The sequence below is a fragment of the Enterobacter ludwigii genome (genome assembly GCA_023023105.1).
Taxonomy (GTDB): Bacteria; Pseudomonadota; Gammaproteobacteria; order Enterobacterales; family Enterobacteriaceae; genus Enterobacter; species Enterobacter adelaidei.
The window spans coordinates 115,344-173,014 of the sequence record CP083824.1 but is presented as its reverse complement, the minus strand read 5'-3'; the positions used below and the strand labels follow the sequence as shown (position 1 = coordinate 173,014).

The 57,671-nt window shown below is 53.0% G+C and carries 53 protein-coding genes and 1 pseudogene (2 of these 54 cut by a window edge); 32 read left to right on the top strand and 22 right to left on the bottom strand.

Annotation, left to right across the window (positions count from 1 at the left end; all coding sequences use genetic code 11):
• Positions 1 to 488, bottom strand: the 5' portion of a protein-coding gene (locus LCD46_00785) for a protein bax (GenBank protein ID UOY70923.1). The gene continues 337 nt to the left of window position 1, outside the view; the window shows 488 of its 825 coding nt (coding positions 1-488); its start codon is at positions 486 to 488; its stop codon lies off the left edge, out of view.
• A 314-nt stretch (positions 489 to 802) separates the two neighbouring features.
• Here LCD46_00785 and LCD46_00780 point away from each other — a divergent pair, with 314 nt between their 5' ends.
• The 4 genes from LCD46_00780 to LCD46_00765 all read left to right on the top strand — a co-directional run bounded on the left by LCD46_00780 (position 803) and on the right by LCD46_00765 (position 7,608).
• Entirely contained in the window at positions 803 to 2,830 is a 2,028-nt protein-coding gene (locus LCD46_00780) for an alpha-amylase (GenBank protein ID UOY70922.1), read from the top strand.
• A 193-nt stretch (positions 2,831 to 3,023) separates the two neighbouring features.
• Positions 3,024 to 4,280 (top strand): valine--pyruvate transaminase, encoded by a 1,257-nt coding sequence (avtA, locus tag LCD46_00775; GenBank protein ID UOY70921.1) that lies wholly within the window; start codon positions 3,024 to 3,026, stop codon positions 4,278 to 4,280.
• A 304-nt stretch (positions 4,281 to 4,584) separates the two neighbouring features.
• Positions 4,585 to 5,799, top strand: a complete 1,215-nt coding sequence (locus LCD46_00770) for a collagen-like triple helix repeat-containing protein (protein ID UOY70920.1) — start codon at positions 4,585 to 4,587, stop codon at positions 5,797 to 5,799.
• A gap of 90 nt (positions 5,800 to 5,889) precedes the next feature.
• The gene (locus tag LCD46_00765) at positions 5,890 to 7,608 is read left to right on the top strand and encodes a ShlB/FhaC/HecB family hemolysin secretion/activation protein (protein UOY70919.1); all 1,719 of its coding nucleotides are present in this window, start codon (positions 5,890 to 5,892) and stop codon (positions 7,606 to 7,608) included.
• Here the strand turns inward: LCD46_00765 and LCD46_00760 are convergent.
• Both LCD46_00760 and yiaJ read right to left on the bottom strand, forming a co-directional pair.
• Entirely contained in the window at positions 7,592 to 8,047 is a 456-nt protein-coding gene (locus LCD46_00760) for a 4Fe-4S dicluster domain-containing protein (GenBank protein ID UOY70918.1), read from the bottom strand. The two genes, LCD46_00765 and LCD46_00760, sit on opposite strands and share 17 nt — an antisense overlap.
• Before the next feature lie 3 nt (positions 8,048 to 8,050).
• A complete protein-coding gene (yiaJ, locus tag LCD46_00755; GenBank protein ID UOY70917.1) occupies positions 8,051 to 8,869 on the bottom strand; it encodes an IclR family transcriptional regulator YiaJ in 819 nt (272 codons plus the stop codon).
• A 226-nt stretch (positions 8,870 to 9,095) separates the two neighbouring features.
• Between yiaJ and yiaK the strand changes: the two genes are divergently transcribed.
• The 8 genes from yiaK to araD are packed head-to-tail and all read left to right on the top strand — an operon-like array spanning position 9,096 to position 16,652.
• Complete coding sequence (gene yiaK / locus LCD46_00750) at positions 9,096 to 10,094, top strand: 3-dehydro-L-gulonate 2-dehydrogenase (GenBank protein UOY70916.1); 999 nt, start codon at positions 9,096 to 9,098, stop codon at positions 10,092 to 10,094.
• A 10-nt stretch (positions 10,095 to 10,104) separates the two neighbouring features.
• Positions 10,105 to 10,572: a YhcH/YjgK/YiaL family protein gene (locus tag LCD46_00745; protein ID UOY70915.1), complete on the top strand. Its 468-nt coding sequence runs from the start codon at positions 10,105 to 10,107 to the stop codon at positions 10,570 to 10,572.
• 26 nt (positions 10,573 to 10,598) lie between these two features.
• The gene (locus LCD46_00740; GenBank protein ID UOY70914.1) at positions 10,599 to 11,525 is read left to right on the top strand and encodes a DUF4862 family protein; all 927 of its coding nucleotides are present in this window, start codon (positions 10,599 to 10,601) and stop codon (positions 11,523 to 11,525) included.
• Positions 11,526 to 11,568: 43 nt separating this feature from the next.
• Positions 11,569 to 12,888 (top strand): MFS transporter, encoded by a 1,320-nt coding sequence (locus LCD46_00735; protein UOY70913.1) that lies wholly within the window; start codon positions 11,569 to 11,571, stop codon positions 12,886 to 12,888.
• Positions 12,889 to 12,944: 56 nt separating this feature from the next.
• On the top strand, positions 12,945 to 14,450 hold the full coding sequence (locus tag LCD46_00730; GenBank protein UOY70912.1) for a carbohydrate kinase: 1,506 nt from the start codon (positions 12,945 to 12,947) through the stop codon (positions 14,448 to 14,450).
• A complete protein-coding gene (ulaD, locus tag LCD46_00725; protein ID UOY70911.1) occupies positions 14,447 to 15,100 on the top strand; it encodes a 3-keto-L-gulonate-6-phosphate decarboxylase UlaD in 654 nt (217 codons plus the stop codon). The genes LCD46_00730 and ulaD overlap by 4 nt, the downstream gene beginning before the upstream one ends.
• 2 nt (positions 15,101 to 15,102) lie before the next feature.
• Positions 15,103 to 15,963, top strand: coding sequence for an L-ribulose-5-phosphate 3-epimerase (locus tag LCD46_00720; protein UOY70910.1), 861 nt, complete (start codon positions 15,103 to 15,105; stop codon positions 15,961 to 15,963).
• Positions 15,957 to 16,652 (top strand): L-ribulose-5-phosphate 4-epimerase, encoded by a 696-nt coding sequence (gene araD, locus LCD46_00715; GenBank protein ID UOY70909.1) that lies wholly within the window; start codon positions 15,957 to 15,959, stop codon positions 16,650 to 16,652. Before LCD46_00720 ends, araD begins: the two co-directional genes overlap by 7 nt.
• On the opposite strand, the gene LCD46_00710 is transcribed toward araD, so the two are convergent.
• A complete protein-coding gene (locus LCD46_00710) occupies positions 16,653 to 17,462 on the bottom strand; it encodes an AraC family transcriptional regulator (GenBank protein ID UOY70908.1) in 810 nt (269 codons plus the stop codon). It abuts the gene before it with no gap.
• Between the two features lie 224 nt (positions 17,463 to 17,686).
• Between LCD46_00710 and LCD46_00705 the strand changes: the two genes are divergently transcribed.
• From LCD46_00705 to LCD46_00695, 3 genes are all read left to right on the top strand, one after another.
• Positions 17,687 to 19,087: an MFS transporter gene (locus LCD46_00705; GenBank protein ID UOY70907.1), complete on the top strand. Its 1,401-nt coding sequence runs from the start codon at positions 17,687 to 17,689 to the stop codon at positions 19,085 to 19,087.
• Between the two features lie 10 nt (positions 19,088 to 19,097).
• Positions 19,098 to 21,047: a glycoside hydrolase family 127 protein gene (locus LCD46_00700; GenBank protein UOY70906.1), complete on the top strand. Its 1,950-nt coding sequence runs from the start codon at positions 19,098 to 19,100 to the stop codon at positions 21,045 to 21,047.
• 205 nt (positions 21,048 to 21,252) lie between these two features.
• Positions 21,253 to 22,329, top strand: coding sequence for a type I restriction enzyme HsdR N-terminal domain-containing protein (locus LCD46_00695; protein UOY70905.1), 1,077 nt, complete (start codon positions 21,253 to 21,255; stop codon positions 22,327 to 22,329).
• Between the two features lie 3 nt (positions 22,330 to 22,332).
• Here the strand turns inward: LCD46_00695 and LCD46_00690 are convergent, their stop codons facing one another.
• From LCD46_00690 to LCD46_00680, 3 genes are all read right to left on the bottom strand, one after another.
• Positions 22,333 to 22,740, bottom strand: coding sequence for a type II toxin-antitoxin system HicB family antitoxin (locus LCD46_00690; protein ID UOY70904.1), 408 nt, complete (start codon positions 22,738 to 22,740; stop codon positions 22,333 to 22,335).
• Positions 22,741 to 22,754: 14 nt separating this feature from the next.
• A complete protein-coding gene (locus LCD46_00685) occupies positions 22,755 to 22,940 on the bottom strand; it encodes a type II toxin-antitoxin system HicA family toxin (GenBank protein UOY70903.1) in 186 nt (61 codons plus the stop codon).
• Positions 22,941 to 23,150: 210 nt separating this feature from the next.
• Entirely contained in the window at positions 23,151 to 23,891 is a 741-nt protein-coding gene (locus LCD46_00680) for a MipA/OmpV family protein (GenBank protein UOY70902.1), read from the bottom strand.
• Positions 23,892 to 24,008: 117 nt separating this feature from the next.
• On the opposite strand from LCD46_00680, the gene LCD46_00675 reads away from it, so the two are divergent.
• Positions 24,009 to 24,974, top strand: a complete 966-nt coding sequence (locus tag LCD46_00675; GenBank protein UOY70901.1) for a LysR family transcriptional regulator — start codon at positions 24,009 to 24,011, stop codon at positions 24,972 to 24,974.
• On the opposite strand, the gene aldB is transcribed toward LCD46_00675, so the two are convergent.
• The 7 genes and pseudogenes from aldB to LCD46_00640 form a co-directional block, all read right to left on the bottom strand.
• Positions 24,971 to 26,509 (bottom strand): aldehyde dehydrogenase AldB, encoded by a 1,539-nt coding sequence (aldB, locus tag LCD46_00670; protein UOY70900.1) that lies wholly within the window; start codon positions 26,507 to 26,509, stop codon positions 24,971 to 24,973. The two genes, LCD46_00675 and aldB, sit on opposite strands and share 4 nt — an antisense overlap.
• A gap of 85 nt (positions 26,510 to 26,594) precedes the next feature.
• A pseudogene (yiaY, locus tag LCD46_00665) lies at positions 26,595 to 27,746 on the bottom strand (L-threonine dehydrogenase).
• A gap of 179 nt (positions 27,747 to 27,925) precedes the next feature.
• The gene (gene selB, locus LCD46_00660) at positions 27,926 to 29,770 is read right to left on the bottom strand and encodes a selenocysteine-specific translation elongation factor (protein UOY70899.1); all 1,845 of its coding nucleotides are present in this window, start codon (positions 29,768 to 29,770) and stop codon (positions 27,926 to 27,928) included.
• Entirely contained in the window at positions 29,767 to 31,152 is a 1,386-nt protein-coding gene (gene selA / locus LCD46_00655) for an L-seryl-tRNA(Sec) selenium transferase (protein UOY70898.1), read from the bottom strand. The genes selB and selA overlap by 4 nt, the downstream gene beginning before the upstream one ends.
• A 103-nt stretch (positions 31,153 to 31,255) precedes the next feature.
• Complete coding sequence (locus LCD46_00650) at positions 31,256 to 31,864, bottom strand: glutathione S-transferase (GenBank protein UOY70897.1); 609 nt, start codon at positions 31,862 to 31,864, stop codon at positions 31,256 to 31,258.
• A gap of 90 nt (positions 31,865 to 31,954) precedes the next feature.
• Positions 31,955 to 33,091 carry an HlyD family secretion protein gene (locus tag LCD46_00645; protein ID UOY70896.1) on the bottom strand — a complete coding sequence of 379 codons (1,137 nt, stop codon included), beginning with the start codon at positions 33,089 to 33,091 and terminating at the stop codon, positions 31,955 to 31,957.
• Between the two features lie 2 nt (positions 33,092 to 33,093).
• Positions 33,094 to 33,450, bottom strand: coding sequence for a DUF3302 domain-containing protein (locus LCD46_00640; protein ID UOY70895.1), 357 nt, complete (start codon positions 33,448 to 33,450; stop codon positions 33,094 to 33,096).
• A gap of 657 nt (positions 33,451 to 34,107) precedes the next feature.
• Here LCD46_00640 and LCD46_00635 point away from each other — a divergent pair.
• From LCD46_00635 to trmL, 12 genes are all read left to right on the top strand, one after another.
• Entirely contained in the window at positions 34,108 to 36,015 is a 1,908-nt protein-coding gene (locus LCD46_00635; GenBank protein UOY70894.1) for a PTS mannitol transporter subunit IICBA, read from the top strand.
• A gap of 108 nt (positions 36,016 to 36,123) precedes the next feature.
• Positions 36,124 to 37,272, top strand: coding sequence for a mannitol-1-phosphate 5-dehydrogenase (gene mtlD / locus LCD46_00630; GenBank protein ID UOY70893.1), 1,149 nt, complete (start codon positions 36,124 to 36,126; stop codon positions 37,270 to 37,272).
• Positions 37,269 to 37,859, top strand: a complete 591-nt coding sequence (gene mtlR, locus LCD46_00625) for a mannitol operon repressor MtlR (protein ID UOY70892.1) — start codon at positions 37,269 to 37,271, stop codon at positions 37,857 to 37,859. Before mtlD ends, mtlR begins: the two co-directional genes overlap by 4 nt.
• A 58-nt stretch (positions 37,860 to 37,917) precedes the next feature.
• Positions 37,918 to 38,280 (top strand): YibL family ribosome-associated protein, encoded by a 363-nt coding sequence (locus LCD46_00620; GenBank protein UOY70891.1) that lies wholly within the window; start codon positions 37,918 to 37,920, stop codon positions 38,278 to 38,280.
• Positions 38,281 to 38,549: 269 nt separating this feature from the next.
• Complete coding sequence (locus LCD46_00615) at positions 38,550 to 39,443, top strand: DUF4011 domain-containing protein (GenBank protein UOY70890.1); 894 nt, start codon at positions 38,550 to 38,552, stop codon at positions 39,441 to 39,443.
• Between the two features lie 33 nt (positions 39,444 to 39,476).
• Positions 39,477 to 40,597, top strand: a protein-coding gene (locus LCD46_00610) for an IS3-like element ISSen4 family transposase (GenBank protein ID UOY70889.1) whose coding sequence is annotated in 2 segments (ribosomal slippage) — positions 39,477 to 39,735 and positions 39,735 to 40,597 — 1,122 coding nt in all. Because the reading frame shifts where the segments join, the coding sequence is not laid out codon by codon here.
• Positions 40,598 to 41,308 carry a DUF3320 domain-containing protein gene (locus LCD46_00605; protein ID UOY70888.1) on the top strand — a complete coding sequence of 237 codons (711 nt, stop codon included), beginning with the start codon at positions 40,598 to 40,600 and terminating at the stop codon, positions 41,306 to 41,308.
• Between the two features lie 276 nt (positions 41,309 to 41,584).
• Positions 41,585 to 43,240, top strand: a complete 1,656-nt coding sequence (lldP, locus tag LCD46_00600; GenBank protein UOY70887.1) for an L-lactate permease — start codon at positions 41,585 to 41,587, stop codon at positions 43,238 to 43,240.
• Complete coding sequence (lldR, locus tag LCD46_00595; GenBank protein ID UOY70886.1) at positions 43,237 to 44,010, top strand: transcriptional regulator LldR; 774 nt, start codon at positions 43,237 to 43,239, stop codon at positions 44,008 to 44,010. The genes lldP and lldR overlap by 4 nt, the downstream gene beginning before the upstream one ends.
• Positions 44,007 to 45,194: an FMN-dependent L-lactate dehydrogenase LldD gene (gene lldD, locus LCD46_00590; protein ID UOY70885.1), complete on the top strand. Its 1,188-nt coding sequence runs from the start codon at positions 44,007 to 44,009 to the stop codon at positions 45,192 to 45,194. The genes lldR and lldD overlap by 4 nt, the downstream gene beginning before the upstream one ends.
• Positions 45,195 to 45,374: 180 nt before the next feature.
• Positions 45,375 to 46,715 carry an aromatic acid/H+ symport family MFS transporter gene (locus LCD46_00585; GenBank protein ID UOY70884.1) on the top strand — a complete coding sequence of 447 codons (1,341 nt, stop codon included), beginning with the start codon at positions 45,375 to 45,377 and terminating at the stop codon, positions 46,713 to 46,715.
• A 45-nt stretch (positions 46,716 to 46,760) separates the two neighbouring features.
• A complete protein-coding gene (trmL, locus tag LCD46_00580) occupies positions 46,761 to 47,234 on the top strand; it encodes a tRNA (uridine(34)/cytosine(34)/5-carboxymethylaminomethyluridine(34)-2'-O)-methyltransferase TrmL (protein UOY70883.1) in 474 nt (157 codons plus the stop codon).
• Here trmL and cysE read toward each other — a convergent pair.
• From cysE to LCD46_00555, 5 genes are all read right to left on the bottom strand, one after another.
• Positions 47,231 to 48,052 (bottom strand): serine O-acetyltransferase, encoded by an 822-nt coding sequence (gene cysE / locus LCD46_00575; GenBank protein UOY70882.1) that lies wholly within the window; start codon positions 48,050 to 48,052, stop codon positions 47,231 to 47,233. The genes trmL and cysE overlap by 4 nt on opposite strands.
• 76 nt (positions 48,053 to 48,128) lie before the next feature.
• On the bottom strand, positions 48,129 to 49,148 hold the full coding sequence (gene gpsA / locus LCD46_00570) for an NAD(P)H-dependent glycerol-3-phosphate dehydrogenase (protein UOY70881.1): 1,020 nt from the start codon (positions 49,146 to 49,148) through the stop codon (positions 48,129 to 48,131).
• Entirely contained in the window at positions 49,148 to 49,615 is a 468-nt protein-coding gene (secB, locus tag LCD46_00565) for a protein-export chaperone SecB (GenBank protein ID UOY70880.1), read from the bottom strand. Before secB ends, gpsA begins: the two co-directional genes overlap by 1 nt.
• Positions 49,616 to 49,647: 32 nt before the next feature.
• Complete coding sequence (gene grxC, locus LCD46_00560) at positions 49,648 to 49,899, bottom strand: glutaredoxin 3 (protein ID UOY70879.1); 252 nt, start codon at positions 49,897 to 49,899, stop codon at positions 49,648 to 49,650.
• A gap of 11 nt (positions 49,900 to 49,910) precedes the next feature.
• The gene (locus LCD46_00555) at positions 49,911 to 50,342 is read right to left on the bottom strand and encodes a rhodanese-like domain-containing protein (protein UOY70878.1); all 432 of its coding nucleotides are present in this window, start codon (positions 50,340 to 50,342) and stop codon (positions 49,911 to 49,913) included.
• A 248-nt stretch (positions 50,343 to 50,590) separates the two neighbouring features.
• On the opposite strand from LCD46_00555, the gene gpmM reads away from it, so the two are divergent.
• The 4 genes from gpmM to LCD46_00535 all read left to right on the top strand — a co-directional run bounded on the left by gpmM (position 50,591) and on the right by LCD46_00535 (position 55,114).
• A complete protein-coding gene (gene gpmM, locus LCD46_00550) occupies positions 50,591 to 52,135 on the top strand; it encodes a 2,3-bisphosphoglycerate-independent phosphoglycerate mutase (protein UOY70877.1) in 1,545 nt (514 codons plus the stop codon).
• 9 nt (positions 52,136 to 52,144) lie between these two features.
• Entirely contained in the window at positions 52,145 to 53,428 is a 1,284-nt protein-coding gene (gene envC / locus LCD46_00545; GenBank protein UOY70876.1) for a murein hydrolase activator EnvC, read from the top strand.
• A 3-nt stretch (positions 53,429 to 53,431) separates the two neighbouring features.
• Positions 53,432 to 54,388, top strand: a complete 957-nt coding sequence (locus LCD46_00540) for a divergent polysaccharide deacetylase family protein (protein ID UOY70875.1) — start codon at positions 53,432 to 53,434, stop codon at positions 54,386 to 54,388.
• A gap of 28 nt (positions 54,389 to 54,416) precedes the next feature.
• Positions 54,417 to 55,114 (top strand): IS1 family transposase gene (locus tag LCD46_00535; protein ID UOY70874.1). Its coding sequence is split into 2 segments (ribosomal slippage): positions 54,417 to 54,666 and positions 54,666 to 55,114, totalling 699 coding nucleotides; the frame shifts between segments, so codons are not numbered across the junction.
• A gap of 62 nt (positions 55,115 to 55,176) precedes the next feature.
• On the opposite strand, the gene LCD46_00530 is transcribed toward LCD46_00535, so the two are convergent.
• From LCD46_00530 to LCD46_00520, 3 genes are all read right to left on the bottom strand, one after another.
• Positions 55,177 to 56,088 (bottom strand): capsular polysaccharide synthesis protein, encoded by a 912-nt coding sequence (locus LCD46_00530; GenBank protein UOY70873.1) that lies wholly within the window; start codon positions 56,086 to 56,088, stop codon positions 55,177 to 55,179.
• A gap of 7 nt (positions 56,089 to 56,095) precedes the next feature.
• Positions 56,096 to 56,953, bottom strand: coding sequence for a glycosyltransferase (locus tag LCD46_00525; GenBank protein ID UOY70872.1), 858 nt, complete (start codon positions 56,951 to 56,953; stop codon positions 56,096 to 56,098).
• 71 nt (positions 56,954 to 57,024) lie between these two features.
• On the bottom strand, positions 57,025 to 57,671 hold the 3' portion of the coding sequence (locus LCD46_00520; protein ID UOY70871.1) for an O-antigen ligase family protein. 610 nt of this gene lie beyond the right edge of the window; only the last 647 of its 1,257 coding nucleotides appear in the window; the start codon falls outside the window, past its right edge; its stop codon occupies positions 57,025 to 57,027.

Sequence of the window (57,671 nt, the reverse complement as noted above, 5' to 3'; positions counted from 1 at the left end):
CCGCTTTCGGCTGCCGCCATGGTCGCAACCATGCTATTCGGGATGATATCCACACGCTCCAGCAGAGAATTCCACGGCACACGACGCGTGTTACCGTTCCAGCTCAGCTTGTAGCGCTTCGTGATATCTTTCAGACGCGCGCGTTCTGACGGCGACCAGCGGCTATCGTACTGTTTGGAAATCAGCCAGTTACGATCCGCAGTAATCGCGGCATTTTGACTCGTGATGTAAGGCATTACCGTCCGGAGAAACGCTTTTTTCCTTGGTGTTCCGGAAGGGTATTTTCGCAAATCAGGAAGTGAACTACTCTTTGCACTATTGCGAGAATACTCTTGTTTACTGCTAACCTTACTACTTGTCGTCTTTATAACGTGGGCTTTCTTACTCGTTGTATCCGTGTGCGTCTTCGCAAGCACCTCACCCGAAAATGCCGTGGTGAGTAACATGAGTATCGCAGCCCCATATCGTCGAATGGGAGTCGATATCATTAGGTCTCCTGGTCGGATGTAATCATCCTAACACCTTATTTTTTTCACAAATTTGAGAGCGGAATCTCAAATCATATCAAAAATAGACTTCAAGAGCACGTATAGAAATAGTCCAATTCCGAAACTATGTCATCTAAAACTTGCTCACAAAAACACCATTCCCGAAAAAATGTGTGCGGTATCGCAGATAACTGCTTAATTTTGCGCGAGATCACTCATCCTCTCGCGTCCTCCTGGCAGAAAGCGATAAGGGATGAGTTTTTACCCTCAGCCTGGTGGCACACTGGTCAAAAATGCCGCGACAGGAAAATGGAATGAAACGCACCGCAATAGCCTTTCTGATGTTACCCGCACTGGCACATGCAGGCTGGTCATCACCGGGGTTTAATGCATTTAACACCGAAGGCACCGGGATTTTCACCAGCCAGACAAAGCTCGCGAAGGGTACGCGTCCTCTTACACTAAGTTTTGACAAGACGTGCTGGCAGCCAACAGATGCGATAAAACTCAACGAGATGCTGTCGCTCAAACCCTGTGACGGCACCCCGCCGCAGTGGCGTCTTTTCCGCGACGGTGAATACCAGATGCGGATTGATACTCGATCCGGTACACCCACCCTGATGCTGACCATCCGGAGTGCCGCAGAACAGCCGGTTACCAACGTTATCCACCAGTGCCCGAAGTGGGACGGTAAACCGCTGACGCTGGACGTCAGCCATACCTTCCCGGAAGGCTCCGTCGTACGCGACTACTACAGTAAGCAGACGGTGACGGTGCAGAATGGAAAAATCACTCTGCAGCCGGCCGCCAACAGCAACGGCCTGCTGCTGCTTGAGCGCGCCGAAACCGACAAGCCTGCGCCGTTTAGCTGGCAGAACGCCACTGTCTATTTTGTGCTGACCGACCGTTTTGTGAATGGTGACCCGAGCAACGACAACAGCTATGGCCGTCACAAAGACGGCATGCAGGAGATTGGTACCTTCCACGGTGGAGATCTCAAGGGGCTCGCCAGCAAGCTCGACTATTTACAACAGCTGGGGGTGAACGCGCTGTGGATTAGCTCGCCGCTGGAGCAGATCCACGGCTGGGTCGGCGGTGGCACCAAAGGTGACTTCCCACACTACGCCTATCATGGCTATTACACTCAGGACTGGACGAAGCTCGACGCCAACATGGGCACCGAAGATGATTTACGTCATCTGGTCGATGAAGCGCATAAACGTGGTATTCGTATCCTGTTCGATATCGTCATGAACCATACGGGTTACGCGACGCTTGCGGACATGCAGGAGTATCAGTTTGGCGCCTTGTATCTGCAGGGTGATGAGCTGAAAAAGACGTTGGGAGAACGCTGGACGGACTGGAAGCCGGGCGCAGGCCAAAGCTGGCACAGCTTTAACGACTACATCAACTTTAGCGACAAAGCCGCATGGGATAAATGGTGGGGGAAAAAGTGGATCCGCACTGATATCGGTGATTACGACAACCCCGGCTTTGATGATTTAACCATGTCGCTGGCATTTTTACCCGACCTGAAAACGGAATCCACCACACCTTCCGGGTTGCCAAACTTCTATCAACACAAGCCTGATACCCATGCGAAAGCCATCCCCGGGTATACCCCGCGCGATTACCTGACCCACTGGCTCAGCCAGTGGGTGCGTGACTACGGTATTGATGGTTTCCGGGTTGATACGGCCAAACACGTTGAGCTTGCGGCCTGGCAACAGCTGAAAGACCAGGCCAGCCAGGCGCTGGCGGCCTGGAAAGGTGCTCACCCGGACAAAAAGCTCGACAATGCACCATTCTGGATGACCGGGGAATCCTGGGGCCACGGCGTCATGCAGAGCGATTATTACCGCCACGGTTTCGATGCGATGATTAACTTTGATTATCAGGAGCAGGCGGCAAAAGCGGTGAACTGTCTGGCGGATATCGACCTCACCTGGCAGCAGATGGCGGAAAAACTGCAAAGTTTCAACGTCCTGAGCTATCTCTCTTCGCATGACACGCGCCTGTTCCGTGAAGGGGGTCAACGCGCAGCTGAACTGCTCTTGTTAGCACCGGGTAGCGTACAAATCTATTACGGAGATGAATCTGAACGTCCATTTGGGCCAACAGGTTCAGACCCGTTACAAGGTACCCGTTCGGATATGAACTGGCAGGACGTCACGGGCAAACAGTCCTTAACCGTCGCCCACTGGCAAACGCTGGGTCAGTTCCGCGCGCGCCATCCGGCGATTGGTGAAGGCAAACAAACCACGCTGTCGTTGAGAGAGGGATATGGCTTCGTGCGCGAGCATAATGGCGATAAGGTGATGGTAGTATGGGCAGGTAATTAATAACGGCTCACTCCAGTACCCTCTCCCGTTGGGAGAGGGTTACGGTGAGGGAAAAATCAACAGAACTATTCACTTCACAAATCCATTCCTGCCACATAAAACAACAAATCCGACCACACCACCCGATTTGCACCAGCACGGTGCTAGCGTTATGGTTACCCACTTTCAAAATAAGCTCGATAGATCACCTGCTATGACGTTTTCACTTTTCGGCGACAAATTCACCCGCCATTCAGGCATTACTCGCCTGATGGAGGACCTCAACGACGGGCTGCGCACACCGGGCGCAATCATGCTCGGCGGCGGAAACCCGGCTCAAATCCCGGAGATGAATACCTATTTCCAGACGCTGCTCGCTCAGATGCTGGAAAGCGGCAAAGCAACCGATGCGCTTTGCAATTACGACGGCCCGCAGGGTAAAACCGAACTGCTGGCACTCCTCGCCGAAATGCTGCGTGACGAGCTGGGCTGGGATATCGAACCACAGAATATTGCACTGACAAACGGCAGTCAGAGCGCGTTTTTCTACTTGTTTAACCTGTTCGCAGGGCGTCGCGCCGACGGCACCACCAAAAAGGTGTTGTTCCCGCTGGCACCAGAGTATATCGGCTACGCCGATTCCGGCCTGGAAGAGGATCTGTTCGTCTCCGCGCGCCCGAATATCGAGCTGTTGCCGGAAGGCCAGTTTAAATATCACGTCGATTTTGAACACCTGCATATTGGTGAAGAGACGGGCATGATCTGCGTATCGCGTCCGACGAACCCAACGGGCAACGTGATCACCGATGACGAACTGATGAAACTGGATGCGCTGGCGAATCAGCACGGCATTCCGCTGGTGATCGATAACGCCTATGGCGTACCGTTCCCGGGCATTATCTTCAGCGAAGCACGTCCGCTGTGGAACCCGAACATTGTCCTGTGCATGAGCCTCTCTAAGCTGGGCCTGCCGGGTAGCCGCTGCGGCATTATCATCGCGAATGAAAAAATCATCACCGCCATCACCAACATGAACGGCATTATCAGCCTTTCGCCGGGCGGTATCGGCCCGGCGATGATGTGCGAAATGATTAAGCGCAACGACCTGCTGCGTCTGTCCAATGAGGTGATTAAGCCGTTCTATTACCAGCGTGTTCAGGAGACAATTGCGACACTTCGCCGCTATTTACCGGAAGAACGCTGCCTGATCCACAAACCTGAAGGGGCGATTTTCCTGTGGCTGTGGTTTAAGGATCTACCCATCACCACCGAACTGCTCTATCAGCGCCTGAAGAAGCGCGGCGTGTTGATTGTACCGGGCGATTACTTCTTCCCAGGCCTGGATAAACCGTGGCCGCATACGCACCAGTGCATGCGTATGAACTACGTGCCCGATCCGGAAAAAATCGAAGCGGGTGTCAAAATTCTGGCCGAAGAAATCGAAAAAGCCTGGCGCGAAGGCAATTGTTAAAAATAAGGCTCTTCAAATGAAGAGCCTTATTTTTCCGTGATCTTAATCTTGCATCAAGGATATATTCTGTAGCGTTTCATTCAACATCCTCATTGAGTTTCCTTAGGAATATTCCTTTAATTTACGCTCACTAACTTCCCCATTAATAATTAAGCACCAATTAAAGATCTTAACTTATTGTTATTTTGAAATAACCACCTGCAACGCAAGAAAATACCATCCCGAGTCACTTTCATGCATATTTAAAAATAGTGCATATACTAACTAATACGCCGCTCGGCGTTCTTTTGCGTGGAGTATTCATATGCTACCTAATAATGTTAGTCGCATCAGCGCTATTGCTGTTGCGGTACTGCTCGCGTTCTCTCTTTCTGCCTGCAGTGGAAGCAGTGGCGGCTCTCATCATTCAACGGCCAAAAATAACCCTGCGACGGGAAGCAGCAGCGGCTCAGGTGATGGAAGTGGCACGACCGCGAGCAATGGCGGTTCGGGCAGCAACGGCTCGGGTACCGGGACGGGTTCAGGTACCGGGACAGGCGCTGGTGGCGGTACGGGTTCTGGTTCTGGTTCAGGCTCAGGAGGCAATGGCAGCGGAGGAACCGGAACAGGCAACACGGGCGGTGGCGGAACCACTACCGCAGGCGTAAATACGATACTGGGTGATGCCGGCAAAACGGTGACCAGCGTTGGCTCTACGGTGGATGGCCTTGGAAGCCAGCTTCCAACAAATAATCCCGTCACGTCAACCGTTTCAACCACCGTCAGCGGTGTTGGCAGCGCCGTGTCCACCGTGGGGACAGGCGTCACGACTGGCGTTGGCGATCCAAACAACGCGAACGGTGTGGGCACAACGGTTAAAGGCGTGACCACGTCGGTTACCTCCCTGGGCAATACCGTTTCAACGGTAGGCACGGGCCTGGCGAGCTCCACTTCCGGAACACCGGTTAGCGGCGTAACCGGCCTGACGGGCAGCGTGGTCAACAGTACCGGGCAACTGGTCAGTAACACCGGCACGGGTCTTACCAACACGGTAAGCAGCCCTGCGGTCACTCAGGTAACAACCGATACCACGACCGTTGCCAACAAGACGCTGGGCGGAGTACAGGGCGTCACGCAAAGCGTGGGCACCACGACGGGTCTCGGCACACCGGTCAACGGCCTGCTGACCCAGGTGGGTAACACCGTGAGCGGCGTGGGGACCAACGTCAGCAGCAGTAATAGCGGGCTTAACGGCGTGGGTCAGGTCGTTCAAAATGTCGGCCAGACGGTTACGGATAGCGGTACGCTGGTCAAACCCGCCTCTTCGACAACCGGAGGAAGTTCAGGCTCTCTCACAGCTAATGCAAATGTGGCGGCCACGAACAACAGCCTGGGTGCAACGGTCAATACGACCCTCAATACCCTGACTGCGGGCGTTACGGCCAACGCAGCAACAACATCAAGTCAAAACACGTCGACAACTAACCCGGTCAACGGTCTCAACACGTTAACCACCGGTCTGCTGACGCCAAAACAGTAACCTGCTTATTGTCATTCTGCGCCCCTGGTTCAGGGGCGCTTTATACAGCGACACTCCCCCTAACCGGGAATGATGAACAGGGATAGCGCGATGAAACACTACTTCCTTTTTTCGCTGACGGGGCTGGTTGTGCTGAGCATGGCCCGCGCCGATACACTGCCCTCTATTATTAACCCTGATAACCCGGCGCAAGTTTCTCGTAACGTTGCCCCAGAACAGCCTGAGACCGTCCCACAGCCGAAAGTCAAAATAGAAAAACCGCAGTCAACGCTGACGCCTGAAACGCCCATTACCATTCATCACATTCAGTTTATTGGCGGCACGCGTTATCCGTTGCAGGAATTACTTCTGCCCTTCAGGCCGTACGCCGGAAAAACCGTGCCGCTAAAAACGCTCGCGGGGCTGGTAAACGATATTACGGCACGCTACAAGGCAGATGGTCTCCCACTTTCTTATGCCTGGTTGCCTGATAACAATTTCCAGCAGGGAAATATTAAAATTGTTTTGGTTGAAGGGTATGTCGCCCACAGCGACATTATCAGTAATAACCCTCATATCGCCGAACGTCTTAAACGATTATCTGAAAAAATCATGGCGGAAAAACCGCTCTCTCAGGATACGTTTGATCGCTATAGTCAGCTGATGACCCGCACCCCCAACGTTCCGGTCACGGCTAACGCGCAGTTGCCAACCAATATCTATGGCGCGGCAGCGATGCAGATAACCGCCAACCAGGAGCGGAGCTGGAATATCGCCTCCACGATCGATACCCGTAAAGGGCAAGATCTCATGATGCTGAACGGAACGCTCAGCAACCTGACAAGTTATGGCGATCAGCTTGGCGTGGCCACACTCGTGCCATTAGATAGCAACACGCGAAAAAATTATGTCGGTCTGAACTGGCAGCAGTTTTTAAACGATGAAGGGCTGACAATGCAGCTCAAAGGCAGCTATTACCGGGAAGATCCGCAAGATTTCTCAACACTCCTCGCTTTACCAAATAATATAAAGGTCGACTCAAAACAAAAAACAACGCAATACAACGGTGGCGTAAGTTTTGGTTACCCGTTGCTGTTAACGCAAAAATCGCAAATTAATTTTACCAGCGGTTTTGATTATACCGATCGCCAGGATGATTATGCTCTGCAGGCCAGACTGCAGGGCAAAACCTATAAGCTGGACTCCCTCAACCAACACGCACGTTATCCTGCGCTGGAAGTGGGTATTAATGGTGCACATCAATTCGCAACCGCCAGCATCAGCGGCCGACTCAACGTCCGTCAGGGTATTGATGCGATGGGCGCTGATATCGTCTCAGCCCCCAAACCCGATATGAATTTTACGCTCACGAAAAGCTATCTGGACGCTGCGTGGGTGTTTGCCGATAAATGGCGACTATCTACATCCTGGGAGGGGGACTGGTCAAATAACACGCTGCCAGGGCCCGAGCGCGTTAGCTTCGGTGCTCAGCGGTTTGGCCGTGGATACCAGGACAGTGAAGCAAGCGGCGATTATGGCTATGGCGGACAGGTAGAACTGCGCTATATCCAGATGCGAAAAGAGAGTACCTGGCTTACCACCATCCAACCCTACATCCTGACCGATACCGCGCAAACCTGGTATAACACGTCAGGTTTGCCCCACCAACGGCTTGGGTCAGTGGCTGCCGGCGTGATGGTAGGCGATACGCGTCATTATAGCGTCACGGTTGAGGCGGCAAGGCCCGTCGGGGATGTTCCGACAGACAGTCGCAACAGGGACTGGCGCTACAGTCTGACGTTCACGTGGAATTTCAATAAAATGCAGTAAGCCTTTCAGCCCGAATACTGACAGGATCAACACAGCGCAACGCGTGGGTTGGACAGGCCTCCACACAGGCCGGTCCGCCTTCGCGATGCAGGCACAAATCACACTTCAGCGCGTGCGCCTTATTTCCCTCCAGCCGAACCTGCATCGCCCCAAACGGGCACGCCAGCATACAGCTTTTGCAACCAATGCAGCGCGTCTGATCAACGAGCCACGCTCCCGCCGTGCGGCGAATGGCATGGGTTGGGCAGACATTGGCGCAGGGTGCGTCTTCGCACTGGTGGCAGCCAACCGCCGTGGTATATGACCCCCCTTTAACCACACGAATGCGTGGCGTAAAGGCATGTGCGGATACGGAATCCTGATGCGAGACAGCACAGGCCGCTTCGCATGTGCGGCACCCGATGCATTTTTCCGCATCCGCCATGATAAATCGGTTCATCTGTTACGCCTCGCGTACGTTAAAACCCAGTTCTTTTGAAATAGCCTCTGCCGTTTCACGCAGTGGTTTAAGCAAGTTTTTCTCGCCCACCTGCTTCATGCGTGATGTCGATAGCGATATGGAGATCGCATACGGCACGCGGCCATGAATATCAAACACCGGCACGGCGATACAGGAGACACCCAGCTCGTTCTCTTCTTTGTCCATCGCCATGCTGCGATCGCGAATTTCCGCCAGCTCATCATACATGGCACTCAATTCTGTGATGGTGTTGCGGGTCAAAGGTTGGATCTGTTCCTGATGGCTTTCCCAGTAGCTCGCCACATAGTCCTGGTGACCAAACGCCATGTAGATCTTGCCCATCGCTGAGCAGTAAAGCGGCATATGCTGACCGATATAGGCACGCGTGCGCAGCATACCGGTTGTCGGCTCGAGTTTATAAATCAGGATCGCGTGGTCGTCTTCCCGGCTGGAAAAGTTCACGGTTTCACCCGTAGCAATATTCAGCGCTTCAAGATGTGGCGCCGCCACGTGGATGATATTGAGCGACGACAGCGCCTTTTGCCCGACGGCGATAAATTTGGTGGTCAGACGATAACTGCCCGCCGCAGGCGCCGGGGTAACGTACCCGCAAGACTGTAACCCCTGGAGTAACCGGTGCACGGTGCTCTTATTCAAACCCGCCAGTTCCGATAAATGCGCAAGCGGGCACCCGTTCGGATAGTTGCTGAGGATCTCAATCAGCATCAGGCCGCGAAACAAGCTCTGGCTACCTGCTGGCCTCTCTTTTTCTTGCGTCATTTCGCTCTCTTTCATGCTCATTAAATGGCTCCTTTTTGTCGCGCTCCTGATGGTAGCGCAAAGTGTGGTTTAGTTCACGATCTCAACAGAAAAAACACAACCAGTTGATTTTAATCGATTTTGAAAAACATGAATGTCGTTGATCTGACAAAATTTGATCGCTATATTTGAAATCAGATTTCGCATAGTGAAATTTAGCGATAAAAAAGCACTCGCACTTGCCCCTTAAAAGAACAGGAGAACAGGGATGAAAGTGACCTTTGAAGAGTTGAAAGCGGCGTTCAATCGGGTCCTGCTCGATCGCGGCGTGAAAGCGGAAAACGCAGACGCCTGCGCCGAGATGTTTGCCCGCACGACAGAATCCGGCGTCTATTCACACGGCGTGAACCGCTTCCCGCGTTTTATTCAGCAACTTGACGCTGGCGACATCATTCCTGACGCTCTGCCAAAACGGGTAACGTCATTAGGTGCCATTGAGCAGTGGGATGCTCAGCGCGCCATCGGCAACCTGACAGCGAAGAAAATGATGGATCGCGCCACGGAGCTGGCATCCGATCATGGGATCGGCCTGGTGGCTCTGCGTAACGCAAACCACTGGATGCGCGGCGGCAGCTACGGCTGGCAGGCGGCGGAGAAGGGTTATATTGGAATTTGCTGGACCAACTCCATTGCTGTGATGCCCGCGTGGGGATCAAAAGAATGCTGCATCGGCACCAACCCGCTAATCGTTGCGATTCCCTCCAACCCAATCACTATGGTCGACATGTCGATGTCGATGTTCTCCTACGGCATGCTGGAAGTAAATCGCCTGGCCGGGCGCGAGTTGCCGGTTGATGGCGGGTTTGACGACGAGGGTAATCTCACCCGTGAACCCGGCGTCATTGAGAAAAACCGTCGCATTTTGCCAATGGGCTACTGGAAAGGGTCCGGCCTGTCTATCGTACTGGATATGATCGCGACACTGCTTTCCAACGGTTCTTCCGTGGCGGAAGTCACTCAGGACAACAGCGACGAGTACGGTGTATCGCAGATCTTTATCGCCATTGAGGTCGATAAACTGATCGACGGCCCAACCCGCGATGCCAAACTTCAGCGCATTATGGATTTCATCACCAACGCTGAGCGCTCAGACGAAAACGTCGCCATCCGTCTGCCGGGGCATGAATTCACCCGCCTGCAGGAAGAGAACCGCCGTAACGGCATCACGGTTGATGACAGCGTGTGGGCGAAAATCCAGGCCCTGTAAGGAGTGGACGATGATATTCGGACATATTTCACAGCCAAATCCGTGCCGTCTCCCACAGGCGATTGAAAAGGCGCTCGATTTTCTGCGCACCACGGACTTCACGGCACTGGAGCCGGGCGTTGTTGAAATTGAGGGACGCAACATATTTGCCCAGGTGCTCGATCTCACCACCAAAGCGTGGCATGAGAACCGCCCGGAAGTACACCGACGTTATCTGGATATCCAGTTTCTGGCATGGGGTGAAGAGAAAATTGGTATCGCTATAGATACCGGTACTAACAAAATAAGCGAATCATTACTGGAACAGCGGGATATTATTTTTTATCACGCCAGCGAAAATGAATCATTTATTGAAATGATACCCGGCAGCTATGCCATATTTTTCCCGCAGGACGTCCACCGTCCTGCCTGTATTAAGAGCAAAGAATCCACAATTCGTAAAATTGTGGTGAAAGTGACAATCAGCGAATTGAATTAATTTTCTGATAAATACAGGAATGCGAAATGACCAACACCGGTTTTATTATTGGTGCGTCCCCCTGCGCACCTTCGTTTCACCAGAAAGGTGAACAAGAAGAACAAACCTTCTGGCGGGAACTTTCCGACACGCCCAACATCCGCGGGCTGGAACAACCTTGCCTTGAAAACCTGCATCCGTTTGGTGATGAATGGCTGTTCCGTCATACGCCAGGGGACTGGCAAATCGTCGTGACGGCAGTAATGGAAACCATGCGCCGCCGTGGTACCAACGGCGCGTTCGGCCTGGCCTCCGCCGACGAGCAACAGCGTAAGGCCTGCGTCGAATTCTATCGCCATCTGCACCAGAAAATTGACGCCGTGAATGCCCGTTACCCTGGGAAAGCGATCGCCCTGGAGATGCAGGCAGCACCGCAGGCAGGTAATGCCTCTGTCGAACAAGCCACGGAGGCATTCTCTCGCTCCATTCGTGAAATAGCAGGTTGGAACTGGTCATGCGATCTGGTTCTTGAGCACTGCGATGCTATGACCGGACTCGCTCCGCGTAAGGGATTTTTACCCCTGGAGCAGGTACTGGAAGTGGTGAAAGATACGGATATCAGCGTCTGCATCAACTGGGCACGTTCGGCCATCGAAGGTCGTAACACCGCCCTTCCGCTTGAGCATGTTCAGACCGCACTCAACGCCGGAAAACTCGGCGCGCTAATGTTCTCCGGGACAACGGCAACCGGTGAATACGGTGACTGGCAGGATCTCCATGCACCATTTTCTTCATTCTGCGCCGACAGTCTACTGACCACTGAACACGCAAAAACACTCTTTACTGCGGCGAGCGCCGCAACATTGAAATTCTCCGGTATTAAATTGCTGGAAATAAATGCTAATGCTGACGTCAGCCATCGCATTGCCATTTTGCGCGACGGCATTAGCGCCATGAAAAAAGCGACACAATAAAAATAAAAATCTTATTCCGGTTACATTTACTGAGACATTAAATATGAACACGACTTCTCAAGCTCTACATGCGGATATTCCGCGCCAGCGCTGGCTAAGAATCATTCCCCCTATCCTTATCGCCTGCATTATTTCATATATGGACCGAGTGAATATTGCATTTGCGATGCCTGGTGGTATGGATGAAGAATTAGGTATATCCGCCACTATGGCTGGCCTGGCGGGCGGTATCTTCTTTATCGGCTATCTGTTCCTGCAGGTTCCCGGTGGCAAAATTGCTGTTCATGGTAGTGGTAAGAAGTTTATCGGCTGGTCGCTGGTCGCCTGGGCGGTGATCTCGGTACTCACGGGTCTCGTGACGAATCAGTATCAGCTTCTGGTGCTGCGATTCTTACTCGGCGTGGCGGAGGGCGGGATGCTGCCCGTTGTGCTCACCATGATCAGTAACTGGTTCCCGGATGCCGAGCGCGGTCGCGCCAACGCGATTGTGATTATGTTCGTGCCCATTGCCGGGATCATCACAGCACCGTTGTCGGGTTGGATCATCACCGCGCTCGACTGGCGCTGGCTGTTCATTATTGAAGGGCTGATGTCCGTTGTGGTGCTGGTGCTCTGGGCATTCACCGTGTATGACCGTCCACAAGAAGCCCGCTGGATATCGGAAGCCGAAAAAAACTACCTGGTGAAAACGCTGGCGGCGGAACAGCTGGCGATTGCCGGTAAAGAGGTGAAAAATGCCTCGCTCAGCGCAGTGCTGTCCGACAAAACCATGTGGCAGCTGATCGCCCTGAACTTCTTCTACCAGACCGGAATTTACGGTTACACCCTCTGGCTGCCAACCATCCTGAAAGAGCTGACGCATACCAGTATCGGCCAGGTAGGGATGCTCGCCATTCTGCCTTACATCGGCGCGATTGCGGGCATGTTCCTGTTCTCGTCTCTTTCTGACCGTACCGGCAAGCGCAAGTTGTTTGTCTCCCTGCCCTTGATTGGTTTCGCGCTCTGTATGTTCCTTTCTGTGGCGCTAAAAGAGAACACCTGGCTGGCCTATACCGCGCTGGTGGGCTGCGGCTTCTTCCTGCAATCCGCTGCGGGTGTGTTCTGGACTATTCCGGCGCGTCTGTTTAGTGCCGAAATGGCGGGCGGTGCGCGCGGCGTGATTAACGCCCTGGGTAACCTCGGTGGCTTCTGCGGCCCTTATGCGGTTGGCGTGCTTATCACGCTGTACAGCAAAGACGCTGGGGTTTACTGCCTGGCGGTCTCTCTGGCGCTGGCATCGCTGTTGGCCCTGCTGTTACCGGCGAAATGCGATGCCGGAGCTGAGCCGAATCCCTCGGTGAACTCACATAAACGTGCGGCCTGAAGCCCTCACCCCAGCCCTCTCCCACCGGGAGAGGGAGCAACACAAGAGAATCAAAGATGAGTGAAAAAGAGCCCTTCTGGCTGGGTATCGATTGTGGCGGTACTTATCTGAAAGCCGGTTTATACACCCGTCAGGGAAAAGAGGTCTGTATCGAGCGCCGTTCGGTTGCCACTCTCAGCCCGCGTCCTGGCTATGCTGAGCGGGATATGCACCAGCTCTGGCAGCACTGCCACACGACCGTCGCACTGCTGCTCAAAAATGCCAGGGTCGATGGCGAGCAGATCAAAGGTGTCGGTATTTCGGCTCAGGGCAAAGGGCTGTTTCTGCTTGATAAGCAGGATCAGCCACTGGGAAACGCCATGCTCTCTTCTGACCGTCGGGCACTGGAGATTGTGCAGCGCTGGCAGCAAGACGGCATTCCCGAAAAACTGTACCCGCATACTCGCCAGACGCTATGGACCGGGCATCCGACTTCGCTCCTGCGCTGGGTCAAAGAGAACGAACCACAGCGGTATCAGCAGATTGGCTGCGTGATGATGGCGCACGACTACCTGCGCTGGTGTCTGACGGGGGAAAAAGGCTGCGAAGAGAGCAATATCTCGGAGTCCAATCTCTACAACATGAGCACTGCTCAGTACGATCCACAGCTCACACGCTGGCTTGATATCAGCGAAATTGACGGTGCACTACCGCCGATTGTCGGCTCCGCAGAAATTTGCGGGGAAATCACCGCTCAGGCAGCCTCGCTTACCGGTCTGGCGGCGGGTACTCCCGTCGTTGGCGGGCTGTTTGATGTGGTTTCCACCGCGATCTGCGCCGGACTCCATGATGACAACACGCTTAACGCGGTGATGGGAACCTGGGCCGTGACCAGCGGGATCGCCAACGGCATTCGTGATAACGAACCCTTTCCCTATGTGTATGGCCGCTATGTGCACCCGCAGCAGTACATCGTGCACGAAGCCAGCCCGACCTCATCCGGCAACCTGGAGTGGCTGACAGCGCAATGGGGTGACGTCTCGTTCAGTGAGATTAACGATGCCGTTGCCAGATTACCGAAGGCGGAAAGCGATGTGTTTTTCCTGCCGTTCCTCTATGGGAGCAACGCTGGTCTGGAGATGACCAGCGGCTTTTACGGAATGCAGGCACTGCACTCCCGGGCCCATCTGTTGCAGGCGGTTTATGAGGGCGTGGTCTTTAGCCACATGACCCACCTGAACCGCATGCTGGAACGCTTTACACACGTGACGTCGCTGCGCGTCACGGGTGGCCCCACTCATTCAGATGTGTGGATGCAAATGCTGGCAGATGTCAGCGGTCTGGCAATAGAACTACCGCAGGTGGAAGAGACCGGTTGCTCCGGTGCGGCGCTGGCAGCACTTGTCGGTACGGGCATCTATACCGATTTCCACGCCGCTCAGCGTGCCCTGCGACACGACACCAGGGTCATTGAACCCGATATTCGCGCCCATGCTGCCTACCAGCGCAAATATCACCGCTACCAGTTACTGATTACCGCACTACAGGGCTATCACGCCCGTGTTAAGGAGTTCGACCTATGAGCCGTCCATTACTTCAACTGGCGCTCGACCATACCTCACTTCAGGCCGCACAGCGCGATGTCGCTTTGCTTGCGGATCACGTTGATATCGTCGAGGCGGGCACCATTCTGTGCCTGACCGAGGGTTTACAGGCCGTGCGTGCCCTTCGCGAGCAGTGCCCGGACAAAATCATCGTGGCGGACTGGAAAGTGGCCGACGCTGGAGAAACGCTGGCAGAACAGGCGTTCGGTGCAGGCGCGAACTGGATGACCATCATCTGCGCGGCACCGCTGGCGACCGTTAAAAAAGGCCATGAAGTCGCTCAACGCTGCGGCGGCGAAATCCAGATGGAGCTGTTTGGTAACTGGACGCTGGAAGATGCACGCGCATGGCGCCACATCGGGGTGAAACAGGCCATCTATCACCGCGGGCGCGACGCGCAGGCGAGTGGTCAGCAGTGGGGCGAAGCGGATCTCGCGAAAATGAAAGCGCTCTCCGACATCGGTTTACAGCTTTCGATTACCGGCGGGATCACTCCTGCCGACCTGCCGCTGTTTAAGCAGATAAACGTCAAAGCCTTTATTGCCGGCCGCGCGCTGGCTGGTGCTGAAAAGCCACCGCAGGTAGCACAGGCATTCCATTCACAAATCCGCGACATCTGGGGAGAGTAACCATGCGTCAGCATCCGTTGGGTATTTACGAAAAAGCGCTGTCGAAAGATCTCACCTGGCCGGAACGTCTGGTGCTGGCGAAAAGCTGCGGGTTTGATTTTGTCGAAATGTCGGTTGATGAAACTGACGAACGTCTGTCACGTCTTGAGTGGAGCACCACGCAGCGTGCATCGCTGGTTGAAGCCATGCTGGAAACCGGCGTGTCGATTCCATCCATGTGCTTATCTGCCCACCGTCGTTTCCCGTTTGGTAGCCGCGATGAAGCCGTGCGCGAGCGCGCCCGCGAAATCATGACCAAAGCCATCAGGCTGGCGCGTGATTTAGGTATCCGCACCATTCAGCTTGCTGGCTATGACGTTTACTACGAAGAACACGACGAGGGCACCCAGCAGCGCTTCGCAGAAGGGCTGGCGTGGGCGGTGGAACAAGCCGCTGCGGCACAGGTGATGCTGGCAGTGGAGATCATGGACACCGCCTTTATGAACTCGATCAGCAAATGGAAAAAGTGGGACGACATGCTCGCTTCACCGTGGTTTAGCGTTTACCCGGATGTCGGAAACCTGAGCGCGTGGGGCAACGATGTCACCGCCGAGCTGACGTTGGGCATTGACCGTATTGCCGCAATCCACCTGAAAGATACCCAACCCGTCACTGAAAACAGCCCGGGACAGTTCCGCGATGTGCCGTTTGGCGAAGGCTGTGTTGATTTTGTCGGCGTGTTTAACACGCTGAACCAACTGAACTATCGCGGCGCGTTTCTGATTGAAATGTGGACTGAAAAAGCAAAAGAGCCCGTACTGGAAATCATCCAGGCGCGTCGCTGGATTGAAGCCCGTATGCAGGAAGGAGGCATGACATGTTAGAACAACTCAAAGCTGAAGTGCTGGCAGCAAACCTGGCGCTTCCCGCCCACCAGCTGGTGACATTTACCTGGGGCAACGTCAGCGCGGTCGATCGCGAAAGCGGGCTAATGGTGATCAAACCCTCCGGCGTAGAGTATGACGTGATGACCGCAAACGACATGGTGGTGGTTGATCTTGCCACGGGTGCGGTAGTCGAAGGCAGCAAAAAGCCCTCCTCCGACACGCCAACGCATCTTGCATTGTATCGCCGTTACCCTGAGATTGGCGGCATAGTCCATACGCATTCCCGCCACGCCACAATCTGGTCGCAGGCGGGTTTGGATTTACCTGCATGGGGCACCACGCATGCCGACTACTTTTATGGCGCGATCCCCTGCACACGGCTGATGACCACGGCTGAAATAGCCGGGGAATACGAATATCAGACGGGGGAAGTGATCATCAAAACCTTCGAGGAGCGCGACTTAAACCCGATGCAAATTCCGGCAGTGCTGGTCCATTCTCACGGTCCGTTCGCCTGGGGAAAAAATGCGGCCGATGCAGTACACAACGCGGTGGTGCTGGAAGAGTGCGCCTGTATGGGCCTGTTTTCACGTCAGCTGGCACCGCAGCTACCGGTGATGCAACAGGAGCTACTGGACAAGCACTACCTTCGCAAGCACGGGGCGAATGCCTATTACGGGCAGTAATCACCCGGAATTGATGTGTTCCTTACAGTACCGCCGTTTCCAGACGGCGGGTGTTAAGCCCGTGTGTTTGGTAAATATCTGCCGGAAATAGCCCACGTCATTAAACCCGCAGCGGGTTGCCACTTCGGTGAGCGATGCAGAGCCATCCAGTAACAGCTTTTCCGCCGCCCTGACGCGCTGGCGATGTATCGCCTCCGTCAGGGTTAAGTGAAAAGTGCGACGAAACACGCGCCCCAGATAATCGGCATTACAGTGCAACTCTCTGGCGAGCTTCGAAGTAGAGAGGGGTAAATGAAATTGTGTGCGAATAAGCTGTTTCGCCTTCCACGCCATTGCGGCTCCAGCCTCATCCATTTTGTCCTCATACCCCGAAGAGAGCGAAACTTGCTGCAAAATCAGGAGTAAAAGGAGCTCCAGCGCCATACTACGCTGTAATTTTTCCTGCTCACTCAGAAACTGACGGAACAGAGAAATGACATATTGCGCATCCCTGACGCTGCAATGCTGTTCTATTGCCAGAGAGGGGGAGCCCTGCCCTGTGTTTTCCACTTCGAAGTGCAGCCAGTAGAATTTGAGATCTGCCGGGAAATCCTCCACACCAACGTGCCGCCGATCCGGCCAAAGCAATAAACTTTCTCCAGTCTTCACCTCAAAAAGGGTGTTTTCCTCCAGGATCGTTAACGTCCCTTTTTCGACAAAAATTATTTCCCACGACGCCAGCTTTCGCGCCGGATGACGACCCACACCTCGGGAAATAAATAACCCGCCATTTTGTACCTTAATCGGAAGCGCTATGGATAATTCAAGCATCGGTATTCACCATCCCGCTTTTATCGTCATGGAAATTGAGTTTATTCATTGATTATTAATAAATATTAATATCCCTTCCCGATCCAACTCACATTTTTAGCATCAGGTCGGAATTGTCATCTTTTTATACTTTTCCCTTCCCTTGTTGGCCCTGTCGTTCGGTGCAGAATAAATGGAGTACCTTGCATAAATACGATAAAAATCGATTACCGAGGAGTTACCTCATGACTTCCACACCGATTACAGAATCTGACGTTGCACAACCGGCAATAGATGACCGCCTGTCAGTTCGCGAAAAAATAGGCTACGGCCTGGGTGACGCGGGCGGCACGGTCATTACCTGTCTTATCATGAACTTTCTCACCTTTTTCTATACCGATATTTTTGGTCTGACGCCTGCGCTCGTTGGCACGCTATTTATTGCCTTGCGTGTATTTGACGCCATTTCCGACCCGGTAATGGGCGTGATTGCTGACCGCACGCAAAGCCGGTGGGGACGTTTTCGCCCCTGGCAGCTGTGGGTCGCGTTCCCGATTGGGATCATCGGCGTACTGACCTTCACCGTCCCGGAAGCCAGCATGGGAGTAAAAATTACCTGGGCGTTCGGTACCTATTTACTGTTATCCGTAGGCTATACCGCCATCAACGTGCCCTACTGCGCGCTGATCAACACCATGACAACCCGACACAACGAGGTGATCTCCTGCCAGTCATGGCGTTTTGTGCTGTGCGGCGTTGCCGGATTTTTAGTGTCTGTTGGTCTGCCGTGGCTGGTATCCGTATTAGGCCAGGGTAATGCCGCGAAGGGTTATCAGCTTGGCGTGGGCGTGCTGTGCGCCGTCGCCGTGGTGATGTTCCTGTGCTGCTTTTTCTGGGTACGTGAGCGTGTCCCGCTGGCACTGATGGGTAAATTCACTCTGCGCGAGCACCTGGCTGGCCTGCGTAAAAACGACCAACTGCTGTTAATGCTGGTGATGTCCTTCCTGCTGATCAACGTTTTTAACATCCGCGGCAGCGGGTACATGTATTTCATCACCTACGTGCTTCAGGGCAGCACCGCCTACACCTCACTGTTTTTTACCATGGTGACCTTTGCGGCCATTCTTGGGGCGGTGATCGTTAACCCGCTGTCCCGCCGTTTTGATACGGTCAAACTTTACTATTACACCAACCTGGTGCTGGCCGTGCTCGCGGCGGGAATGTGGTTCCTGCCCGGCGGACCAAATTACCAGACGCTCTGGCTGATTGTAATCCTGAGCAACGGCGTCATCCTGGGTTTTACGCTGCCGCTGCACTTCTCGTTGATGGCCTTCGCCGACGACTACGGCGAATGGAAAAACGGCGTGCGCTCGTCGGGCATGAACTTCGCCTTTAACCTGTTTTTCATCAAGCTCGCATGGGCTTCCAGCGCCGGGATCATCAGCCTGGTGTTTATCGCCGTAGCCTATCAACCTGGTGCCGGTAACCAGACGCCGGCATCTCTGCAAGGTATCACCGCCATGGAGACATTACTCCCTGCTCTTTTCCACCTGCTGCTGGCTGTCTCAATTCGCTGGTGCAGACTCAACAATCCAATGATGTCGCGCATTGCCACCGACCTGCGCCAGCGTCACGTACAGTCCTGAGGAGAACAAGATGTCCATAATGGAAGCCGACCTGCATAAACTGAAAATTAACGACCCGTTTCTCGGACAATATCAACGGCTGGTACGCGATGTGGTGATCCCCTACCAGTGGGATGCGCTGAACGATCGCGTGACGGAAGCCGAACCCAGCCACGCCATCACCAACTTCCGTATTGCGGCGGGTCTGGAGAAAGGCGAATTCTACGGCATGGTGTTTCAGGACAGTGACGTAGCAAAATGGCTGGAAGCCGTAGCGTGGTCCCTGTGTCAGAAGCCTGACTCAGACCTGGAAAAAACTGCTGATGAGGTAATTGAGCTGGTTGCGGCGGCACAATGCGAAGACGGTTATCTCAACACCTATTTCACGGTGAAAGCCCCTGAAGCGCGCTGGACGAATCTGGCTGAATGCCACGAGCTGTATTGTGCCGGACACATGATTGAGGCTGGCGTTGCATATTTTCAGGGAACCGGAAAACGCCGTCTGCTGGAGGTGGTGTGCAAACTGGCCGATCACATCGACAGCGTGTTTGGCCCCGGCGAGAACCAGCTACACGGTTATCCGGGTCACCCGGAAATAGAGCTGGCGCTGATGCGGTTGTACGACATCACGCAGGAGCCACGCTACCTGGCACTGGTGAAATATTTCATCGAACAACGCGGTGTACAGCCTCACTTCTATGATATCGAATACGAGAAGCGCGGCAGAACATCATACTGGAACACCTACGGGCCCGCCTGGATGGTCAAGGACAAAGCCTACAGCCAGGCGCATCAGCCGCTTGCTGAACAAGAAACGGCCATCGGCCACGCGGTGCGTTTTGTCTACCTGATGGCGGGCATGGCGCATCTGGCGCGCCTGAGTCATGACGAAGGAAAACGCCAGGACTGCCTGCGGCTGTGGAACAACATGGCCCAGCGCCAGCTGTACATTACCGGCGGGATTGGGTCGCAAAGCAGCGGGGAAGCCTTTAGCAGCGATTACGATCTGCCCAACGATACGGTATATGCCGAAAGCTGCGCCTCCATCGGTCTGATGATGTTTGCCCGCCGGATGCTGGAAATGGAGGCCGACGGTCACTACGCCGACGTGATGGAGCGCGCGCTATATAACACGGTACTCGGCGGCATGGCGCTGGACGGTAAGCACTTCTTCTATGTAAACCCGCTGGAAGTACATCCAAAAACCCTGACGTTCAACCATATCTACGATCACGTAAAACCCGTCCGCCAGCGCTGGTTTGGCTGCGCCTGTTGCCCGCCGAATATCGCCCGCGTGCTGACGTCGCTGGGGCATTACATTTATACCGTTCGCCAGGATGCGCTTTTTATTAATCTCTACGTCGGCAACGATGTCGTTATTCCGGTTGGCGATGAAACCCTGGCGCTGCGGATTAGCGGTAACTACCCGTGGCATGAACAGGTAAAAATCGAAATTACCTCACCTGTACCCGTCACGCATACGCTAGCCCTGCGGCTGCCGGACTGGTGCGCGGCGCCTGGCGTATCGTTGAACGGTGAAGACACTACAGGTGAAATTTCACGGGGATATCTCTACCTGACCCGAAACTGGCAAGAAGGAGATGTCGTCACGCTGACGCTACCGATGCCCGTTCGCCGGGTGTATGGGAACCCGCAGGTACGCCAGCAGGCAGGGAAAGTCGCGCTACAGCGCGGACCGCTGGTTTACTGCCTGGAAGAAGCGGATAACGGTGCCAATCTGCATAACCTTTCCTTGCCGCAAGACAGCGAGTTCCGGGTCTTTGAAGGGAAAGGGATTTTCGCGCACAAGATGCTGATACAGGCAGAGGGGATTGGCTGTCACGTGAAGGACAAGGATGCGCTGTGGCAGTATGACCGCTCGCCAGTACAACGTCAGCCCCAGACGCTGACCTTTATTCCCTGGTTTAGTTGGGCTAACCGGGGAGAAGGAGAAATGCGGATTTGGGTGGATGAAGCATAAACAAAAATAATGTCACCTTTATTAATATATAATATTTTTATCGAGCTCGGTGATGCCGAGCTCACTGATTATCATAGATTGAAAGACAATGTGATCTAACCCTCGGTATTGTTTTTTTGCAGCCGTTCAACTCAGACATACCATTGTCTGACATGCATTTTAGTGTTATTCCATAAAGACACACAGCTCAAAATAAGGATATCCCATGGAATTCACTGAAAGGTTAAATGCCTTATCAAATAAAATCAAACAACAACTTGATGTAATTAATACTGAAGAAGCAACAAAAACTGCATTTGTAATGCCGTTCATTCATAACGTTCTGGGCTATGATGTTTTTGATCCTTCAGAGGTGACACCTGAGTTTGTCTGTGACATCGGTACAAAAAAAGGTGAGAAAATCGATTATGCTATAATGAAAAACAATGATGTACAGATACTTATTGAATGTAAGAAAATTGGCGAACCATTGAATATAAATCATGCCTCGCAGTTATTCAGGTATTTTCATGTAACAAATGCCAGAATCTCAATCCTCACCAATGGACAAAACTATAAATTCTTTACCGATCTGGATGCTCCTAATAAAATGGATGAAAAACCTTTTTTGGAGGTAGATCTTCTTGATATTGACGAAAATATAATACCTGAGTTAAAAAAATTAACTAAATCTTCGTTTGATTTGGAATCAATTATCAATGCTGCTGGTGAATTAAAATATGTCAGCCAAATCAAAAAAATCCTGCATTCTCAGCTAAATAACCCTGAAGATGACTTTGTGAAATTTTTTGCATCCCGAGTTTATGATGGGATTCTCACCCAAAAAGTCAGAGAGTCTTTTTTAAATTTGACTAAAAAAGCTGCAAGCCAGTACATAAATGATCAGGTAAATGAGCGCCTCAAGTCAGCCATTACAGGCATAACCCCAGCGATCATCGAAACTCCAAATGAGTCATCGCATATTGAGGAAGACGAACATAAAGACGAAAGCGATGTGGTAACAACGCTAGAGGAGCTCGAGGGATATCATATTGTTAAAGCAATCACCAGAGCGGTACTGGAGGCACCTCGTATCACTCACAGAGATACCAAAAGCTACTTTGGTATCCTTGTGGATGATAACAACCGCAAACCCCTTTGCCGATTGCATTTTAATCGCACGCAAAAATACATCGGACTTTTCGACATAGAAAAAAACGAAACGCGTCACCCAATAACGACAGTCGATGATATCTATTCCTTTGCAGATATCCTGAAAGCAACAGCAGCTCTGTATAATTAATTTTTACCGGGGCAGCACGCGACGTGCTGCCTCAGCCAGAAATGCGCTTCGGTTGCTAAACTGAGGATGCTCACTGACAAAGGAATCAATCTTTACCAGTAAACGACGGGGCATGGTGATGTTGATACGCTCTGCCCTGCCATCAAACTGTTTCATATCAATGTCCACCAGCAGCCATTGCCCACCAATGAAGTCATCAGGACGACTTTCCAGATGTGTATCAACATTACCCGGAAGAGGCAATGTTTCCTCCACTTCAAACAGCGCTTCAAAGTGTGCTGTGAGAGCATCACGAGCATCCTGAAAAGCCTCATCCAGGGAAACACCTGCAAAAAAACAACCTGGAACGTCAGGGAAAAAACCGCTGGCACTTCCGTCTGAGTCAGAATGAATGTAAGCCGGATAAAACATAACTACTCCTGATATCAGTGTTTAATCCCCGCCTGCCGCCAGATCTGCGCGAGAGTGCCCGGTTTAATATCCTTCTTAGGATGTGGGACTGTAACCAGCCCTTTCTGTTCGGGATGGCGAAACTGATGATGGCTTCCTTTCGTTCTGACACATTTCCAGCCATGGCCGATCAGAACAGTAATCACATCCGCACTTTTCACATCCCAATCCTTCCATGATTATACACATGACACACACCATCACTACCGGGTCGAATCACATTAGCGTATTGAGAAACATCAGTGCAGGCGCTTTTGTCGGAACAGGAAGAAGCATCGGGAAAAGAAAAGAGGATTACAGTCGATTGCAGATAAAAATGCAGGGGCTATCGTAAGCCGGGTAAGGCGAAGCCGCCACCCGGCTTTATCGCATCAGAAACGCCAGGTCAGGCCGGTCATCAGCGCGAAGCTGTCGTCACGGTCGATCATCGGGCTGTTCTTCACGTCATCAGGTAACACGGTATAAACCGCGCTGGCGTTAAGGAACAGTTTCTGGGTTAACTGATATTTAGCCGCCAGACCAACGTATGGCGTCCAGCTGTCACCCGCGGTGTATTCGTCCAGGCCTGAACGACGAGACTCACTGCCGGATACCCCGTAGTAGTAGTCGTTATAGCTCTCATCGCTATAGAAAATACCGACAGATGGCGTCAGTGTCAGGCGTTCCATACGGATTGGACGGAAGTAGGATACCTCACCGATCACGCCGCCGCTTTCATCCGTGGCATCACCAGAGACCGCCACTTTCAGCGAACCCCAGCTTTCATGGCGGTAGTATGCACCACCGAGGAAGGCAGAGGCTTTTCGCTCATCAAGCTTTTTCATCTGATGGTCGTCGTTGTCATCAGGATCAAAGTGGAGCGGCATCCAGGATGCGGTCAGGCTGAATTCATTTTTTTCATCTTTCCACAGGATCCACCCTCCTGTGGTCTGGCGCACATAGAAACGATCGCCTTCGTAGCTAATTAACGGTACTGCCGTTGTATTTTCATTATATCCTTTGTAAGGAGACTCATTAAATACAGCCCCCGCTCCAAGTGAAAAGTCACCGGCCATTGCAGATGATGTTGCAAATAACGTGGCAGCGATGAGTAAATTGTATTTAATAGTCATTACATGTAATCCATTTAAACGCCAAACAAGCGAGGCGAATAATAATGGTTACAAATTTGTCAATGCAACGCTGCGCTTTATATAATATTATATATAAAATCATATAGATTGGTGTGCATGATGAGTAAATTACAACTAAAGCCACGCGAATTAAAAATTATATCCGTCATCGCAGCAACCCACAGTATTGGCGATGCCGCCGCCCTGCTGGGCATGGCGCAGGCCAACGTCAGTAAATATCTCTCTGATTTTGAAACACGGGTTGGACTTAAGGTTTTTGAGCGCACCACGCGCCAGCTGGCCCTGACCCAGTTCGGTGAAGCATTACTCCCTTACATTAACGCCTCGCTGGACAAAAACAGCCAACTTGTTAATTTCATTGCTGATTACAAGCACGAAAAACGTGGAAAAGTGACAATCTATGCCCCTACGGGCATTGTGACCTACCTCGCGCGACACGTGATCCACAAGATAGAGGACATCGGTGATATCCGCATCTCCCTGAAAACGTACAACCTGGATCGGAATGAATATTCAGAAGGTGTTTCCTTTCCTGATGACTGCGATATTTTAATCACCTATGCGCAACCGAAAGACGAAAGTCTGGTTGCGAGTGTTTTAACAAAATATTCGGTCACAGCATTTGCAACCAAAGAGTATTTAAATAAACACCCCTTAACGGGACCTGAAGATTTAATTAACCACTCCTGTATTCTTATAGACTCCATGCTGGTTGATGATGCAAACATCTGGCGTTTCCGCGTGCATGGCAGCGATGAGATCCATGATTATAGAGTGACCGGAAACTATATTTGCGACAATACGCAGACGGCCCTGGAACTGGCAAGAAATAACCTTGGAATTGTTTTTGCTCCCAAAGAGAGCCTGAAAAAAGAATTAACGCAGGGAATGTTGGTCCCTTGCTTCCCGCATCAGGAGGAGTGGTGGCTCGACCTGACGACCATATTCCGCAAGCGCGAATATCAACCCTGGCGTGTGCAATACGTCCTGGATGGCGTACTAAACTGCCTGCGCCAGCAAATTGCTCAGGCCGTCAATGGACGGCCTGAGCGGAGTGATTAGAACAGTCCCAAAGGTTTATCGGAATAACTGACCAGTAGACATTTTGTCTGCTGGTAATGCTCCAGCATCATCTTGTGCGTTTCACGCCCGATGCCCGATTGCTTATAACCACCAAATGCCGCATGCGCCGGATAGGCATGGTAGCAGTTAGTCCATACGCGCCCGGCCTGAATGCCTCTTCCCATCTTATAAGCCAGATTACCGTTGCGGCTCCAGACACCCGCCCCCAGGCCATACGGTGTGTCATTCGCAATTTCCAGTGCCTCCTCCATCGTTTTGAAGGTCGTCACTGCCAGCACCGGTCCGAAAATTTCCTCCTGGAAGACTCGCATATTGTTCTTACCGAACAGGATCGTCGGCTCAAGATAATACCCTTCCTGCAGATCCCCACCGAGCACTTTACGGCGGCCACCGGTCAGGATATCTGCCCCTTCTTTCTTGCCGATATCAATATAGTTGAGGATCGTTTCCAGTTGTCCATGAGAAACCTGCGCCCCCATCTGGGTGACACTATCAAGCGGGTTACCGCTGCGGATAGACTCCACACGACGGATCGCGCGCTCCATAAAGCGCTCGTAAATAGACTCCTGAACCAGCGCCCGGCTCGGGCAAGTGCACACTTCCCCCTGATTGAAGGCAAATAGAGCAAACCCTTCCAGGGCTTTATCGAAGAAGGCATCTTCTTCATCCATCACATCGGCAAAGAAAATATTCGGAGACTTACCGCCCAGTTCCAGCGTTACCGGAATGATGTTCTGCGTCGCGTACTGCATGATCTGCTGACCCACTTCCGTCGACCCGGTAAATGCCACTTTGGCGATACGTTTTGAGGTCGCCAGATATTCACCAATTTCACCTCCGGCACCGTTCACCACGTTGACCACCCCCGGTGGCAGCAGATCGCCAATCACTTCCATCAATAACAGGACCGACAGCGGGGTCAGGCGCGCCGGTTTAAGTACAATACAGTTCCCGGCAGCCAGCGCAGGTGCCATTTTCCAGCTCGCCATCAGCAGCGGGAAGTTCCACGGAATAATTTGCCCTACTACGCCCAAAGGCTCGTGGAAGTGATACGCCACGGTATCGCTGTCGACCTCACTGATTCCGCCCTCCTGAGCACGAATACAGGAAGCAAAATAGCGGAAGTGGTCAATGGCCAGCGGCACATCTGCCGCCATTGTTTCCCGGATAGGCTTGCCGTTATCCCAGGTTTCCGCCGTCGCCAGCAGCTCCAGATTTTGCTCCATCCGGTCGGCAAACTTGAACAATATGGCCGCACGGTCCTGGACGGAAGTATGGCCCCATTTATCTTTCGCTTTATGCGCCGCATCCAGCGCCAGATCGATATCACGCTTGCCGGAGCTGGCTATCTCACAAAGCGGCTGACCGGTGACGGGGGTCAGGTTGGAATAGTATTCGCCGTCGACGGGAGCCACCCAGGCACCGCCAATAAAGTTGTCATAACGGGGTTTCAGCTTGAGGGGAAAACCATACTCGCCAGGCTGGATACGCGATGAGGGAGGATTGTTTGTCATGACCGTCTCCTTGCTGTTGGTGTACAACAAGGGTAGTCCCGACTGACGATTTTCTCGCCAGCCGGTGACGGGTTTACGACAAGGGTCACATCGCGGCGCGGTAAATTTCCATTATCTCTTCATGGGTCGCCTGAACCGGGTTGGTGAACCCACAGGCATCCTTCAGCGCATTGGTTGCCAGGACCGGAATATCTTCCTCTTTGACGTTCAGTTCGCGAAGGCCCGCCGGGATATTGACCTTGCGGGCCAGCGCACGGATCTCAACGATGCAGGCCTGGGCTCCCTGCATGTCGGTCATCTCACTCACATTCACGCCCATGGCTTTTGCACAGTCGCGCAGACGCCCCGCCGCAGCCTTGCTGTTAAACACCTGAACGTGTGGAAGCAGTACAGCATTACAGACGCCATGCGGCAGATCGTAGAAGCCACCCAACTGATGCGCCATCGCGTGTACATAGCCTAGTGAAGCATTGTTAAACGCCATTCCAGCGAGGAATTGTGCATAGGCCATCGCTTCACGCGCCTGAGCGTTACTGCCATCTTCAACGGCATGTACCAGGTTTTCACTAATCATCGTCACCGCTTTCAGCGCGCAGGCATCGGTAATAGGTGTGGCCGCCACAGACACATACGCTTCAATCGCATGCGTCAGGGCATCCATACCGGTTGCCGCTGTCAGTGAGGGTGGCATTCCTGACATGAGCGAGGAATCGTTAACGGACAGTACTGGCGTAACGTGCTTATCCACTATCGCCATTTTAATATGACGCGTCTCATCAGTAATAATACAGAAACGCGTCATTTCCGAAGCCGTACCCGCGGTAGTATTAATCGCAATCATCGGCAATTGGGGCTTTGCAGAGCGATCGACACCTTCATAATCACGAATATCACCGCCGTTCACTGCCACCAGCGCAATACCTTTTGCACAATCGTGAGGTGAACCACCACCCAGTGAAATAATACAGTCACACTGATTTGCTTTTAATATTTCCAGACCTGCCGCCACATTTGCTGTCGTCGGATTAGGGTGCGTGCCGTCATACACAACGCTGGAAATATCACGTTCTTTCAGAGCATGTTGAATACTGGAGACCATACCCAGCTTGCTCAGCATGGTATCGGTGACAATCAGCGCGCGGCATCAGCCGTAGTCGCGCATGGTATCCATTGCGGTGTTTAATGAATCAGAACCAATAATATTCACGGAAGGAATATAAAATACAGATGCAGCCATGATATTTCCTCAAAGAGATAAAAATTGTCTGCAGCATAAGGTAAAGATTACTCAAAAAACATGATCAAAAATATGATTTTGCGAAGACCTTCGCAGGTTGAATAAATTTAACCCTGCGAAGGTGTGAATTAATATTTAAATCTCTTTCTATCTATTCTATTTTTGTATTAATTCCTGTTTTATGTTTGCGGAAATAATAGTGAATCGCGTAATAAATGATCATTTCCGCGACGGCGAGTAAACCCGATACGGTTGAAATATTCCAGGATCTGGATCGCCAGCTTGCGGCCAACATTCAAACGGTCGCGGAAATCGGCTGCACAGGTAGAGCCTCGTTCCTGATCCAGCTCACGGATCAGGTTGGCAAACGCAACAATGCGATCGTTACGGTAATAACGATCTTTCACGATCGCGACGATAAGCCCCTGCTGCGCCGCATGGCGCAATACCTGGCGCATCACTTGCTCGTCAGTATTCGTTTGGCGGGCCAGATCGCGAACCCACCATGGCTCATCGCCAAACAGTGATGCCACTTTTTGCCATACTGCCTCTTGCTCAGCGGTAAACCCGGCTTTGTGATCCGGCAGATGCAGCCAACCGTGGTGACTTTTAATCGCCCCCGTTTCGCGCATATTTTCAATCAACAGCAGCACCAGAGCATCGTCTTCCATCGGCAGCGCCATGCGGCGCAGACGCTCGCGGCCGGGGCCCGGTTCATCCTGATGCTGTTCATGGTAAGTCGCAAGCGTGTTCAATATTTTACGCTGCCAGTGCGCCGCCACCGGGGCATTCAGCAGGCTGTTGCCAGCCTGAATAAAGCCCGGCTCCTGGGTCAGCTGACGTAAACCTTCCTCACTCAACTGGCGAGCCCATGCAAAGTCAGCAAGATTCACCGCACCGCGCTCGAGATGAACCAGCAGCGCTGTTTTATCATCCGTCGCCTGCGCCAGAGCAGACAGCCATTGCAGATACTCAGGTTTACGCTTGCCACGTCGCGGTGAGTGAAGTGTCACCACTCGCGCCCCGGCCAGCGTTTCCCGCGCTGAAATATCGCGCAGAACAAGACGGTCATTATCCGCAAGCCAGAGTGGTGAATCAAAAACCAGCTCGGCAAGGTCGTTTTCCAGCAGCGAGATGCGTCCGGTAATATGGCTGGCCGCGTGATGAATATGCAGCGGTTGCCATTGAGTCAGCGGCATGTGCGTCTGCAGGGAGACGATCACGCGCTCAGACGGTTCTGGAGGGGTATCAGCCAACAGCCAGTCACCACGGTTAAGCTGGTCTTTTTCCGCATCACCGGCAATATTGAGTGCGATTCGCTGCCCGGCATGAGCATGCTCTACGGGCTGGTTTTGCGCATGTAAACCGCGCACGCGCATCGGTTTGTTCACGCCCGTCAGCCATAAACTGTCACCCACTCTCACTTCGCCGCTTAGCGCCGTACCCGTGACGACCAGACCCGCACCTTTAACGGTAAACGCCCGATCAATCGCCAGACGGAAACGATGATGGCTGGCGTGCTCGCGCGACGACAATTGCTGCAAATGGCGGCGAAGATCGTCGATACCGCGACCTTCAGTCGCTACGGTGACAAAAAGCGGCGCATCCGCAAAACCATATTCCCGTAAGGTCGCCTGTACCGTTTCGCGCACTTCACTGATGCGCGCCTCATCCACGCGATCGGCTTTGGTCAGCACCACGGTCAACTGCGGGTTGCCCGTCAGCTGCAGGATCGCCAGATGCTCGCGCGTTTGTGCCATCACGCCGTCATCGCAGGCCACCACCAGCAGGGCATGATCGATCCCCCCCACGCCCGCCAGCATGTTTGAAAGAAACTTTTCATGCCCCGGAACATCAATAAAGCCCAGCACGCGACCATCAGGCTGCGGCCAGTAGGCATAGCCCAGATCGATGGTCATGCCGCGCTTTTTCTCTTCCGGAAGACGATCGGCATTTACGCCCGTAATCGCCTGCAATAACGTGGTTTTTCCGTGGTCGACGTGACCGGCGGTGGCAATAATCATTTCAACAACATCTCCAGAAATCGCTCTTCATCTTCAAGGCAGCGTAGATCCAGCCACATTCTGCCGTCGTAAATCCGCCCGATAACCGGCGTCGGCAACGCGCGCCAGCGCGACGACAGGGTTTCAAGGTGGCTACCGTGCCCGTCACGCGGGGTGAACGTGAGCGCTTCACTCGGCAGTCTGTCCACTGGCAGTGAACCGCTGCCAATCTGCGACTGGCAGGGTTCAATGCGAACGTCAAAATCAGGATAATGAGGGGCAACTCGGGGTAGCAGCAATTCACCCTGTGCACGAATTGAAGCGGCATCCCGGGTTAGCAAACGCAGCGTGGGCAGGCGGTCAGCCAGTTTCTCCGGATGCAGATAGAGCCGCAATGTCGCTTCCAGTGCCGCGAGCGTCATTTTATCCGCGCGCAGGGCTCGCTTGAGCGGATGCTGCTGCAACTGCGCAATCAGCTCACGCTTACCCACTATTATCCCCGCCTGCGGCCCCCCCAGCAGTTTGTCGCCGGAAAAGCTCACCAGGCTGACACCCGCCGCAATCATCTCTTGTGGCATCGGCTCTTTTGGCAAACCGTACTGGCTGAGATCGACCAGGGAACCACTACCGAGATCGGCAATCACCGGTATATTCAGCTCGCGTCCAATCGCTGCCAGCTCAGCTTCTTCAACGGTTTTGGTGAAACCTTCAATATGGTAATTGCTGGTATGAACCTTCATCAGCAGGGCGGTATTTTCATTCACCGCCGCGCGATAATCTTTCGCATGAGTGCGGTTAGTGGTGCCCACTTCATGCAGCGAACAGCCCGCCTGACGCATCACGTCCGGAATGCGAAACGCGCCGCCAATCTCAACCAGCTCACCGCGGGAAACCACCACCTCTCTGCCGCTGGCGGTGGCCGCCAGCATCAGCAGCACCGCGGCGGCGTTGTTATTCACAATGCAGGCATCTTCCGCGCCGGTCAGCTGGCAGAGAAGGTCCGCCAGTGCCCGGTCACGATGTCCGCGCCCTGCACCGTCCAGATCGTACTCCAGCGTCACAGGCATTCGCATGGCCTGCACGACCGCAGCAACCGCCTCTTCCGCCTGTTGCGCGCGCCCCAGGTTGGTGTGCAGTACCGTACCCGTCAGGTTAATCACCGGACGAAGTGCACTTTGCGTTTTCTCATCCAGCCGCTTTTCAACTTCTTGCTCCCACGCCGCGCACCAGTCAGGCAGTGTGTTTTCTGCCTGAATGTGGTGTCGGGCTTCATCCTGAAGCAACCGTAACATCTCAACCGTCGCGGTATGGCCGAAACGCTCAACAGCAGCATGAATGCGAGGCTCGCGAAGAAGACGGTCGGTAGCGGGAATTTGGCTGTACAGCGAATGATGAGTAGTCATGAAAGCGCCTGGCGAGTAAATATCATCCCCCCTCCCGACGGGAGAGGGAGTTAACATGTGGAGGGATTGTACCGCCTCCGGCAGCGAAGTGTTATAACCCGTATCAAGCCTTTGGCGGTTCGGTGCGGGCAAAACTCTCACGGCTAAAAAGCGTTTCGGCAAGTTTTACCAGCAACGGGCGATCGACACACCAGCCAGGGGAAACATGACGGAAGTTGAGATAACCGATGGCGCAGGCGATCGCTATTGTCGCCAGATCCACTCTGTCAGGCTGGATTTTTCCCTCCTGGATGAGCTGCTCACACATATCCAGGCTGCGGCTGATTTTTTCACGCTGGCGTAGCAGTTCTGTTTCCGACTGTTGGGCGGCGGGTCTTGCCTGCTCGCGTACGGAAGTTAACGCCGCATCCATAATGCCATCGGCCAGGGCTTCAATTTGCTTCACAGCCAGCGCGGCTTTTGGGTCAGCCGGTAGCATTGCCGGGGCGACGCCCAGCAGCTCGATGTACTCCGCAATAATCGGGGAATCAAACCAGTATTCACCCTCGTTCGTCACCAGTGCCGGGACTTTACCTAGTGGGTTGTACTGCGCGACGCCGTTTTCGGCGTTGTAAGGCTGTTCATTGACGAATTCAAATTCAATCCCTTTCTCCAGCAGGAGGATAGAGATTTTTCGCACGAAGGGACTGGTGTAGCTACCGATGAGTTTCATTGCCTGATCCTTGATGCCGGAAAAAAATCAGTATGGATCAAGCGACGAAAAAAGGGCAGGTCTGCATGTCGCATTCCTGCCCTGAAAGGATTAGTGATCGAGGTAGAGGTAGTGCATCCAGCTGGTCATACGCAGTAGCACCTTACGCATCACCGAAACATGGGCGAAATGGTCCGAATAAACCGCCACCTGAGCATAAATACCGTCTGGCAGTGCATCGACATCGGCATTCGGGTCAAGCTCGATAGTCCCCAGCACGCCATCCGTACCCGGAACCACCGTCAGAGACTGCAGCGCACCCTGAGCCTGATATGATCCACCCGGCACCACCGGCAGAATGCTGGTGAGCTTACCGGAGAAGACCTGACCCGGCAGCGCATTGAACACCACTTCAGCTTCATCGCCCGGTTTCAGACGCAGCAGCGAGTTCTGACGGAACTGCGCCACAATCTGACGTTTCTGTTCCGGGATAAAGACCATCACCGGGCGCAGAGGCAGCGCGGCGGCATACGTCCCCGGACGAATCAGTACCTGGGTGATATAGCCATTGCTTGGCGCACGCACTACGGTCTGTTCCAGGTTGTATTTGGCTTCGGCAAGCTGGGCGCGCAAAGAGGCAACCTGAGATTGCTCACCGTTAACCATGCTGTCTAACTGAGTCTGAATTTGCGTCTGTTCGGCGACAGAGCCTTTAACCAGCGCGTCTTGTGCCAGATAGTTCTGGCGCGCATTGTCGATATCGCTTTCAGAGAACGGGTTAACCTTTGCCTGACTGCCTTTCAGGTAGCGCTGATAATCCTTATACAGACGATCGCGTTCCGCAGACACCCGCGTGGTATTGGCGACCGCTTCCGACAGTTGTGCCTTAAGGTTGTCGATGTTGTGCGTCGCAGTGACCAGGTCAGCCTGGAGTCTGTCTACACGCGCCTGGTAGCGACCTGGATCAAGTTTAAATAACACTTCACCTTTTTTAATGAGCTGATTATTTTTATCAGTCACTTCACTGACCACCCCGGTGACCTGCGGCGTAATCGGAATAGAAATAACCGCCTTTTGAGCCGTAAAGGTATACGGGTGGTTATAGTTCATTAACAGGATAAGTCCGGCAACAATAAATATCCCGCCTAATGTCGCGGTGGCGAGCGTCCACTGGTTAACGGGAATACGGAATATTTTAAAAATGGCCCAGGCAAATGCCACATAGGTCAGAATAATCAACAGATCCATGATTAGCGCTCCAGCGTGTTCTTATCAGCAGTGGGTTGTGCCGCTGCCAGCTTTTGTTCAAGCTCCGCCACGCGTTTGGTCAGTGCATCCATGCCCGGTACCTCATCAGGCTTCGAGATGTGGTTCTGCATCCCCCAGCCGCGATCTTCACGGTAAAGCGTGGCCCAGATCCACAGGAACGGCCATATAGCATGGAGCGTAAACAGGCTAATCCATCCTGCCGTATGAATCGCATCGGCATGGGGATGGTTACGTTTTTTGGCCATATTATACGGGATGTCATGAATGGCTATGACGCCGTAAAAAAGGACCAGGAATACAAAAATCAATACGCCCAGCGCAAAATAGTTGAGAAACATATTCTCCTCACTTAAACAACGTCAACTCATTAAATTAATAAAACGGTACGCAACCTAATTAATTTTTTATAGGAACAGTAATCACTTGCTATTTCAGCAGCCGGGGAGTATGGATTTTTATAATATCTCCATGCAAGTTTATAAACGTGTCAAAATATAACCTGAATAATAATAGACTTAACCTTACAATATGAGCGTAATCCACGTTTACACTTTTCGCCATACCACATCTGAAAAGTGGTTTTTTAGCTTTCTGTGTCGCCCCATGCCATCCTGACGCTAAATCGCAAGACAGAATTTGTTAAGGATCACAGCCGGAGAATTCTGCATAAAAATATTTTGTGAAATAAGTCACAATACAGAGACAAATCTGCCAGGATCAAATGTGACAAAAATCACAAAAAAGGGTCGTTTCTGCTCTATTTTTCGTCATCGTATTTTTTTTGCCCACTTACTTTGTGATTCAGATCACCACATTGATATCCACACCCCCTACATTTACGTGACACGCATCACACAAATTTTCGTCATCTGGACAGTTGAACGATTCAGTGCCAGATTTCACAGCATGAACAGGGCCCGGCTACCTCTGCCGCCTCACATTAACAATAAACCTCGGGCCGCAAGCCTAAGCGTAAACAGAAGAAGGGGTGTTTTATGTCATCCGATTTCAAGATCAAAGTACAAAGCTTTGGTCGTTTCCTCAGCAACATGGTGATGCCAAATATCGGCGCGTTTATCGCGTGGGGTATCATCACCGCATTGTTCATTCCGACAGGGTGGTTGCCTAACGAAACGCTGGCGAAACTTGTTGGCCCAATGATTACTTATCTGCTGCCGCTGCTCATCGGTTTCACCGGTGGTCGTCTGGTGGGCGGTGACCGTGGCGGTGTAGTGGGTGCAATCACAACCATGGGTGTGATTGTCGGTGCGGATATGCCAATGTTCCTGGGCGCAATGATTGCGGGTCCTCTGGGCGGTTGGGCAATCAAACACTTTGATTCCTGGGTAGACGGTAAGATTCGCTCTGGCTTCGAAATGCTGGTGAACAACTTCTCCGCAGGCATCATTGGTATGATCCTGGCGATTCTGGCGTTCCTCGGCATTGGCCCTGCGGTTGAAGTGCTGTCCAAAATTCTGGCAGCAGGCGTTAACTTCATGGTTGCGCACGACATGCTGCCGCTGGCGTCTATCTTTGTTGAACCGGCGAAAATCCTGTTCCTTAACAACGCCATCAACCACGGTATCTTCTCACCGCTGGGTATTCAGCAGTCTCATGAGCTTGGCAAATCCATCTTCTTCCTGATTGAAGCGAACCCGGGCCCGGGTATGGGTGTTCTGCTGGCGTACATGTTCTTTGGTCGCGGTAGCGCGAAGCAGTCTGCGGGCGGTGCGGCTATCATTCACTTCCTGGGTGGTATCCACGAAATTTACTTCCCGTACGTGCTGATGAATCCGCGTCTGATCCTGGCCGTTATCCTCGGCGGTATGACCGGTGTGTTCACACTGAGCGTGCTGGGCGGTGGTCTGGTTTCTCCGGCGTCTCCGGGTTCTATCCTGGCGGTACTGGCGATGACGCCAAAAGGGGCTTACTTCGCAAACATCGCGGCTATCTGTGCAGCAATGGCGGTCTCCTTCGTGGTCTCTTCTATCCTGCTGAAAACCAGCAAAGTGAAAGAAGATGATGATATCGAAGCGGCTACCCGTCGTATGCACGACATGAAAGCGGAATCCAAAGGTGCTACACCGCTGGCGGCTGGTGATGTCTCTAACGACCTGAGCCACGTGCGTAAAATCATCGTTGCCTGTGACGCCGGTATGGGTTCCAGCGCAATGGGTGCAGGTGTGCTGCGTAAGAAAGTGCAGGATGCGGGTCTGACTAACATCTCTGTGACCAACAGCGCCATCAACAGTCTGCCACCGGATGTGGACCTGGTTATCACGCACCGCGATCTGACCGAACGCGCCATGCGTCAGGTTCCGCAGGCACAGCATATTTCGCTGACCAACTTCCTCGACAGCGGCCTGTACACCAGCCTGACCGAGCGTCTGGTTGCCGCGCAGCGTCACGAAGACAACGAAGTGAAAGTGCGCTCCAGCCTGCAGGACAGTTTCGACGAGAGCAACGCCCACCTGTTCAAACTGGGTGCGGAGAACATCTTCCTCGGTCGTACTGCTGCTACCAAAGAAGAGGCGATTCGCTTTGCCGGTGAGCAACTGGTGAAAGGTGGCTACGTTCAACCTGAATACGTTGATGCGATGCTGGAACGTGAAAAGCTGACACCAACCTACCTGGGTGAATCCATCGCGGTTCCGCACGGTACGGTTGAAGCGAAAGATCGCGTGCTGAAAACCGGCGTCGTATTCTGTCAGTATCCGCAGGGTGTGCGCTTCGGTGAAGAAGAAGACGACATCGCCCGTCTGGTGATTGGTATCGCCGCTCGCAATAACGAGCACATTCAGGTGATTACCAGCCTGACCAACGCCCTGGATGATGAGTCTGTCATTGAGCGTCTGGCCAGCACCACCAGCGTGGAAGAAGTACTGGCGCTGCTGAACAAGTAAGCCCATTTCCGCCCTCTCCCCACAGGGAGAGGGCTAGGGTGAGGGGAAAGTTATGCGGTTCCTCACCCCAGCCCTCTCGGGTAAAAAACATTGATGAAGGTTAACACTATGAAAGCATTACATTTTGGCGCAGGTAATATCGGTCGTGGCTTTATCGGCAAACTGCTGGCAGACGCGGGCATTACGCTGACATTCGCCGATGTGAACCAGGTGGTGCTAGACGCCCTGAATGCCCGTCATAGCTACCAGGTACACGTGGTTGGAGAAAACGAGCAGGTTGAAACGGTTTCAGGTGTGAATGCCGTAAGCAGCATTGGCGACGACGTTATCGACCTGATCGCCAGCGTCGATCTGGTGACCACCGCCGTGGGTCCGGTCGTGCTTGAGCGTATCGCTCCTGCAGTGGCGAAAGGCCTCGCAAAACGTAAAGCGCAGAACATTGATACCCCGCTGAACATCATCGCCTGTGAAAACATGGTGCGCGGCACCACGCAGTTGAAAGGCCATGTGCTCGCCGCTGTTGCCGACGAAGATAAAGCCTGGGTTGAAGCGCACGTGGGGTTTGTTGATTCCGCCGTTGACCGTATCGTCCCACCGTCTGAATCCGCCACCCACGACCCGCTGGAAGTGACCGTTGAAACCTTCAGCGAGTGGATCGTCGATAAAACGCAGTTTAAAGGCGCGCTGCCAACCATACCGGGGATGGAATTAACTGATAACCTGATGGCATTTGTCGAACGCAAACTCTTCACGCTGAACACCGGGCATGCTATAACCGCGTACCTCGGAAAATTGGCCGGTCATCAGACCATCCGTGACGCGATTCTCGATGAGAACATCCGCGCTGTGGTAAAAGGGGCAATGGAAGAGAGCGGCGCGGTGCTGATCAAACGCTACGGTTTTGATGCTGATAAACACGCAGCATACATCCAGAAAATCCTCGGTCGTTTTGAAAACCCGTATCTGAAAGATGACGTTGAGCGCGTTGGCCGTCAGCCCCTGCGCAAGCTGAGCGCGGGCGATCGCCTGATTAAACCGCTGCTGGGCACGCTGGAATACGGTCTGCCGCACGCCAACCTGGTGAAAGGGATTGCCGCCGCAATGCACTACCGCAGCGAGCAGGATCCGCAGGCGCAGGAACTGGCTCAACTGATTGACGATAAAGGCGCGCAGGCTGCGCTGGCGCAGATTTCAGGTCTGGACGCCAACAGCGACGTGGTTGTGGAGGCGGTTAACGCATATAACGCAACCAAATGATGCAGAGTGTGGCGCAGGTAACCCTGCGCCCTGATTACAGATTGTCAGATATGCAGGCAATAATGGAACAAACCCAGGCCTTTGAAAATCGTGTGCTTGAGCGTCTGAATGCTGGCAAAACCGTACGAAGTTTCCTGATTGCCGCCGTCGAGTTGCTAACCGAGGCGGTGAATATCCTGGTGCTTCAGGTGTTTCGCAAAGACGACTACGCGGTAAAATATGCTGTAGAACCGTTACTGGACGGAGACGGACCGCTGGGCGATCTCTCAGTGCGTCTGAAGCTGATTTATGGCCTTGGTGTGCTGAGCAGGCCAGAGTATGAAGACGCTGAGCTGTTGATGGCGCTGCGCGAAGAGTTAAATCATGACGGTAATGAGTACACCTTTACCGATGATGAGATCCTTGGACCTTTCGGCGAGTTGCATTGCGTCACTGCCCTTCCCCCGGCACCTCAGTTTGATAACAGCGATCCTGAGCTATACGCGATGCAAAAGCTGCGTTATCAACAGGTTGTTCGCTCCACAATGGTCCTCTCCCTGACTGAGCTGATTTCCCGAATCAGCTTAAAAAAAGCGTTTCAGAAGTAAGCCTGCTCACATTGGTGTATCCTTCCCTGTAAATTCCCCGTTTTCAGAGTTATTTGTCATGAAAGAAGTCGAAAAGAACGAAATTAAACGCCTGAGCGACCGTCTGGATCTGATCCGCCACCAGATGGCTGGCCTGTCACTGGTCGATTCCGCCGAGAAGTACGCTGAGCTGGAAAAAGAGGTCGCCACGCTGGAAACCGAAATCGAGCGCCTGCGCGAAGTCAAAGGCCAGAGGCTGAGCAAAGAAGCGCAGAAGCTGATGAACATGCCGCACCGCCGTGCGATCACCAAAAAAGAGCAGGCCGACATGGGCAAGCTGAAGAAAAGCGTTCGTGGTCTGGTGGTGGTGCACCCAATGACCGAGCTGGGCCGTGAAATGGGCCTGAAAGAGATGACGGGTTTTTGTAAGACCCCGTTCTGATTCTTAATTTAACTTAAGTTAAATACAAACCAGCCCAATATGTTCACCAGAAGAATGTATTGGGCTTTTTTATTATCTAAAAATACCGGGCCGCTACCCCCACAAATGTAACCAATTACTCGTAAAACCTGCAGGTTCACAATTGTCATTCTTAAGAGTAAAGTAGACATTCATTTCTTTCGATCTAACTAATACACACGGCACGCCATTGAAATATAATATATTTTCTTTGGCTTAATGGTATGTCATTGCATTAGGTTATAAATTTTATGAATTCTACTGAGAGCTCAACTTTTCAAAACAGCGCCCTTTCCTTAGAACAAAAGCTTGAAAAAGCCAGGGCTGAACTTCTGGATTTAGGGGCAAGGAACCGCTTACTCAACATACCGAGATCGAAAAACACACGTTTCCTGGAAGTGATTGATGAACGTTCTGAGCTGGTCTACAACCTTCTGTTTAATGAAAAAAAGACGTTCACATTTTTACATGGTAAATCAGGAAAAGAAGACGACCAGGAGACGGAAGGTAGTACCTCAGAAGAAAAATCCTTTATTTATCAATTTGATGAAGCGGATGATGAAATAAAATCGCAGCATCTCGATACTAAACTGCAAACTCGTTTAACACCGAAAGGGTTGCAGACTCGATTACTCGATTTGTACCACGACGCCAAAACGCTTGAAGAGGAGCAAGGCGCAAATATTCTTTTCCTGGCTCTGGGCACATTGAAGTGGGTAGATCCCGCCAATAAAGAGAATGTCCGTTATGCCCCACTGATACTGGTGCCAGTCAGTCTTGAACGCGGTAGTGCTGGAGAAAGATTTAAACTTAAAGCGCGCTCAGAAGACATCATCTCTAACCTCTCTCTGGAAGCCTTCCTTGAACGCGTGCATCAGATCACATTACCGATAATACAATCTGACAATGATGAAATTAATGTAAGTGGTTACTTTGAAGCTGTACAGCAAGCAATAGCATTGAAAACAGACTGGGAAGTTAAGACCAACGACATTATTCTTGGTTTGTTCTCTTTTTCTAAATTTTTGATGTATCGCGATCTTGACCCTGCCAACTGGCCAGATGATGAAGCTATTACATCAAAATATCTCATTCGTGCGCTCATGGTGACCTGCTCCCCGTTGATTAGTACACCCCGATGTTAGTAATGTCTTCATAAGCCACATGAGGACATCCCCATGAAGAAGCGTTTTTCCGACGAACAGATCATCAGTATTCTCCGCGAAGCCGAAGCTGGGGTACCCGCCCGTGAACTCTGCCGCAAGCATGCCATTTCCGATGCCACGTTTTACACCTGGCGTAAGAAGTATGGCGGTATGGCGGTGCCTGAAGTTAAGCGCCTGAAGTCGCTTGAGGAAGAGAACGCCAGACTCAAGAAGCTGCTTGCCGAAGCCATGCTGGATAAAGAGGCGCTTCAGGTGGCTCTTGGGCGAAAGTACTGACGACAGACCAGAAGCGGGAAGCCGTGATGTTGATGTGTGATGCGACCGGTCTGTCGCAACGTCGTGCCTGCAGGCTTACAGGTTTATCCCTGTCGACCTGCCGCTATGAGGCTCACCGTCCGGCTGCTGATGCGCATTTATCAGGGCGCATCACTGAGCTGGCACTGGAGCGCAGGCGTTTTGGCTACCGTCGTATTTGGCAGTTGCTGCGCCGTGAAGGGCTTCATGTTAATCATAAGCGCGTGTACCGGCTTTATCACCTCAGTGGCCTGGGCGTAAAACGCAGAAGACGTCGTAAAGGGCTGGCAACAGAACGTCTGCCGCTGCTCCGTCCGGCGGCGCCCAATCTGACCTGGTCGATGGATTTCGTCATGGACGCACTTTCCACCGGTCGCAGGATCAAGTGTCTTACCTGCGTCGATGATTTCACAAAGGAATGCCTGACGGTCACTGTTGCCTTTGGGATTTCAGGCGTTCAGGTCACGCGTATTCTGGACAGCATTGCACTGTTTCGAGGCTATCCGGCGACGATAAGAACTGACCAGGGGCCGGAGTTCACTTGCCGTGCACTGGATCAATGGGCCTTTGAGCATGGTGTTGAGTTGCGCTTAATCCAGCCGGGCAAGCCAACGCAGAACGGATTTATTGAGAGCTTTAACGGACGATTTCGCGATGAATGTTTGAATGAGCACTGGTTCAGCGATATCGTTCATGCCAGGAAAATTATTAATGACTGGCGGCAGGATTATAACGAATGCCGCCCGCACTCCACGCTGAATTATCAGACACCGTCTGAATTTGCAGCGGGCTGGAGAAAGGGTCATTCTGAGAATGAAGATTCCGACGTTACTAACTGAGTGTTGTATCTAATCGTGGGGGCAGGTCATAGAGCAGAACACACCTACGGGCGTTCTCGAGCCGTTCCTGTTGATATCGTCACCGTTGAACGAGAAGATGCTATTGAGGTTGGTTTTGATAGAACTGATTCCGCTAATGACCAGTCTGTGAGTTATGAAGAAGCACAGCCCGAAGCCAATCTTTCATATGCTTTACATGAAACACCAACCGGTATACTTGCTGACATGGTTGAAAAAATAGTCTTCACAGAATCGCCTATCCATATAAACGAAGTAATAACTCGTCTTCGCTCAGCGTGGGGATTGCAGCGGGCAGGTGCGCGAATAGAAAACGTTGTTAGTCAAGCTGCTCAAATTGCATGCATGAGGGGTAAGATTTATAAGGAGCATGAGTTTTTCATACACAAAGAAGTAACGATTCGACTCCGCAATAGACAGAACGTGTTGTCTGCAGGTGTACGTAAACCGGAACTGATCGCACCTATAGAAATCGCTTCGGGTGTATTTGACATAGTTAGCGCAAGCCTCGGAGCAACTGAAGATGAAATCATTACATCCGTCTCGAGGATGCTTGGTTTTAAATCAACCAGCAGTGTTCTTCGAAAGGTGATCTCAGATGTCATTGAGCAGGAGATTAAAAATAACCGTCTTAAGCAACAAGATGGTTTGACTGTCATCGGAGATACCGCCTCTGTTCAGAATGCTGTTTAATTCCTGAAATTCTATTAACTCTTTAAGGGGCACACCATCATACGGTGGAGCCCCACTCAAATTGGCCCAACCAATCCACGGTTTCTTTCTTCCCCGCTTCACAAATCCATCATTTCTGCTCACAAAACCATTGCCAGCTCATAACATCTGGTTAACCATTTGTTGTCATTACCCCTACAACACAACATTGGCAGGACCAATTTTACACAGACTGTGACGCAGAGATGAGCGGAGACTCACCCGCAGTACAGGCTGTCTGGTCCCCAGGAGACCTGCATGAGCCTCTGGCAACAAAACTACGACCCGGCCGGAAATATCTGGCTGTCGAGCCTGATCGCATCGCTTCCGATCCTGTTCTTCTTCTTTGCGCTGATTAAGCTCAAGTTGAAGGGCTACCTTGCCGCCACCATCACCGTTGCCATTGCGCTGATGGTGGCATTGTTGTTCTACAAAATGCCGGTCGACCGTGCGCTGGCCTCTGTGGTCTACGGTTTCTTCTATGGCCTATGGCCGATTGCGTGGATCATCATCGCCGCGGTCTTTGTCTATAAAATCTCGGTGAAAACCGGGCAGTTCGACATCATCCGTTCGTCGATTCTCTCCATTACCCCTGACCAGCGCCTGCAGATGCTGATTGTCGGCTTCTCCTTTGGGGCGTTCCTGGAAGGGGCTGCAGGTTTTGGCGCACCGGTGGCGATCACCGCCGCGCTGCTGGTCGGTCTGGGCTTTAACCCGCTGTATGCCGCGGGCCTGTGCCTGATTGTGAACACCGCCCCCGTCGCGTTTGGTGCGATGGGCATTCCAATTCTGGTGGCCGGACAGGTCACCGGGCTGGACAGCTTCGAGATTGGCCAGATGGTGGGCCGCCAACTGCCGTTCCTGACCATTATCGTGCTGTTCTGGATCATGGCGATTATGGACGGCTGGCGCGGCGTGAAGGAGACCTGGCCTGCGGTGATGGTGGCAGGTGGTTCGTTCGCCATCGCCCAGTATCTCAGCTCCAACTTCCTCGGCCCTGAACTGCCGGACATTATCTCTTCGCTGGTTTCGCTGGTTTGTCTGACGCTGTTCCTGAAGCGCTGGCAGCCGGTACGTATTTTCCGTTTTGCCGATATGGGCGCCTCTCAGGTCGATCAAACCCTGGCACGTACAGGCTATACGGCAGGACAGGTGATCCGCGCCTGGTCGCCGTTCCTGTTCCTGACCGCAACGGTCACGCTGTGGAGCATCCCACCTTTCAAAGCCCTGTTTGCCCCGGGTGGCGCGCTGTACGACATGGTGATTAACATCTCCGTACCGTTCCTCGACAAGATGGTCGCCCGTATGCCGCCAGTGGTCCACGCCGCAACGCCGTATGCCGCGGTGTACAAATTCGACTGGTTCTCCGCGACCGGTACGGCGATTCTGTTTGCCGCTATCCTTTCTGTTGTCTGGCTGCGCATGAAGCCTGTCGCTGCAGTACAGACCTTTGCGGCGACCATTAAAGAACTGATGCTGCCGATTTACTCTATCGGCATGGTGCTGGCATTCGCGTTTATCTCAAACTATTCCGGTTTGTCATCTACGCTGGCTCTGGCGCTGGCGCATACCAGCCACGCATTCACCTTCTTCTCGCCGTTCCTCGGCTGGTTAGGGGTGTTCCTGACCGGTTCAGATACCTCGTCTAACGCCCTGTTTGCTGCTCTGCAGGCGACGGCGGCCCAACAGATTGGCGTGTCAGATGTCCTTCTGGTGGCGGCTAACACCACTGGCGGCGTGACCGGGAAAATGATCTCCCCGCAATCCATCGCCATTGCCTGCGCTGCGGTGGGACTGGTCGGTAAAGAGTCGGACCTGTTCCGCTTTACCGTGAAACACAGCCTGATATTCACCTGCATGGTCGGGGTGATCACCACCCTGCAGGCCTATGTCTTAACCTGGATGATTCCATGATAGTGATGCCCAGACGCCTGTCCGACGAGATCGCCTCTCGCGTGCGGGCGCTGATTGAAGAACAACAGCTGGAAGCGGGCATGAAATTACCCGCCGAACGCCAGCTCGCCGCCCAGCTTGGTGTATCACGTAATTCGCTGCGTGAAGCACTGGCGACACTGGTCAGCGAAGGGGTACTGGTAAGCCGCCGTGGTGGTGGCACCTTTGTCCGCTGGCAGCATGATGACTGGTCTGAGCAAAACATTGTTCAGCCGCTGAAAACGCTGATGGAGAACGACCCGGACTACAGCTTCGACATCCTTGAAGCGCGTCACGCCATCGAAACCAGTACCGCCTGGCATGCAGCCATGCGGGCAACCGAGGCCGATAAAGAGAAGCTAAGAGCCTGTTTTGAGGCCACGCAAAGCAGTGACCCGGATATCGCCTCCCAGGCGGACGTGCGCTTTCACCTGGCGATTGCCGAGGCATCACACAACGTGGTTCTGCTGCAGACCATGCGCGGTTTCTTCGACTTGCTGCAATCCTCCGTGAAGCAGAGCCGCCAGCGTATGTATCTGGTTCCACCGGTGTTTGCCCAGTTGACCGAACAACACGAGGCGGTGCTTAACGCCATTCTGGCCGGTGATGCCGAGGCCGCGCGAAAAGCGATGATGGCGCATCTGGGCTTCGTACACACCACCATTAAACGATTCGATGAAGATCAGGCCCGACAGGCGCGTATTACCCGTCTGCCTGGCGACAGTGATATTTCCAGGGAGAACAAAGCATGATTATTTCAGCAGCCAGTGACTATCGCGCCGCGGCACAGCGCATTTTGCCACCTTTCCTGTTTCACTATATCGACGGCGGGGCCTATGCCGAGCACACCCTGCGTCGCAACGTGGAAGACCTGTCGGAAGTGGCTCTGCGCCAGCGCGTGCTGAAGAATATGTCTGACCTGAGCCTTGAGACGAAATTGTTCAATGAAACGCTCTCCATGCCGGTCGCCCTCGCCCCCGTAGGCCTGTGCGGCATGTACGCCCGTCGTGGCGAAGTACAGGCGGCCGCGGCTGCAGATGCCAAAGGCATTCCGTTTACCCTCTCCACCGTTTCCGTCTGCCCGATTGAAGAAGTCGCTCCAACCATCAAGCGCCCGATGTGGTTCCAGCTGTACGTTCTGCGCGATCGCGGGTTTATGCGTAATGCGCTGGAGCGTGCCAAAGCGGCGGGCTGCTCAACGCTGGTCTTTACCGTCGATATGCCAACCCCCGGCGCACGCTACCGTGATGCTCACTCAGGCATGAGCGGACCGAATGCCGCCCTGCGCCGTTACTGGCAGGCGGTGACGCATCCGCAATGGGCCTGGGATGTCGGTCTGAACGGACGTCCACACGATCTGGGCAACATCTCGGCTTACCTTGGTAAACCTACCGGGCTGGAAGATTACATCGGCTGGCTGGCAAATAACTTCGACCCGTCCATCTCCTGGAAAGACCTGGAGTGGATCCGCGATTTCTGGGACGGCCCGATGGTGATCAAAGGGATCCTCGACCCGGAAGATGCCCGCGACGCGGTACGCTTTGGCGCTGACGGGATTGTGGTTTCTAACCACGGCGGACGCCAGCTTGACGGTGTGCTCTCTTCCGCACGAGCCCTGCCTGCCATTGCCGATGCAGTGAAAGGCGACATCGCTATCCTGGCTGACAGCGGCATCCGCAGCGGGCTGGACGTGGTGCGTATGATCGCGCTGGGCGCTGACAGCGTACTGCTGGGCCGTGCGTATCTGTATGCGCTGGCGACGGCGGGCCAGGCGGGTGTGGCAAACCTGCTGAACCTGATCGAAAAAGAGATGAAGGTGGCGATGACGTTAACTGGCGCGAAAACGATTAGTGAAATCAGTAAGGATTCCCTGGTGCAGGAGTTAAGCAAATTACCGGCGACGCTGGCTCCGCTTGCTCAGGGAAACGCAGCCTGAGTCTTCTCCATTAACACCTCTTTTTCACGCGCCCGATTCCCCCTCGGGCGCTTTTTTATGCCAAAAATAACATCCAGATAACATATTGGATAAGAAAATTTGACATCAACCTGCCGCGCGCAATTGTATAGACAAGCAAATACAAGAACACAAAAACAACATCACATCAGAGGGGAGCGTATGACATATTCAGGTAAGGTGGATATTCAGCAGGTGATCGATGAGAGTCCCTTTTCAGGGTTTCACTGGCTTCTTATCGTTCTGGGCTTTCTGGTTCTGGCGATCGATGGTTTTGATACGGCGGCGATGGGTTACATCGCGCCTACGCTGTCGGCAGAATGGGGGATACACAAACAGGATCTGGGGCCGGTGCTGAGCGCAGCGCTGCTGGGGCTGTCGTTGGGGGCACTTATCGCCGGTCCGGTATCGGACCGGATGGGACGCAAGCGCGTACTGGTCTTTTCGTGTCTGTTCTTCGGTCTTGCGAGCCTGGGAACGGCCTGGGCGCAAAGTCTGAATACGCTCACGCTGTGGCGCTTTTTGACGGGTCTGGGCCTCGGCGCTGCAATGCCTAACGCCATCACGCTGATCTCCGAGTTTGCCCCCCAGCGCTGCCGCGCCATGGCGATTAACACCATGTACTGCGGCTTCCCTCTGGGTGCGGCAGGCGGCGGCGCGATCTCTTCCTGGCTTATCCCCCACCACGGCTGGCGAAGCGTGCTGCTGACCGGCGCGATTGCTCCGCTGATTTTAACGCTGCTTCTGGCACTGCTTTTACCCGAGTCTGTGAAGTTTTTGGTACAACGCGGGAAAGACGTCATGCAGGTCCGCCGCATCGCCAGCCGGTTTGCACGCAGCACGCTGGATAGCGTCACGGGCTTTTTCCTGGCGGAAGAAAAGGTGGTCACTAAAAAAGGGAGCGTGGCGCAACTGTTTGCTATGCCCTGGCTGCCCGGCACCCTGATGCTGTGGGTGACCTACTTTATGGGGCTGGTCATTTACTACGTCCTGCTGAGCTGGATGCCAACGCTGATGCAGGGGATGGGTTATGCTCTGGCGGAATCCGCCTGGCTCACCTCGCTGTTCACCTTCGGCGGTACCGCAGGCATTCTGCTCGCGGGCTGGATGATGGACCGCTGGGAAGCGCACAAGGTGGTCGCCGGGGGATTTGTCCTGACAATGGGACTGATCCTGTTACTCGGCCTTGAGCAAAACCATATCGCCCTGTTTGGCGGACTGATTTTCCTGATGGGGATCGCAATGAACGGTGCGCAATCGGGCATGCAGACCCTGGCCGCTACCTTTTACCCTACCGAGTGCCGCGCGACAGGTATCGCCTGGATGCAGGGCATCGGCCGCTTTGGCGGCGTGGCGGGAACCATGACCAGCGCCCAGCTTCTTTCCATGCAGTGGCAGGCAGACAGTATTTTAATGATCCTCAGCGTACCCGCCATGGTGGCCGCCGCGGCAACCGTCTACAAAATGCTGTATAGCCGCTCGCAGGAACCCGGCGTCGCGTAGTTCCTCTCTTTTCTGCTATTCTGCCCCCGCAATTAAGGGGGCAGCATGCTTAACATCGTTTTATTCGAACCAGAAATCCCGCCGAATACCGGCAATATCATCCGCTTGTGTGCGAACACCGGTTTTCGCCTGCATATCATTGAGCCAATGGGTTTTACGTGGGACGACAAACGTCTGCGACGTGCGGGGCTGGATTATCATGAATTTACTGCCGTGGTGCGTCATCATGATTACGCCGCGTTTCTGGAAAGCGAAAAGCCACAGCGTATGTTCGCCCTGACCACGAAAGGGACGCCTGCACACAGCGCAGTGAGCTATCAGGAAGGGGATTATCTGATGTTTGGCCCGGAAACCCGTGGCCTGCCCGCAATCATCCTGGACGCCCTGCCCGCTGAGCAAAAAATCCGTATTCCAATGATGCCGGACAGTCGCAGCATGAACCTGTCAAATGCGGTGTCAGTGGTTGTGTATGAAGCATGGCGCCAGTTGGGATACCCGGGCGCCATTCTCAGAAGTTAAATACCGTCCCCATACTCGAAAGTATGGTGGATACCGTTGAAGTGCTGATCCATATCCATTGACGGTTTATCGCTGTCTGGCTTGCCGACAATACGTGCCGGTACGCCAGCGGCGGTGGTGTGCGGCGGAACTGGCTGAAGCACGACTGAACCCGCACCAATCTTCGCCCCGCGCCCTACTTCGATATTCCCGAGGATCTTGGCACCTGCGCCAATCATCACCCCTTCACGGATCTTCGGGTGACGATCGCCGCTGGTTTTGCCCGTACCGCCCAGCGTGACCGATTGCAGAATAGAGACGTCATCTTCAATTACCGCCGTTTCACCGACAACAATGCCGGTGGCATGGTCGAGCATAATCCCACGGCCAATTTTCGCCGCCGGGTGGATATCAACCTGAAAGGTTACAGACACCTGGTTTTGCAGGAAGATGGCCAGCGCGCGGCGGCCTTCGTTCCACAGCCAGTGACCAATGCGGTAGGCCTGAAGCGCATGGAAGCCTTTCAGGTACAGCAGCGGTGTAGAGTATTTATCGACAGCCGGGTCACGCGTGCGCACAGCCTGGATATCACAGGCGGCAGAGGCGATCATTTCCGGATCTGCGGCGTAGGCCTCTTCTACCACTTCGCGAATGGCGATGGCAGGCATAATTGAGGAGGCCAGTTTGTTGGCAAGCATATAGCTCAGGGCGCTGCCGAGGTTTTCGTGCTTGAGTAGCGTCGCGTGGTAGAAACTGGCCAGCATAGGCTCGCAGTCGGCCAACGCCCGGGCTTCGGCTTTAATATTGTTCCAGACGATATCCAGTTCTTCACACGGCATTGCTTACTCCAGACGTAATAGTACGATCGGCCAGTCTCTGCTGGCCGTATCGTTGGGTGACAACGGTTCCCTGCGACTAGTTGCTGCTGCGCTCGTCCTTTCGCGCACGACCTAATAAGGTCAATGCTGCCTCGCGCGCATTTTTTCCGCAATACAATACCTGATAAATTTCCTCGGTTATTGGCATTTCAACGCCAAACCGATGGGCAAGTTCGCGAACTTCTTTGGTATTGCGGTAACCTTCAACCACCTGACCAATCTTCTCCTGCGCGCCTTTTACATCGCTGCCCTGTCCGAGCATCATGCCAAAGCGGCGGTTACGCGACTGGTTGTCGGTACAGGTCAGCACCAGGTCGCCCAGACCTGCCATCCCCATAAAGGTCGCCGGATCGGCACCCAGTGCCGCTCCCAGACGGGACATTTCTGTCAAACCACGGGTGATCAACGCCGTACGTGCGTTGGCACCAAAACCAATGCCGTCTGACATCCCGGCACCAATCGCAATCACGTTCTTCACCGCACCGCCCAGCTGCACGCCGATAAAATCAGGGTTGCTGTAGACGCGGAAGCTCTTGCCGCAGTGCAGCAGCTGTTGAAGATCGTCGGAGAAGGCCTGATCGGTTGAAGCCAGCGAAATCGCTGTTGGTAGGCCAGCAGCCAGCTCTTTAGCAAAGGTCGGGCCGGAGATGACCGCCAGCGGGATCTCATCACCCAGCACTTCGCGGGCAACGTCCTGCAGCAGACGCCCGGTTTCGGCTTCCAGTCCTTTCGTCGCCCATACAATACGTGCATCCGGACGCATCAGCGGCTTGATCTGGCGCAGCACTTCGCCAAAGACATGGCTTGGCACCACAATCAGAATGTTGCGGCTGGCTGCCAGTGCGGTCGCAAGATCGCTTTCCAGGTGCAGGGTGTCTGGGAACGGAACGTCAGGGAGAAACGCCACGTTGCAGCGGTCATGTTGCAACGTCGCGATATGTTTTGGATCGTGGCCCCACAGGACCACATCGTGACCATTTCTTGCCAGTGTGATGGCAAGAGCGGTGCCGTATGAGCCGGCACCGATCACAGTCATTGACGCATTAACAGTGCTCATCAGGCATCCTGATGTTGTTCAGCACCTTCGCCAGCTTGCTGCTGCAGATAGTTCATGAACAGCGCATCAAAGTTTACTGGCGCAAGGTTCAGTTGCGGGAATGTACCGCGAGAAACCAGGCTGGTGATGCATTCACGCGCATACGGGAACAGGATGTTCGGGCAGTATGCACCCAGGCAATGCGCCATCTGGTTGCCTTCAATGCCGCCGATGGAGAAGATGCCGCCCTGCTGTACTTCACACAGGAAAGCCGTTTCTTCGCCCAGAGAAGCGGTAACAGTCACACGCAGTACGACTTCATACACATCATCCGCCAGTTGGGTGGATGCAGTATCCAGATCAAGTTTAACCTCTGGCTGCCAATCTTTCTGGAAAACGTGTGGCGCATTTGGCGCTTCGAAAGAGACATCCTTGGTGTAGATGCGCTGGATCTGGAAAGTCATTTCGGTGTTGTTTTGTTCTGACATGGAAAAACCCTTTTTAATTGTCCTAAAGTCTCTTAGCGCAGCAGGGGATCGAGTCCACCACGTGCGTCGAGCGCATACAAGTCATCACAGCCGCCAATGTGCTGCGCATCAATAAAAATCTGCGGAACCGTCGTGCGACCACTACGTTGAATCATCTCTTCGCGTTTTGTCGCGTCACCGTCGATTGGCAATTCCTGGAACGTGACGCCTTTGCTGTTAAGCAGTGCTTTCGCACGATGGCAGAACGGACAGGTTGCTTTGGTGTAGATCTCAATATTGGCCATCACTGAACTCCTTATTTACCGCGAACCAAAGGAAGATTTTCCCCGCTCCAGCCGGAAATACCTTCTTTCAGTACCGTTACGTTTTCGAAACCTGCTTTGTGCAGTGCGTTAGCCGATTCCTGCGCCTGCATGCCAGTACCATCCACGACGATAATTGGCTGGGCTTTATGCTTTTCCAGCTCACCAACGTTGTTCGCTTTGATTTCAGCAGGCAGCAAGTTGATAGAACCTGCGATGTGGCCTTTGCGGAAATCATCACGCTGACGGAGATCGACAACTACAGCGTCTTCTTTGTTGATCAGGCGCGTGGCTTCACCACGGGTGATCACCTTAATTTTAGACGTCAGCCCTTTAAAGGTAGTGAACAGCACAGCGGCCAGCAGGCCAATCCACGCGATGCTCAGAACCGGGTGGCGGCTAACAAATTGCATAATTTCTTGCATGGGGGGTAACAACTCCCGACTAAGTGATTAAAAAAACCAGGACAGGAGTATACCTGTGCGTTGTGGCAAATACAGCCAGCGACATTAAGCTAATCCATTTTCTGCGGCATGCCACGAAAAAAAAGCCTCAAAATGACCAGAGAAGCGCCTTACCCCTACGCATTCTTTGATCTTCTGCGGCTATTTGATCGATTCAGCTGTAGTAAAATTACGCAAATTTTTCGTCTCTTGAGCATGAGGTTGTCGCAATGTCGGTTTCTAAAAAACCTATGGTACTGGTGATTCTGGATGGCTATGGCTACCGTGAAGATCAACAGGATAACGCCATTTTCAACGCCAAAACCCCGGTCATGGATGCAATGTGGGCAAAACGTCCCCATACCCTGATTGACGCATCCGGCCTGGAAGTCGGTCTGCCGGATCGCCAGATGGGTAACTCCGAAGTGGGTCACGTGAACCTGGGCGCGGGCCGTATCGTGTATCAGGATCTGACCCGCCTGGACGTTGAAATCAAAGAACGTACCTTCTTCTCCAACCCTGTTCTGTCTGGCGCGGTAGATAAAGCCGTGGCTGCAGGCAAAGCCGTTCACATCATGGGCCTGCTCTCTGCTGGCGGCGTTCACAGCCACGAAGATCACATCATGGCGATGGTTGAACTGGCCGCTGAGCGCGGTGCGGAAAAAATCTATCTGCACGCTTTCCTGGACGGTCGCGATACGCCACCACGCAGCGCAAAAGGCTCTCTGCAAGCCTTCGAAGAGAAATTCGCCGCGCTGGGTAAAGGCCGCGTAGCGTCCATCATTGGTCGTTACTATGCCATGGACCGCGACAACCGCTGGGATCGCGTTGAACAGGCCTATGACCTGATGACCCTGGCAAAAGGTGAATTCCAGTTCGCCACCGCCGTTGAAGCCCTGGAAGCGGCTTATGCACGTGATGAAAACGACGAATTCGTGAAAGCGACCGTCATTCGTGCTGAAGGCCAGGCTGATGCCGCCATGGAAGATGGCGACGCGCTGATCTTCATGAACTTCCGTGCTGACCGCGCGCGTGAAATCACCCGTGCGTTCGTTAACAGCGATTTCGACGGTTTTGCCCGTAAGAAAGTGGTCAACCTCGATTTCATCCAGCTGACTGAATACGCTGCAGACATCAAAGCCCCATGCGCATATCCACCAGCCTCGCTGGCCAATACTTTTGGTGAGTGGATGGCGAAGAACGATAAAACGCAGCTGCGTATTTCCGAAACTGAAAAATACGCACACGTGACCTTCTTCTTCAACGGCGGTGTGGAAGAGCCGTTCAAAGGCGAAGACCGTATTCTGATCAACTCGCCGAAAGTGGCCACCTACGATCTGCAGCCAGAAATGAGCTCTGCGGAACTGACCGAAAAACTGGTTGCGGCCATCGAGAGCGGCAAGTACGACACCATCATCTGTAACTACCCAAATGGCGATATGGTTGGCCATACCGGGGTCATGGAAGCGGCGGTAAAAGCAGTTGAAGCGCTGGATCACTGTGTTGATCAGGTCGCGAAAGCCGTTGAATCTGTTGGTGGTCAGCTCCTGATCACCGCTGACCACGGTAACGCTGAACAGATGCGCGACCCGGCTACCGGCCAGGCGCACACCGCCCATACCAACCTGCCTGTTCCACTGATTTATGTCGGTGATAAAGCCCTGAAAGCAGTGGAAGGCGGCAAGCTTTCTGACATCGCGCCAACCATGTTGTCGCTGATGGGTATGCCGATCCCTGAAGAGATGACTGGTAAGCCGCTGTTCATCGTGGAATAATCGCTCCCCATGAGGGGAAAGGCGATTTTTTCAATCACATGGGTCGTGAAGCCGCTTAGGTTATCAGTCAGACCTCTGTTTTACGCCAGCGCACTCAGCGCTGGCGTATTGCTGTGCGCCGCATCCGCCCACGCGGATGACCGCGACCAGCTCAAATCTATTCAGGCCGATATCGCCGCCAAAGAGCGTGCGGTACGTCAGCAACAACAGCAACGCTCCGCACTGCTCGCCCAGCTTAAACAGCAGGAAGAGGCGATCTCCGCCGCCACGCGTAAACTCCGTGAAACACAAAACACCCTCGCCCAGTTGAATAAACAGATCGACGAGATGAACGCGTCGATTGCCAAACTGGAACGTCAGCGTGATGCGCAGGAACGCAACCTTGCCGCACAGCTTGATGCCGCATTCCGCCAGGGTGAGCACACCGGCCTTCAGTTGATCCTCAGCGGAGAAGAGAGCCAGCGTGGTCAGCGCCTGCAGGCTTACTTTGGCTACCTGAACCAGGCGCGTCAAGAGACTATCGCGCAGCTGAAACAGACGCGCGAAGAGGTCACCACGCAAAAAGCCGAGCTGGAAGAAAAGCAGAGCCAGCAGCAGACGCTGCTCTACGATCAGCAGGCCCAGCAGGCAAAACTCGAGCAGGCACGTAACGAGCGTAAGAAAACGCTTTCTGGCCTTGAGTCCTCCATTCAGGAAGGGCAGAGCCAGTTGAGCGAAATGCGTGCCAACGAATCAAAACTGCGCAACAGCATCGCCCGTGCGGAAGCCGCGGCGAAAGCACGCGCCGACAAAGAGGCCCGCGAGGCGCAGGCCGTTCGCGACAAACAGCAGGAAGCATCCCGCAAAGGGACAACCTACAAACCAAGCGAAAGCGAACGTTCCCTAATGTCGCGAACCGGTGGTTTGGGCTCTCCTCGCGGCCAGGCGTACTGGCCCGTACGCGGTTCAATTCTGCATCGTTATGGCGAACAGTTGCAGGGTGAGCTACGTTGGAAAGGGATAGTTATCGGTGCGTCTGAAGGTAGCGAAGTGAAAGCCATTGCCGATGGCCGCGTGATTCTGGCCGACTGGCTACAGGGTTACGGGCTGGTAGTGGTGGTCGAACACGGTAAAGGTGATATGAGTCTTTACGGCTACAACCAGAGCGCACTGGTCAGCGTCGGCACGCAGGTGCGCGCCGGCCAACCCATCGCCCTTGTGGGCAGCAGTGGCGGTCAGGGCCGCCCGTCACTCTATTTCGAAATTCGTCGCCAGGGTCAGGCGGTCAATCCACAGCCGTGGTTGGGAAGATAAGTTTTGCTTCAATTTCGTCGAATTGTTTTCTCCGTCGCCAGCGCACTGGCGCTGGCTGCACCGGTATACGCCGGTAAACTCGCCATTGTGATTGATGACTTCGGTTATCGTCCGCAAACTGAAAACCAGGTGCTGGCCATGCCGTCAGCCATCTCTGTTGCCGTCCTGCCCAATGCGCCGCACGCGCGCGAAATGGCGACCAAAGCCCATAACAGTGGACATCAGGTTCTCATCCATCTGCCGATGGCACCGCTCAGCAAGCAGCCACTGGAAAAAGATACCCTGCGCCCGGATATGAGCAGCGATGAGATCGAGCGCATCATCCGCGACGCATACAACAAAGTGCCGTATGCCGTAGGGCTGAACAACCACATGGGCAGCGCGATGACATCGAGCCTGTATGGGATGCTCAAGGTGATGCAGGCGCTGGAGCGCTACAACCTCTACTTCCTCGATAGCATGACGATTGGCAACAGCCAGGCGATGCGCGCCGCTCAGGGAACAGGTGTGAAGGTGATTAAGCGTAAAGTGTTCCTGGATGATACGCAAAACGAAGCGGACATTCGCGTGCAGTTCAATCGTGCCGTGCAGCTGGCCCGACGCAATGGCTCAGCTATTGCTATCGGTCACCCGCATCCGTCTACCGTCCGTGTTCTGCAACAGATGCTGCCGACATTACCGTCTGACATCACGCTGGTACGCCCGAGCGACCTGCTGAATGAACCGCAGGTGGACACCTCTACACCGAATTCGGCCCTGCCCGCTCCGACAGCTCCACGTAATCCGTTCCGCGGCGTGAAGAGTTGCAAACCAAAACAGCCGCCAGCGCCGGTCTACGCGACCCGCTTCTTCTCGGTGATTGGCGAAAGCATTGGAGAAAGCACGCTGGTGAAATACGTTCAGCAGCAATGGCAGGGATGGGGTAAGAAATCCGGTAATGGTGCCAACTTACTGATTTAGTGTATGATGGTGTTTTTGAGGTGCTCCAGTGGCTTCTGTTTCTATCAGCTGTCCCTCCTGTTCAGCTACTGAAGGCGTGGTGCGTAACGGTAAAAGTACTGCCGGACATCAGCGCTATCTCTGCTCTCACTGCCGTAAAACATGGCAGCTACAGTTCACTTACACCGCTTCTCAACCCGGTACGCATCAGAAAATCATTGATATGGCCATGAATGGCGTCGGATGTCGCGCCAGTGCACGCATTATGGGCGTTGGCCTCAACACGATTTTACGACACTTAAAAAACTCAGGCCGCAGTCGGTAAACTCACGCATACAACCGGGCAGTGACGTCATTGTTTGCGCGGAAATGGACGAACAGTGGGGTTACGTCGGCGCTAAATCACGCCAGCGCTGGTTGTTTTACGCGTATGACAGGATACGGAGGACGGTTGTGGCGCACGTATTCGGTGAACGCACGTTGGCCACGCTGGAGCGTCTTCTGGGCCTGCTGTCGGCCTTTGAGGTCGTGGTATGGATGACGGATGGCTGGCCGCTGTATGAATCACGCCTGAAGGGAGAACTGCACGTTATCAGCAAGCGATATACGCAGCGCATTGAGCGGCATAACCTGAATCTGAGGCAGCATCTGGCAAGGCTGGGCAGGAAGTCACTGTCGTTCTCAAAATCGGTGGAGCTGCATGACAAAGTCATCGGGCATTATCTGAACATAAAACACTATCAGTAAGTTGGAGTCATTACCAGAAATCCTGATAACAAAAAGCCACCTGTAAGGGTGGCTTTTTGTCATTACAGACGGAAGGTATCGTCGAGGATCTGGCTGTACAGCGTCGGCTTACCGTTATCCGCAGTACGATACTGTTCCTTGTGGGAGAGTTTATAGATACCCACAGGATCGCGATTCAGTATCTCTACTGCCGCAGCATCAGGTGCGGCAGAGATAAACTGGCGAATCAAAAAGCGATTATTTCCCGTCACCGGCTGTGCGTTCATGAGCTCGCGAAACTGAGGATAACGTTCGCGTGCATACAAGAAGCTGTAATCAATTAAGAAATATTCGAGCAGGATATCGTGATGTTGCCAGTAGCGATAAAGGATATCCCTGACCAGTTTCACCAGGGTATTGCCCTTTTGTGAGGCAAGAAAATAAGCCGTCCAGAATCCCTGGCTTGTCGCATTTTCACCCGAGTCAAAACGCAGCGATGAGAAGCTATTTTCATAGAAAGACTCAGGCACGGCTTTCGTTATAAAGACGGTGGCATCCATCCAGATCCCACCGTACTGATACAGTAAAGAGCAGCGAACAATATCGGAATACTGCGCTTTGCTGATGAGCCCGGCCTGATACTTGGCTTTAATGTGATCCGGTAATGAGAGGTAGTCAGGAATATTGTCATCCGTCAGGATGACAACCTGAGCGTCTGGCGTATTTCGTTGCACGGATTCGATACAACGTTTAACCAGCTCTGGCGCGCTTTCCAGCCCCTGAAACCAGCAGACCCAGATGATGCGCGACTGTGCAGGTTCAGTGTTACTCGCGGATTCCGGCTGAATTTTCAGCGCATCAATAACGTCAAACAGCGTCTCTTTCTTCTTCTGCTCAAAGTGCTCAGCCGCACGCTGGAAAAGAGATAAACCGGTTTTCTTGTGCCAGCGCCGTGTTTTTTTGATGAGTTTATTGGTTAGATTGAGATTCATCATTCCGCCCTTATGCGCCCTTGAACATCTCTTTTAATGTCCGGCGCAGCAGTTTCATTCTCAGCTTGGCATCTTTTTTACGCCCGCGTAATAAACAGTTCATGCGAGAAGATTTAAAGCCACGGAAAGACATCAGCTGGAACAGGTTGTTGCTTTTGGTTTCATCGGACATATGCTCACGATATTTAAAATAGAGCTTCCGATAAGCATTATATTTTTTAATTTGCGAGGTAATTCGGTTACTGCCGTGCTCAGCATCCACCATGGCAGTGCTAAAACTGTATTTAATACCAGAACCATATTTCAGGATTAATTTAATCCAGACATCGCGATCCTGCTGTTGTTTAATCTCAGGGGAAAAACCACCCACACCAGACAGTTTCTCTTTTGTTGTTAGTACCTGATTACCCACCACGTTTTCACAGAGGATATCCTGTAAACCAATTATTCTTTTATCGTTGGTATCTGGATAGGTGCGGTGAGTTTTGTCCAGTCGGGCAGGCGTATCCGTGACAAAGGCATAGTTTTCATCGTAGCGCGAAACCAGCTTTGATAAACGCTCAGGGAGGAAATAGTCGTCGTCATCCAGACCGGTGACAAACACGCCGTGCGAGAGTGCGTAACCCCGGTTGCGGCTGAAATTGGAACCGCTGTTCTTCTCATTACGTTCGTAGGTGAAATGCACGAAGCGCGCCTCACACTCCGCGCGCATACGCTCAATAAGTTGCGCGGTTTTTTCATTAGAACAGTCATCAACAATAACCAGTTCTACCGCAGGATATGTCTGAGCGATAACTGAACGAATTGCGCGTTCCAGCAACTCCTCTCTGTTGTAAGTAGTGATGATTACTGAAATCAGTTCGTTCATGGCGGGCTCGTCTGGTAAAAGATATTTCTCCATCGGGAGAATACCTTTTTCCCGATGGAGAATCAAAATGATTACTTAATGACCGTTCGATGTTTGTTTTGTTCCAGGAAAACGATCGATATTATAAGTGTCAGCATCCAGGCTACAGGTGTTGTTTTAGAATAGAACATTACGCCGCCCACTCCAAACATAACTATCGAAACGAGGAAAGCGAAAAGAATAATACTTTTACGTTTACACAGTGCATACCAGCCAAGCGATATTACAAACAGGATATAAAGAATAACGCCAGAAGGGCCTTTTACAGAGAGTGTTTCAACAATTTCATTATGAAGATGACCACGGATGTGATCCAGCGCGCCTGACAGGCTTGGATCTTTATTAACTTCTTCGACAATCTTTACGTTTCGCTCATCAGTAGACTGCCATAAATAATTATTTTTAGACGCCGCTAATCCCACCTTCCACATAGCGAAACGTGCACCAACAGACGTGGCACTGTTCGCTTTATCATAGGAAACGATGTCGCTATTAAAGTCATGATAACGCTGAATCAGGCTGTCCTTCATCATAAATGCGCCAGCCAACAATGCAATCAGGAAAACAGAAACCCCTTTCCACGGGATATGCTTTTCCTTGTACAGCTTCACCACCAGCAAACCGAAGAAAATAATCGGATAGGTCAGAATGGCGGCACGCGTTTCTGTCGCCACCAGTA

Excerpts from the sequence above, each read along its gene's own strand:
- LCD46_00650 (UOY70897.1), bottom strand. The coding sequence starts at position 31,864 with ATGAAACTCATCGGTAGCTACACCAGTCCCTTCGTGCGAAAAATCTCT.
- aldB (UOY70900.1), bottom strand. The coding sequence starts at position 26,509 with ATGACAAACAATCCTCCCTCATCGCGTATCCAGCCTGGCGAGTATGGT.
- cysE (UOY70882.1), bottom strand. The coding sequence starts at position 48,052 with ATGCCGTGTGAAGAACTGGATATCGTCTGGAACAATATTAAAGCCGAA.
- LCD46_00525 (UOY70872.1), bottom strand. The coding sequence starts at position 56,953 with ATGAACGAACTGATTTCAGTAATCATCACTACTTACAACAGAGAGGAG.
- LCD46_00640 (UOY70895.1), bottom strand. The coding sequence starts at position 33,450 with ATGTTTCTCAACTATTTTGCGCTGGGCGTATTGATTTTTGTATTCCTG.
- LCD46_00710 (UOY70908.1), bottom strand. The coding sequence starts at position 17,462 with ATGCTTGAATTATCCATAGCGCTTCCGATTAAGGTACAAAATGGCGGG.
- yiaK (UOY70916.1), top strand. The coding sequence starts at position 9,096 with ATGAAAGTGACCTTTGAAGAGTTGAAAGCGGCGTTCAATCGGGTCCTG.
- LCD46_00735 (UOY70913.1), top strand. The coding sequence starts at position 11,569 with ATGAACACGACTTCTCAAGCTCTACATGCGGATATTCCGCGCCAGCGC.
- LCD46_00740 (UOY70914.1), top strand. The coding sequence starts at position 10,599 with ATGACCAACACCGGTTTTATTATTGGTGCGTCCCCCTGCGCACCTTCG.
- LCD46_00615 (UOY70890.1), top strand. The coding sequence starts at position 38,550 with ATGAATTCTACTGAGAGCTCAACTTTTCAAAACAGCGCCCTTTCCTTA.
- LCD46_00530 (UOY70873.1), bottom strand. The coding sequence starts at position 56,088 with ATGATGAATCTCAATCTAACCAATAAACTCATCAAAAAAACACGGCGC.
- LCD46_00620 (UOY70891.1), top strand. The coding sequence starts at position 37,918 with ATGAAAGAAGTCGAAAAGAACGAAATTAAACGCCTGAGCGACCGTCTG.
- LCD46_00780 (UOY70922.1), top strand. The coding sequence starts at position 803 with ATGAAACGCACCGCAATAGCCTTTCTGATGTTACCCGCACTGGCACAT.
- envC (UOY70876.1), top strand. The coding sequence starts at position 52,145 with ATGAGGGGAAAGGCGATTTTTTCAATCACATGGGTCGTGAAGCCGCTT.
- LCD46_00645 (UOY70896.1), bottom strand. The coding sequence starts at position 33,091 with ATGGATCTGTTGATTATTCTGACCTATGTGGCATTTGCCTGGGCCATT.
- LCD46_00635 (UOY70894.1), top strand. The coding sequence starts at position 34,108 with ATGTCATCCGATTTCAAGATCAAAGTACAAAGCTTTGGTCGTTTCCTC.
- LCD46_00765 (UOY70919.1), top strand. The coding sequence starts at position 5,890 with ATGAAACACTACTTCCTTTTTTCGCTGACGGGGCTGGTTGTGCTGAGC.
- LCD46_00770 (UOY70920.1), top strand. The coding sequence starts at position 4,585 with ATGCTACCTAATAATGTTAGTCGCATCAGCGCTATTGCTGTTGCGGTA.
- LCD46_00585 (UOY70884.1), top strand. The coding sequence starts at position 45,375 with ATGACATATTCAGGTAAGGTGGATATTCAGCAGGTGATCGATGAGAGT.
- lldP (UOY70887.1), top strand. The coding sequence starts at position 41,585 with ATGAGCCTCTGGCAACAAAACTACGACCCGGCCGGAAATATCTGGCTG.
- yiaJ (UOY70917.1), bottom strand. The coding sequence starts at position 8,869 with ATGAGCATGAAAGAGAGCGAAATGACGCAAGAAAAAGAGAGGCCAGCA.
- mtlR (UOY70892.1), top strand. The coding sequence starts at position 37,269 with ATGATGCAGAGTGTGGCGCAGGTAACCCTGCGCCCTGATTACAGATTG.
- selA (UOY70898.1), bottom strand. The coding sequence starts at position 31,152 with ATGACTACTCATCATTCGCTGTACAGCCAAATTCCCGCTACCGACCGT.
- LCD46_00695 (UOY70905.1), top strand. The coding sequence starts at position 21,253 with ATGGAATTCACTGAAAGGTTAAATGCCTTATCAAATAAAATCAAACAA.
- selB (UOY70899.1), bottom strand. The coding sequence starts at position 29,770 with ATGATTATTGCCACCGCCGGTCACGTCGACCACGGAAAAACCACGTTA.
- araD (UOY70909.1), top strand. The coding sequence starts at position 15,957 with ATGTTAGAACAACTCAAAGCTGAAGTGCTGGCAGCAAACCTGGCGCTT.
- LCD46_00700 (UOY70906.1), top strand. The coding sequence starts at position 19,098 with ATGTCCATAATGGAAGCCGACCTGCATAAACTGAAAATTAACGACCCG.
- secB (UOY70880.1), bottom strand. The coding sequence starts at position 49,615 with ATGTCAGAACAAAACAACACCGAAATGACTTTCCAGATCCAGCGCATC.
- LCD46_00690 (UOY70904.1), bottom strand. The coding sequence starts at position 22,740 with ATGTTTTATCCGGCTTACATTCATTCTGACTCAGACGGAAGTGCCAGC.
- ulaD (UOY70911.1), top strand. The coding sequence starts at position 14,447 with ATGAGCCGTCCATTACTTCAACTGGCGCTCGACCATACCTCACTTCAG.
- mtlD (UOY70893.1), top strand. The coding sequence starts at position 36,124 with ATGAAAGCATTACATTTTGGCGCAGGTAATATCGGTCGTGGCTTTATC.
- LCD46_00680 (UOY70902.1), bottom strand. The coding sequence starts at position 23,891 with ATGACTATTAAATACAATTTACTCATCGCTGCCACGTTATTTGCAACA.
- trmL (UOY70883.1), top strand. The coding sequence starts at position 46,761 with ATGCTTAACATCGTTTTATTCGAACCAGAAATCCCGCCGAATACCGGC.
- grxC (UOY70879.1), bottom strand. The coding sequence starts at position 49,899 with ATGGCCAATATTGAGATCTACACCAAAGCAACCTGTCCGTTCTGCCAT.
- LCD46_00745 (UOY70915.1), top strand. The coding sequence starts at position 10,105 with ATGATATTCGGACATATTTCACAGCCAAATCCGTGCCGTCTCCCACAG.
- LCD46_00555 (UOY70878.1), bottom strand. The coding sequence starts at position 50,342 with ATGCAAGAAATTATGCAATTTGTTAGCCGCCACCCGGTTCTGAGCATC.
- gpsA (UOY70881.1), bottom strand. The coding sequence starts at position 49,148 with ATGAGCACTGTTAATGCGTCAATGACTGTGATCGGTGCCGGCTCATAC.
- LCD46_00760 (UOY70918.1), bottom strand. The coding sequence starts at position 8,047 with ATGAACCGATTTATCATGGCGGATGCGGAAAAATGCATCGGGTGCCGC.
- lldD (UOY70885.1), top strand. The coding sequence starts at position 44,007 with ATGATTATTTCAGCAGCCAGTGACTATCGCGCCGCGGCACAGCGCATT.
- avtA (UOY70921.1), top strand. The coding sequence starts at position 3,024 with ATGACGTTTTCACTTTTCGGCGACAAATTCACCCGCCATTCAGGCATT.
- LCD46_00705 (UOY70907.1), top strand. The coding sequence starts at position 17,687 with ATGACTTCCACACCGATTACAGAATCTGACGTTGCACAACCGGCAATA.
- LCD46_00720 (UOY70910.1), top strand. The coding sequence starts at position 15,103 with ATGCGTCAGCATCCGTTGGGTATTTACGAAAAAGCGCTGTCGAAAGAT.
- lldR (UOY70886.1), top strand. The coding sequence starts at position 43,237 with ATGATAGTGATGCCCAGACGCCTGTCCGACGAGATCGCCTCTCGCGTG.
- LCD46_00675 (UOY70901.1), top strand. The coding sequence starts at position 24,009 with ATGATGAGTAAATTACAACTAAAGCCACGCGAATTAAAAATTATATCC.
- gpmM (UOY70877.1), top strand. The coding sequence starts at position 50,591 with ATGTCGGTTTCTAAAAAACCTATGGTACTGGTGATTCTGGATGGCTAT.
- LCD46_00730 (UOY70912.1), top strand. The coding sequence starts at position 12,945 with ATGAGTGAAAAAGAGCCCTTCTGGCTGGGTATCGATTGTGGCGGTACT.